Raw genomic sequence first — 40,824 nt, forward strand, 5'->3', positions numbered from 1 at the left:
TGTGTATAAGAGACAGGTACACGGTCGACGAGGAGCCGCCCGAGGACGAGTTGGCCACGCTCGAGGTGGACGACCAGACGGGCGACGGCGAGACGCTAACCGTCGACGAAGCGGACGCGACGGTCGAGTACGACGTCACCGTGACCGACGAAGACGGCGAGCAACGCGGCGTGAGCGGTCCGTTCGACCGCAACGAGACGGTGACGGATCTCCCCGTCGACCTCGAACCGCCGCTCGAAGACGACGCGACCCTCGAGGTCGAAGTCGTTTCGATCGCCTCGGAGTTGGAGGACGACGACGTCCTCGCGAGCGAGACCATCGAGTACACCGTCGACGACGAGCCGCCAGTCGACCCGGACGCGACGCTCAACGTGAGCGACCAGACCGGCGACGGCGAGACGGTCACCGTCGACGAGGCGAGCGCCGACGTCGACTACAGCGTGGTCGTGACCGACGACGCCGGCGAGCAACGCGCCGCAAGCGAGGTCTTCGAGGCCGGCGAGGACGCCGACCTCGAGTCGCTCGCCCTCGAGCCGCCGCTCGAGGAGGACGCCACGCTCGAGGTGAGCCTCGTCGACGACGCCGGCGAGACGCTCGCGAGCGAATCGCTCGAGTACACCGTCGACGGCGATCCCGCCGAGTTCGACGCCGCATTCCCGACCTGCCAGGAAGCCGACGTGACCGGCTCGTTCGAGGACGGCGATATGATCATCGTCGCCACCGGCTTCTACGAGTCGGGCGGCTTCGGCAACACGTTAGGCGAGTACGCGATCACGGTCGGCGAGGACGTCGAGGCGCCGTTCGAGGGGACGATCACGTACCAGACCGGCGAGGAGTTCGTCGTCGAAGAGGGCGAGAACGAGGCGACCGTGACGGTGCCCGAAGGCGACTTCGGCGCCGCGATCACCGGGTTCGCCTCGCCCGACGCGACGCCGGGTTCGATCGATTACCCGAACCCCGACGCGGCCGAGTGCATCGAAGACGTCCGACCGGAACAGCCCGAGATCGACGTCGAGGATACCGAACCGACCGACGACGGCGCGATCGAGGTCACGTTCGGCTACGACAACCCCAACGAGGCCGAACTACTGGTCAGCAGCGAGTTCGTCGAAGGCGCAACCGACGAGGAGCCGCCGTCCGAACTCGCGCCGGGCGAGGAGACGTTCACGGTCACGTGGACGCCCGAATCGGACGACGAGCGACTCGTCTGGGAGGTCGACATGGGGATCTACGACTACGACGAGGTGCTGACCGCCGAAACCCAGCCTGCCGGCGAGATCGCGCCGACCGAACCCGCCGCGTTCGACGTGGCGATCACCGGCACGAACGATCCCGTCGAACAGGGCGAGTCGCTCGAGGTCGACGCCGAAATCACGAACACCGGCGCCGACGAGGGCGCACAGGACGTCGAACTCGCGCTCGACGGCGAGGTCGTCGCGACGGAGAACGTGACCGTCGGCGCCGACGAAACCGAGGCGGTGACGCTGTCCGCCGAGACCGACGACCTCGAGCCCGGCGACTACGCGGCGACGGTTTCGAGCGACGACGACGACGCCGAGACGACGGCGACGATCGACGCGCCCGGCGAAGCCGAGTTCACGGCCGACATCGTCGGTACGAACGATCCCGTCGAACAGGGCGAGCCGCTCGAGGTCGACGCCGAAATCGAGAACGTCGGCGACGAAGCCGACGCGCAGGACGTGACGCTCTCGATCGACGGCGGCGAACCGGTCGACGAGACGGCCGTCGACCTTGAGCCCGACGCGTCCGAGATCGTTACGCTGACGGCCGAGACCGACGACCTCGAGCCCGGCGAGTACACGGCGACGGTCTCGAGCGACGACGACGACGCCGAGACGACGGTGACGATCGACGCGCCCGGCGAAGCCGAGTTCGCCGTGAGCGACCTCGAGGCACCCGACAGCGGCGAGGCCGGTGAGGACGTCACGGTGAGCGCGACTATCGAGAACGTCGGCGACGCCGACGACGAGGGGACGGTGACCTACGACGTCGACGGCCAGCAGGTGGGCACGGAGAGCGTCGCCCTCGAGGCCGGTGCGGAGACGACGGTGACGTTCTCGACGACGCTCCCCGACGCCGACTCGACGCACACCGTCGCGACCGACGACGACTCGCAGTCGGTGACGATCGAGGTAACGGAGCCCGAACCGGAACCAGAGCCCGAACCCGAACCTGAACCAGAGCCGGAGCCGGAGCCTGAGCCTGAACCAGAGCCCGAACCGGAACCTGAGCCGGAACCGGAACCTGAGCCGGAACCAGAGCCCGAACCCGAACCTGAACCAGAGCCGGAGCCTGAGACTGAACCGGAGCCTGACGCACCAAACGGCGCTGACGCTGGCGACGCCGAGCTCCCAGCCTGACTCGAGTCGGCTGCGCTCGCTCGTCGGTCAGGTTCGGTCGGAATTAGGTGAAAACGGTGTGAACTGCGATCTCCGTCCGATGCGGACGCTCAGTGCTGGTGGCCGGTCGCTTCGCCGTAGGTGACGCCGAATCGTTCTTCGAACAGTTCCATGATGCGAGCCTCCTGGGCCTCGAGTTCCTCGTCGGCGCCCTGGCCGTGGTGGACGATGTGGTGGGCGCGGCTGGCGAAGGAGAGCAGGGCGACGTCGCCGATCGTTTCGGCGTCGCTCTGGTCGCCTTCCGCGACGAGGTCGATGAGACCCGAGGGAATTTCTACGTCGTCGGTGGAGTCGCCGGCGCTGATCTCGACTGTCGTCGTGTCGACTTCATCGGTCATACCCCTACCGTCGGGTACCGCCCCTAAAGGTGCTGTGGCTTGCGTCGCTGGGTCCCGTTCCGACGTTCTGCCCTGTTGTCATCCGGACGGCCACGGCCGGCATCTCGATCCGTCATCCCGCGGTATTTTTGCCGCTTTGTGAGGAATGCACACATATGCCATTGACCGAACTCGAGGAAGAGACGGTCGAGCGGTTGGACGCGCTGCGCGTCGACGACGAGTCCTACGACGAACTCGTTACCGAACTCATCAACAGCTACGAAGCGAACGAGTACACGCTCTTTCACGCCGGCGACTGAGACGGGCTGTCGTCCCGAGCGCCGGTGCACCGCTGACGTCCGCGGTATCCGCCACTGCGGACGCTGCGGACGCAGTTCGGACGACCCGTCGTCGGTCAGTTCCCGGCGTCGTCGGCGTCCGTCTCCGCGGCCTCGTCGCTCCACTCGCCGCTCGGATCGTCGGCCGCCGCTTCGCGGACCGACTCCCAGCGGCCGTTCGTCTCGAGGTGGTCCTGGAGTTCGTCGGCGTACTCCTGGGTCAGTCGCTCGGCCGCGCGCAGTTTTTCGGCGTGGTCGTCGTCGCCGCCGTCGCCACCACTCCCGAGTCCGAGGGCGCTCTTGATCGAATCGAAGACGCCACCGCCGCCGCCCGAGGAACGGCTCTGCTGTGCGGGACCGCCCATGCCGCCCATCCCGCCGGTCGGCATGTTCTCGAGCTCGGGGATGATCTGCTCGACCTGGTCGGTGTTGGCGACGATCCGGGCCCGATCGGGATCGTCGGCGTGTTCGACCTCGAACTCCGTGGCGGTCATGATCAGGCTCCACTGCTGGTTGGTAAACTGTGAGGCCTCGACCTGCGAGGAGAACTCCTGGTCGACGGTCATCCGAGCGCCGACGATCTGATCCGTCCACGGTCTGTCACTCATGGCCGTCGGTTCGGACGGTGGCTGTATCAGCGTTTTCATCGTCTCGACCTCCGCGTGCGTACCCGCAGCCCCAGCGCTAACTGCTGGGACTCGCGATCGGATCGGGGGCCGACGACGAAACCGCCGTCAGTCGAGTCGCTCGGACGTCTCCGCGTACCGTCGGGAAAGTTCGACGTAGCGGTCCGCGGTTTTCTCGAGTCGATCGCCTTCGATCTCGGTCTTCGGTTCGGCGGGCGTGCCGGCGACGAGCGTCGATGGCGGGATCTCCGTGCCTTCGGTCACTACGCTCCCGGCTGCGACGACAGCGCCCTCGCCAACGTGCGCGCCGTCTAAGACGACCGCGTTCATCCCGACCAGGCCGCGCTCGGCGACGGTCGCGTCGTGGACGATCGCGCTGTGGCCCACCGTCGAGTAGGGCTCGAGTTCGGCGTCCTCGTGGAGGACGGCGTTGTCCTGGACGTTGGCGCCCTCGCCGACGACGATCTGCCCGTGATCGCCGCGCAGCGTGGTGTTCGGCCAGACGCTCGCTTCGGCTTCGATGACGACGTTTCCGATGACGACCGCGGCCTCGTCGACGTACGCCGAGTCGGCGACGTCCGGTTCCATGCCGTCGAACGAACGGAGCATACGTTCCGTGTCTCGAGCAGTTCCTTGAAGCTGCCCATCGTAGTCGGCACCGACTCTCACTCCGGCGTCCTACACGATTTGGGAAGCTCACCGTCAGCAGCCTATCGACCGTGGGCCACGTTCTCATTCGACCAATCAATATGCTTTGGCATTATGGCTATGCTCGTCGCAGTCATCGGTCCAGTTGCAGCGGCACTCGTCTCTCCCATCGAACGTATCGGCCGCTGTGTCATCCCACGCATCCCGAACCACCACCGGGGGATCGAACCCCCACCTTCGTTCCACGTCTCTCATCGACCGACCAGCGGTAGCTGTCGGCGTCGATCGGTCGCTGAGTCGTTACTCGTTCGACCGTTCGTCGTCGTCTGGAAGTCGTTCCGAGAGTCGATCGAACCGATCTTCCATCGCTTCTCGTCGCTTCCGCTCGGTCGATGGCCGGTACGTGATCGTGAGAGGGGACTCGCCCGTGCTGTCGTCGTCCTCGTCGTCTCCCCCCTCGAGTTCGACGTCGAAGACGGCCCCCTCGTGGCGACCCTCGTCGGGAAGTCGATCGATCGCGAGCGTCCGTTCGTCGATCACCGCGCCGTCGTCCTCGAGGAGCAACACGGCCGTCTCGCCGTCGACGATCCGGTCGAGAACGGCGGTGTAGGTCTCGCTCACGGGCCCACCTCCAGCGCGGGGCTCGCCGCCGTCTGGAGCGGCGACTGGAGCGGTGGGACCGTCGACTCGAGCGCCGCCTGCTCGTCGGAGTGGGCCTCGTGTTTGTACTCGAGCAGCGTTTCCGGCTCGGTCGGTTCCTCGTGTTCCGTCGTGACCGACGTCTCGCTGCCGTCGGTCGTGAGAACGACGTCGCCGTGGACGGCGGTCCAGTAGGTCTCGACCCCGCGGTCCGCGAACGACTCGAGGACTTCGTCGTCGGGGTGGCCGTACTGGGACTCGAGCGCGCTCGAGATCACGGTGATCTCGGGGTCGACGGCGTCGAGGAACGGCTCGGTCGAGGAGGTCGACGAGCCGTGATGGCCGGCCTGATACCCCTCCGCGTCGAGGTCGTCGCCGCGGTCGTCGACCAGCCGCTGTTCGGCGTCGGCCTCCGCGTCGCCGGTCGTCAGGTACGCGAACTCGTCGTACTCGACGAGCAGCGTGACGCTGTTGTAGTGGAAATCGGTCCCCGAATCGCCCTCGGGCGGATTCAGGACGGTTGCCTCGAGGGAGTCGCCCTCGAGTGGGAGCGTATCGCCCTCGGCCACCTCGAACAGCGTGACTTCGTACTCCTCGACGGCGTCGAGGTAGTTGTCGTAGGTCTGGCTCGTGTGGACGACGCCGGAGTCGTAGGCCGCGCCCACGCCGTCGCCGTGCTCCTCTACGTGTTCGATAACCGCCGCGTGGCCGCCGATGTGGTCGGCGTGTGCGTGGGTTGCGACGAGGTGATCGATCCGGTCGATGCCCTCGTCTTCGAGGTAGTCGATGACCTGTTCGCCGTCCGGTCGCCAGTCGCCCGTGTCGATCAGGATCGTCTCGTCGGCGGGCGTGACGAGCAGCGTCGCGTCGGCCTGTCCGACGTCGATGTGGTGAATCTCGAGGTCGCCCGCGACCTCGTCGTCCGCCGTTCCGGTGTCGGAGCCGAGTCCGAACCCGAGACAGCCAGAGAGAACGAGTAGTCCGGCAACTGTCACGACTAGCAGGCCGCGGTGACGTCGCATACACGCCCCGAAGGCAGCCGAGGATATGTGCGTTCGGACTGTTTCCGGCGACGTACAGGTACCGATGTCGACAGCTTCTGGGAGAGTGTTCGATAAAATAGTTCTAGTCTGCCGCCGTTCACCGTCGGCGACGTCGGACAGAATCGACCGCCGACAGCCAACCTAGAACGCGTCGCCCTCGATCGACGTCTCCGCGTGCAGGTCCGACTTGACGGCGTCGTGGACCTTGCAGAGTTCGTTCGCGCGCTCGATTACCTTCTCGGCCGTCTCGTCGTCGACGCTGGCTTCGACGCGGACGTCGAAGGAGACCGACTCGAGTTTGTCGTCGTCGTTGAGGTCGCCCGTCGCGTCGATCTCGACCCGGCCGAGATCGCCGGCGTCGCGCTGTTCGCCGCCGACGCGCAGCGCGGGGACGTAACAGGAGGCGTAGGTCGCGAGCAGCGTCTCGAGCGTGTCCGGCGCCTCCTCGCCGGTCGCGTCGATCGTCGTCTCGAAATCGCGGATCTCGTTCGTCGCGCTGAACCCCTCCTCGGAGACGGTAGTGACTTCCTTCGTCATCGCACTCGAGTCGTCCACAGCCGACGGTATAAACGTTGCAGGAGTCGACGCGGCAGTTCGTGACCGTCTGGCGGGTCCGCGCGAGTGCTCTCGGCGTCAATTTCGCCGTCGCTCCCGACCGGCGGGCGTCGACGTCTCAGTAAACGCCGGCTCGCTGCAACAGTCCGGCGAGCAAACTTCCCAGTCCGAAGACGGCGACGACGAGGGCGAAATCGTGGATCGCCGCGTACGAGCCGTAGTAGTATACGCCCCAGAGCCCCGCGAGAAGACCGAACGCACCGGCACCGATGAGCGAAACGGATCGTTCCATACGTACCGATTTCGCGTCGGGGGCAAAATCTCCTTCGAGACGATCGACGGCCCTCGCGACGGGCGGCGAGCGACCGTCGGGACCTCTCCGCTACTCCAGGTCGTAGGACTCGTCGCCCTCGAGGATAACGACCTCGGCGTCGCTACCGGTGTCGGCGACGGCGTCGGCGAAGTCCTCCGGGTCCTGCTCGATCGGCGGGAAGGTGTCGTAGTGCTGGGGGATGGCGACGTCGACGTCGAGCCAGTCGACGGCGACGGCGGCCTGCTGGGGCCCCATCGTGAAGTGGTCGCCGATGGGGACGATGGCCGCGTCGGGGTTCAGGTAGTCGCCGATGACGTCTTTCATCTCGGACATCAGCGACGTGTCGCCGGCGTTGTACAGCGTCGTCGAATCGTCGGCGGTCGGCTCGCCGTCGGCGATGACGAAGCCGGCGGGCATGCCGCCGCTCGCGTCGTTCTCGGTCATGATTCCGTTCGTGTGGTCGGCGCGGACCATCGTGACGGTCGCGTCGCCGCAGTCGACGGTGCCGCCCAAATTCATGCCCATCCCACCGACGGCGTCCTCGAATCCGAACTCCGACTCGCAGTAGGAGACGAGTTCGGGCGTCGCGACCAGCGTCGCATCCGAGAACTCGCCGGCGTGGGCGATGTGGTCGGCGTGGCCGTGTGTCAACAGTACGTAGTCCGGCTCCACTTCGTCTTCCGGCTCGAGGTCCGTCTTCGGGTTGTCGAAGAACGGATCGATTAACAGCTCCGTCTCCCCTACGGTGACGTGCCACGTCGAGTGGCCGTGCCAGGTGACTTGCATTGCGTGCGATCCGTTGGGCCGAATACACCTTAAATGTGGGCGAGGCGGTCGCTCGTGCCGATTGCAGCGAAGCGGCTGTCGCAACGAAAACGCGACAGCCCGGCAGCGACGTGACACCCGTCGGCCGCAAGCGCGATGCCGTGGCGTTTTCTACCCGGGGCGCCAACGGCAACTCGACTATGCTTACGCTGACGCTCGAGGATTTCATGGTGGAGTTGACCGACGGATCGATCAAGAACGTCGGCCCGGCGAACAAGTCTGCGACGGTCAAGATGTTCGACGTCGAGTCCGCCGAAGCGCGCGAGTTCGGCGACAAGCGCGTCAAGCTCGTCTTCGAGGACGAGGAGGGCAGCGAGATCCAGATCTCGTTGTTCCCCGAGGACGTTCGAAAGCTCGTCGACGACGTCGAACGCCTCGAGGAGGAGTCGCCGGTTTTCGAGTGAGACGAGCCGCTGTGAGTCAGTATTGCTACGATTGCGATCCGGCTACAGTTCGGTAAATCGGTACCGCAGTCCGTCTGCGTCTCCGGTCGTGACGGGTGCGTTCGCACCGAGCGCATTTCGACAACCGTTTTAGGGCGAAACTGCTTGGTCCGAGTAGATGGGTAACTGTATCATCTGTGGCACAGCTGTCGACGGCCAAATCTGCGACAGTCACGAAGAAGACGCTGTCTTCGAATTCCGTGGCAATTCCCCCTCGCAGCTCACCCCCGGTCGATACTACCGGGGCGTCGTCGACGGCTACGCCGACTTCGGTGTCTTCGTCGACATCGGAGCCCACGTCACCGGTCTGTTGCACAGAAGCGAACTCGATCAACGACTCGAAAGCCTCGACTGGGAGCCCGGCGACGACGTCTTCGTCCAGGTGCTCGACGTTCGAGACAACGGCAACGTCGACCTGGGCTGGTCGATCCGCCAGCGCGAACGCGAGTTCCGCGGCCACCTGATCGACACGGGCGACGACGAGGTTCTCCCCGAGGAGCTCGACGACGCGGAGAGCGACGACGACTCCGACACCGGCGCCGAATCCGAGTCCACCGCGGACTCCCAGCCGACCGATTCGGAACCGACCGACGAGCCCTCGGCTGGCGAGCTTCAAGCGGCCGCCGACGACGCCGGCCCGTCCGACGAACCGAGCGCGGCGAACGCGACCGACGCCGTCGCCGGCTCCAGTGGCTCCGTCGCGACCGAATCCACCGCTGCGTCGACGTCGGCGACCGACGCCGAACCCGAGACCGAGTCCGAACCGGCGCTCAAACGCACCACGGTCGACGCCATCGACACGCAAGTCGGCAGCGTCGTCCGCCTCGAGGGCGAGATCACGGGCGTCCGTCAGACCAGCGGTCCGACGGTCTTCGAACTGCGCGACGAGACCGCGACCGTCGAGTGCGCCGCCTTCGAAGAGGCCGGCGTCCGGGCCTACCCCGACGTCGACGTCGACGACGTCGTCCGCCTCGAGGGCGAGGTCGAACGCCACCACGGCGACCTCCAGATCGAGACCGAGACCCTCGACGTGCTCTCCGGCGAGGACCGCGAGACCGTCGCCGACCGACTCGAGGCCTCGATCGAACGCGAGGCCCGACCGGCCGAGGTCGCGCTGCTGGCCGACCACGACGCCGTCTCCGCCGTCGAAGACGGGCTCGCCGACGCGGCGACCCAGATCCGTCGCGCGGTCATGGAAGCTCGACCGGTCGTCGTCCGCCACGGTGCGACCGCCGACGGCTACGTCGCCGGCGCCGCCATCGAACGCGCCGTCCTCCCGCTGATCCGCGAGAAACACACTCGCGAGGACGCGGAGTACCACTACTTCGAGCGCCGACCGCTCGACGGCCGCGTCTACGACATGGACGCCGCCACGAACGACGTCACGTCGATGCTCGAGGCCCGCGACCGCCACGGCGAGCAACTGCCGCTGGTCGTCGTCGTCGACGCCGGCTCGACCGAGGAATCCGTCGACGGCTACGACCTGCTCTCGATGTACGACGCGGAGACGATCGTCATCGACGACAGCCGCGCCGACGACGTGCTCACCGACGCCGTCTCGGTCGCCGTCGCGCCGTCGCTTGCCGGCGCCGACGTCGCCAACCTCACGTCGACCGCCCTCGCCGCGAACGTCGCCGCACACGTCAACGACGACGTCCGCGCCGACCTGGAGCACCTCCCTGCAGTCAGCTACTGGGAGGACGCTCCCGAGGCCTACCTCGAGCTCGCGACCGAGGCCGGCTACGACGAGACCGCGATCTCGGAGCGACGCGAAGCGATCGCCCTCGAGGCGTTCTACCAGTCGTACAAGGACAAACGCGAACTCGTGATCGACCTGCTGTTCGGCGACGGCGACGCCACCACCCGCGACGGCGACCTCGCCGCCCACGTCTCCGAGCAGTTCCGCGCGAAACTCGAGACCGAACTCGAGACGGCACGCGAGAACCTCGAGTCGAAGTCCGTCGGCGATCTGACCGTCGCCGTACTCGATACGGCCGCGTTCACCCACCGCTATAACTTCCCGACGACGACGCTGCTGCTCGACGCGCTCCACCGCAATCAGCGCGCCGAGGCCGACGAACCGTTCGTCACCCTCGGCGTCGGCGACGACGAACTGCACGTCCGCGCGACCGAGTCCGTGGACGTCCGCGAACTCGGCGACGCGATCGCAGACGCCGCGCCCGACGCCGGCGTCCGCGTCGTGGGCGGCCAGGACGGCCACGTCGAGTTCCTGCCCGGCGAACGCGATGCCGTCCGCGAGGCCGCACTCGAGGCCCTCGGCGACACGCTCGCGTAACGCGTCAGTCTCGCTCCTCTACTGTCGATACGATCGCTAGTGGCGACGCCGTCGGTGGTCGCAGAGATGGCTGGCGCATTGGCCGGTAGAAACGTCTTTCCATCTCGCTAACGTCTTCTCCGTATGGACGACGACGCTGCGGCCAGACTTCGTGAGAACGCAATGGAGATCACGACGATGGCCGTCACCGGACTCTGGTTAGCGCTGCTGTTTCTTCCGGTTGGAACCGGTCTCTGGCTTCCCGTCATGCTAGTGGGCTATCTCGTCGTCATCCCGATCGTCGCGCTGTTGTACGGCGACGACGCGGATCGAGCCGAGTGGTGGGACGACTGGTCGGGCTCGAGTGCGGACGAGAGAGAACGCGAGGAACCGGCGACGGCCGGCGCGGAACCGGCGGCCAACTCAGAATCTGCTGGCGCGTCGACGCCCGGCGACGCCCTCGAGACGCTCCGAGAACGGTACGCCGCCGGCGAACTGACCGACGAGCAGTTCGAGCGGAAACTCGAGCGCTTGCTCGAGACGGAGACGCTCGAGGACGCCGAGCAGTGGCATCGACAACGAGGGGCTGCAAACGACGGTGGACGGGAGGCGGATACCGGCCCCGTTGTGGATCTGAGCCGCGATACGGAGACAGAGCGAGAGCGACGGTGAACCCGAACCGACCTCGGCCTCTCGAGTCCAAGGTGCGCTCGACCGAATCCCCTTTACGGTTCCCTCGCGATCCGCCGCTATGGACACGACGCGGCGTCGACTCTGTGCGACCGGCGCGACGTTTGCAGTCGCCGCCCTCGCCGGCTGCGCGGATCGTTCGAGCGACACCGACGAGTGGGCGTGGTCCGGCTCGCTTCCCGTCGACTCGGTCGTTCAGCACCACGACCCCTCCTGTGGCTGCTGTAGCGAGTACGTCGACTACCTCGAGACGAACGGCCTCGACGTCGACGTTCGGGAGACCGACGATCTCGACGCAGTCAAAGCCGATCTGGGCGTTCCCGACGACGCCGAGAGCTGTCACACCCTCGAAGTCGGCGACTATCTCGTCGAGGGCCACGTCCCGCTCGAGGCGTTCGAGGAACTGTTCGCGGACGAACCCGACGTTTCCGGAATCGCGGCGCCGGGGATGCCCGAGCACTCACCCGGAATGGGGCCGCCGGGCGACGGCCCGCTATCGATCTACGCGTTCGATTCGTCCGGCGAGGTTTTCGAGTTTACCGACGTCTGAGACCGGAGACGCTTCGTTCACGGACACGAGGAGTCGCGAGTCCGACACGCTTATTCGCGGTGACCGTCCAGATTCGTGTAGTGAGTACCGAGACGCCCGAAACCGATCCGACCGAGACCGACGCGTTCGAGCAGGTCTGTGAGACGCTCGTCGACCGGATCCTCGCGGGCGAGATCGAGCGCGACGAGGTCGAGAAGGCCAAACTCGAGGCGTGTTCGGAGCACTCGGCGCCGAAGGTGCCGAAGAACTCCGAACTGCTCGACTACGCGCCCCAGGAGCGCCGCGAGGAACTCGAGGAGGTGCTCCAGCGCAAGCCCGTCCGGACCGCCTCCGGCGTCTCGCCGGTTGCGATCATGACCTCGCCCGAGCGCTGTCCCCACGGGAAGTGTCTCTACTGCCCCGGCGGCCCCGACTCGGAGTTCTCGAGTTCCCAGAGTTACACCGGTAACGAACCCGCCGCGGCCCGCGGGGTGCAAAACGACTACGACCCGTACGGACAGGTGACGCTGCGACTCGAGCAACTGCGCGAGATCGGTCATCCCGTCGACAAGGTCGAACTCATCCTGATGGGCGGGACGATGACCGCCCGGAGCCACGACTATCAGGAGTGGTTCGTCAAGCGGGCCCTGGAGGCGATGAACGACTTCGACGTCGACAAGGAGCCCGAACCGGCCGAAGACGAGAGTTTCGCGCAGGATCCCGAGGAGTACGAGTGGAAGTATCTCGAGGACGTCATCGCCGAAAACGAGACGAACGAGATCCGCAATATCGGGACGACCTTCGAGACCAAGCCCGACTGGTGTGACCCCGAGCAGATCGACCGGATGCTCGACCTCGGCGGGACGAAAGTCGAGGTCGGCGTCCAGACCACCTACGAACGGATCAACCGCGAGATGCACCGCGGCCACGGCGTCCAGGAATCGATGGAGGCCAACCAGCGCCTGCGCGATTCGGCGTTCAAGGTCGGCTTCCACATGATGCCCGGCCAGCCGGGGATGAGCAAAGAGATGTGTCTCGAGGACTTCCGGCGCATCTTCGAGGAGGAGGCCTGGAAGCCCGACTACCTCAAAATTTACCCGACGCTGATCGTCCGCGGCACGGCGACGTACGACTGGTGGCACAACGGCGAGTTCGACCCGCTCGGCAACGAGGAGGCCGCCGAACTCGTCGCCGAGATCAAGGACATGATCCCCCGGTACACGCGCCTGCAGCGCGTCCAGCGGGACATTCCGGCGGACTACATCGACGCCGGGGTCTGGAAGTCGAACCTCCGGCAACTCGCCCGACAGCGCATGGACGACCACGACTGGTCGTGCGAGTGCATCCGCTGTCGCGAGGTCGGCATGAACGACGCCGAGCCCGACGAGATCGACATCGACGTGATGACCTACGACGCCTGCGGCGGCACGGAGCACTTCATCTCGTTCGAAGACTTCGATCAGGACCTGCTGATCGGGTTCTGCCGGCTGCGGTTCCCCGGCGACCCCGTTCGCCCGGAACTCGAGAACGCAGCCCTGGTGCGCGAACTCCACGTGTACGGCAGCGAGGTCGCCATGGGCGACGAGGGAGAGACCGATCAACACCAGCACAAGGGATACGGCCGCCGACTGATGGAACGGGCCGAGGAACTGGCCGCCGACGCCGGCTACGACAAACTGAGCGTCATTTCGGGGATCGGGGCTCGAGAGTACTACCGGAACAAACTGGGCTACCATCAAGACGGACCGTACGTGAGCAAACGGCTGTAGACGCCGTCGCGGGGTGGAGGTCAGTGGCTGGTTTTGTTTGCTCGAGCGCGTCAGTGGTCACCGACGTCTGTACTGTGCGACCGGCGTGTCCCGCGTTCCGATGGCCGAAACCAGACTGTCAGGCGTCGCAGCGTACCCTCTCCCCGGACGTAAAATAACGTTACTGGACAGGAAAATTTATTGTAGTGGGCGATGACGGATTAGCTGCCGACGTTCGTCGGCACCGTTGTCAACACTCCCCAGACCGACAGCGGCACACCGAGTTGCCTCTCACCCAGACGCGCCGGCGTCCGCTCCCGAATCGCTCGTCCCCCACCGAGCGCTCCACGCCGGCGTGTTTTCCTTCGCATCCGCATCCACTCGAGTGAACCACCGGTTCCGAGCGCCAATACGTCGCTCGTTCGCCCGGAATTATCGGATTATATTAGACAGTTATATCTGTCGCGGTCACCGAGAGACGCGGTGAGATGGCGTTCAGCGATCGGCTCCTCGAGGAGGGAGCCCACGTCTGGGAGGCACAGAAAGCACACCCCTTCGTCCGGGAACTCGCCGCGGGGACGTTAGACGAGGCGGCGTTTCGCCACTGGGTGAAACAGGATTACCGGTACCTGCTCGATTACGCCCGACTGTTCTCGATCGCGGGGACGAAAGCCCGCGACGAGGCGACGATGACCCACCTGCTCGGCGTCGCCCACGAGGTGTTAGATCACGAGATGGACCTCCATCGGGAGTTCGCCGCCGACTACGGACTCTCGCCGGCGGACCTCGAGTCGGTCGAGAAGGCGCCGACCTGCCACGCCTACACGAACTTTCTGGTTCGAACGGCCTACGAAGGGTCGCTCGCCGAAATCGCGGCGGCGCTGTACCCCTGCATGCAGGGCTATCTCGACGTCGCCGAGCACATGGCCGACCTGGCCGACGACCTCGACGAGAACCCGTACGCGCCCTTCATCGAGATGTACACCGGCGAGGAGTTCCGCGAGGCAACGGCGTGGTGCCGGGAGTTCGTCGACGACTGCGGTGAGCGATTCCCCGGCGAACACGACGCCATGCGCGAGGCGTTCCTGACGAGCGCCAAACTCGAGTATCGGTTCTGGGAGATGGCCTACACGCTCGAGGGGTGGGAGCTGGAGCGATGACCGGAACCGACCGCACCGACGACACCGGGGTCGCCGCGTCCTACGCGGCATACGCGACTGACGCCGAGGCCGCCGGCCGCGAACCGCGGTTCACCGACTGGCTGCGCGAGCGGTCTCAACCGGCATGGACGGATGCAGTCGAGCACCCGTTCACGCGAGAGTTGGGCGCCGGCACGCTCGAGGAGGACGCCTTCGCGGAGTACCTCGTTCAGGACTACGCGTTCGTGAACGACCTCGTCGGCGTCTTCGGGCACGCGGTCGGGCAGGCCCCGGAGATGGCCGCCAAGCGGCCGCTCGTCGAGTTCCTCGATACCATCACGGACGACGAAGACGACTACTTCGAGCGTTCGTTCGACGCGCTCGACGTGCCGGAATCGCGTCGAACCGACCCCGAGCTCGCCGACCCGACCGCCGCCTTCGTCGACCTGCTGGGACGTGCTGGACTCGAGGGCGGCTACGCCGAGACGCTGGCCGTGCTCGTCCCCGCCGAGTGGATCTACGAGGAGTGGGCGACCGCCGTCGTCGAGGCGCACGCCGATCCCGACGCCGACGGGCCGCCGAGCGCGGGCGCCGACCTGCCGTTCTACTACGCCGAGTGGGTCGACCTCCACGCGACCGAGGACTTCACCGAGTTCGTCAGCTGGCTTCGCGGCCAGCTCGACGCCGTCGGTCCCGACTGCTCGCCGCGGCGCCAGCGACGCGTCGAGACGCTGTTCCGGCGAACGGTGGCCCTCGAGGTCGCGTTCTTCGACGCGGTCTCCGAGTCGAGCGGCGGTGAGTAAGGGCCTCGAGACGGGCCGCGTCTGCGTCGCCGCTCGGTTCGCGTCTGAAATCCTTTATTTGCGGCGACCCAACCCCCGTTCGAGATGACCGCACGCGACACCGTCACCGAACTCATCGCCGAGGGGACGCTGCGGGTGGACGTCCCCGTCGACCGGGGCGACGAACTGGCCATCGGCGCACAGGACGTCCTCGAGTCGCTGCCGGTCGTGCGCTACGCGGACGTCCGTGAGATCGTCGACGTCGACGCCGGCGAAGGCGGCCTGTCGGTCGCGGTCGACTGTCGGCTCACGCTTCACCTCGAGGGCACCGCCGCGGACGTCGCGGCCGTTCGGGACTCCCTGCTCGAACTGGATCGGGTGCTCGGGATCGACCGACTCGAGGCCGTCGACGGCCCGTATCGGATCGAGCGCTGGTAACGCAGTCGGCTACGTGTGGCGAGCAGTGGACGCTTTTGCCGGTGCAACCCGATACCGCGAACATGAGCGAGAACGCGGTCCGAACGGCGTTTCCGGAACTCGAGGCGATCGCCGACGATGACCTGCGAGACGGCGTGGTCGACGCCTGGGCGACGGCAATGGCGGAACACGGGATCGACGACCTCGAGGCGGTGCCGTGGCTCCCACCGACCCAGCGCGAACTCGGACTCGACGACGAGTCGTTGGTCGATCACGTGCAGGACGTGACGGCCTGTGCCGTCGCGCTTGCGGAGACGCTCGTCGAGCGCCGGGGAAATCGACTCTCGCTCGAGTTCGATACCGTCGTCGCGGGCGCACTGATCCACGACGTCAGCAAACTCGCCGAATTCGACGGCCACGAGGAGACGCCGGTCTACAACCTGCTCGGCCATCCGTACTACGGCGTCCACGTCGTCGCGCGGGCGGAACTACCGATCGAACTCGCCCACGTCGTGCTCTCGCATACGCGCCGAACGACGGTCGAACCGGCGACGATCGAAGCGGAACTCGTCCGGCGAGCCGACGAGGTCGCGGCAGCCGCGATCCGGTGGCGGGCGACCGACGACCTCAGAACCGTTTGATCCGCCGCCGGTGAAAAGCGGTTCCGGGCGACTCAGTCGATCGAAACCTCGAGTTCCAGAATCCCCAGATACGGGGGTGCGCCGCCGCCGCTCTGGCGGAGTTCGGTCGCGCTCGAGCCGATGTACTCGTAGAACTCCGAGGGGGTCTGTGGCAGGACCGGCGTTCCGTCATCGCGTTTGAGGTACGCGGGAGCGTTCGTCCGCTGGATGCGGTCGACGCGCTCCTCCCAGTCGCTGCCCGAGTAGAGGAAGACGCCGAAGGAGAAGCGACCGGCGGCGAGGGCCTCGTGTTTCGAATCGAACATCGTCGCCTCCTCGGTCTTGTACTCCTCGTCGCTGACCCACGCGAGCGCGGCGACGTCGTCAGTCTGGAGGAGATAGAGGTCCCAGCCGAGTTGGGCGTCGAACACCGCCCACGTGTTTCGCGGACCGACGGTGTCTACCTCGAGGCTGAACGCGGGCCGTTTCCGGTTCGGTTCGTGGACGAACGTCGCGTCGTACCCCGGCGCGCGGATGCCGCGGTCGTGGTAGACGACGCCGTCGATGGGAATCTCCTCGTCGATATTGTCGATGATCTCTCTCACCGAGAACGCCCCCTCGTCCTCGAGATGGTCGACGAAGGTGGGGAACCGGGAGACGTCCGTCCAGGGGCGCTCGTTCGGCCCGGACGAACCTTCGGGACGGCTCATAACTGACCTCCGGCCGATCGTCGTCGGTTGCGGTCTCCGTTCCCCTGTCGGCGGTCGGGGCTCCGACCGCGTGCGTCCGACCCCGCAGTGGGAGGCCGTCTCGCGTCGGCGGTGTCGCTCATACGCGTCTAGAGTGAGTCGTCGGGGATTAGCCTTTCCGACCGTCCCGCAGAACGCGGCGACACCGGTCCGCCACCCGAGTCCGAGACGAGTCGCCGTCTCGAGCGATTCGGGCCGTCCGCCACGGGCCCGACGAGCGCCGCGACGGAGCGACACCCCTTTTTGACAGCGCGGGGCAGTTGTGGGTATGGATCCAAAGCGGGAACTCACGAGCGTCGACCTCGCCGCCCTCGTCGCGGAGTTCGGTGCCTACGAGGGCGCGAAGGTCGACAAAGCCTATCTCTACGGCGACGACCTCGTTCGCCTGAAGATGCGGGACTTCGACCGCGGCCGCGTCGAACTGCTGCTCGAGGTCGGAGAGGTCAAACGCGCCCACACGGTCGCCCCCGAGCGGGTACCCGACGCGCCCGGGCGGCCGCCTCAGTTCGCCATGATGCTCCGGAACCGCCTGTCCGGCGCCGACTTCGCCGGCGTCGAACAGTACGAGTTCGATCGCATCCTCGAGTTCGTCTTCGAGCGCGAGGACGGGACGACGCGGATCATCGTCGAACTGTTCGGACAGGGGAACGTCGCGGTCACCGACGGCGAGTACGAGGTGATCGACTCCCTCGAGACCGTTCGCCTCAAATCGCGGACCGTCGTCCCCGGCTCCCGATACGAGTTCCCCGAGAGCCGGATCAATCCGCTGACGGTCTCCCGCGAGGCCTTCGACAGGGAGATGGAGGATTCGGACACCGACGTCGTCCGGACGCTCGCGACCCAGCTCAACTTCGGCGGGCTCTACGCCGAGGAAGTCTGTACCCGCGCCGGCGTCGAGAAGGCGATGGACATCGAGGACGCCGACGAGGACGTCTACGATCGCCTCTACGGTGCGATCGAGCGGCTCGCACTCGATCTCCGAAACGGCAACTTCGAGCCGCGACTGTACGTCGACGACGGCGACGACGAGAACGGCGACGACAGTGAGGACGACGAATCGGGAGCCGACGAGGGGCCCGCCCCCGTCGTCGACGCCACGCCGTTCCCGCTCGAGGAACACGTCGAACTCGCCTCGGAGCCGTACGACTCCTTCCTCGCGGCGCTCGACGACTACTTCCACCGGCTGGAACTCGCCGAGGAAGAAGAGCCCGATCCGACCGATCAGCGGCCCGATTTCGACGAACAGATCGCCAAACACGAGCGCATCATCGAGCAACAGGAGGGCGCGATCGAGGGCTTCGAGCGGGAGGCCGACGAACTGCGCGACCAGGCCGAACTGCTCTACGCCGAGTACGGGCTGGTCGACGAGATCCTCTCGACGGTCCGGCAGGCCCGCGAGCAGGACCGCCCCTGGGACGAGATCGAGGAGCGCTTCGAGGAAGGCGCCGAGCGCGGCATCGAGGCCGCCGAGGCCGTCGTCGGCGTCGACGGTAGCGAGGGGATCGTCACGGTCTCCGTCGACGGCGAGCGGATCGAACTGGTCGCCCAGCAGGGCGTCGAGCAAAACGCCGACCGCCTCTACACGGAGGCCAAGCGCGTCGAGGAGAAAAAGGAAGGCGCGCTGGCCGCCATCGAGGACACCCGCGAGGAACTCGAGGAGATCGTGGACCGACGCGACCGCTGGGAAGCAGAAGACGCCGAGACGGACGAGGCCGACGAGGCCGACGAAGAGGAGGGCGAGGACCGCGACTGGCTCTCCGAATCGTCGGTTCCGATCCGAGAGAACGAGCCCTGGTTCGACCGGTTCCGCTGGTTCCACACCAGCGACGGCTACCTCGTCATCGGCGGGCGCAACGCCGACCAGAACGAGGAGTTGGTGAAGAAGTACCTGGAACCGGGCGACAAGGTGCTCCACACGCAGGCCCACGGCGGCCCCGTCACCGTCTTGAAGGCCACCGATCCGAGCGAAGCATCGTCGTCGGACATCGAGTTACCGGAGTCGAGCATCGAGGAGGCCGCCCAGTTCGCCGTCTCCTACGCGTCGGTCTGGAAGGACGGCCGCTACGCGGGCGACGTCTACGCCGTCGACTCCGACCAGGTGACGAAGACGCCCGAGAGCGGCGAGTATCTGGAGAAAGGCGGCTTCGCGATTCGCGGGGACCGCACCTACTACGACGACACGCCGGTCGGCGTCGCCGTCGGCATTCAGTGCGAGCCCTACACGCGCGTCATCGGCGGTCCGCCGTCGGCTATCGAGGGACAGGCCGCGACGACGATCGAACTCGAGCCCGGCCGCTACGCACAGGCCGACGCGGCCAAGCGACTGTACCGGCGCTTCCGCGAGCGCTTCGAAGACGAGTCGTTCGTTCGCAAAATCGCCAGTCCGGACCGGATCCAGCACTTCATGCCGCCAGGCGGGAGTCGGATCGCAGAAGAGTAGCGATTCGGTATCGGATTCGGATCCCGGGGAGCGACGACGGTCCACGACTCAGTCGTGTTTGCTGGTGATTTCGCGGTCCTGTCGGTCGATCTCTCGCTGTTCGATCGCTCTCGTCCACCGCTCAGCCGATTCGTCGTAGGCCGCTCCCAGCGAGATCAGGAAGCCGGTAATCGCGGTGACGAGCGCGACGCTGCCGATGGCGACGACGGCGATCGAGAACAGCGGCCCCGCGAGGACCTGTGCGGCGGTCAACAGCGAGACGGCCGTCACGAACGCGATCAGCGTCCCCAGCCGCGCCAGTCGTCCGGTATCGAGCCCTCGGTCGGACGCCGCGTCGGTCGTCCGTTCGGTACGCTCGAGCAGTTCGTCGATGATGCCGGTGTACTCGCCGCCGTCGAGTTCGTGGCCCAGCGAGTGGATCGACTGGGCGATCCACAGCCCGGCCGTGAAGTTGAGCAGCGCGACGAACGAGACCAGCCCCAGTTCGCCGCCGACGAACAGTCCCGCGGTAATCGCGCCGAACAGCGACAGCGCCATGATCGCGTGGGTGAGAAGCGAACGCGTGCCGAAGTTGGCCAGCCTGTTGCGGTAGGTCGTTGCCATACGACAACGGAGGCGCCCGAGCGGATTACCGGACCTCCCTTACCATGTTAACCGGTAGCAATATCTGTATTACTCCTCGGTCGCCTGCTCGACGCGATCGGCGTGCTTCTCGAGGTCCGCCGCGAGCGTCCGGGCCTGCTCGGAGGTCAACTCGAGTTCCTCCATGTGCGCGGGGAGGTACTCTTCGGTCATGTTGTCGAGTTCGAACTGCAGGCGGACGCAGTCGGGATTTTCCTTGTCGCTCGTCGCGTTCGTGACGGCGAACGTCTCGTCTTCGAAATCCGCGCCCTTCGCGACGGCGTCGACGAGGTCGAGCGTCGTGTACGCGTTGACTTTCATCAGTCGGTCGGCCATACCGAAGGATACGGGCGAACGCACTTAGGCGACTCGAGAGTCGAAGCTGAGTTTTACAGGATAATCGGCTACGGGGAGCGACAACGCCAGAAACACCACGAAAGCCCCTGCCGCCGTCCGGTCGAGGGGCTCGCCGTGCGCTTCCCTCACTGCGTTCGGTCAGTGCTCGCGTCGCCCGTCTTCCCGGACGGCGACAGCCCCTTTCATTCCCACCCGTGGCGGTTGGCCGGTCGAGCCACCGCAAGTGGGAACGAAAGGGGCAAGGGCTTTCGTGGTGTTCCCGACGGCTCTAGAAGAACCTCTGGTTACCGAAAGAATCGAGAAAAACGACCGCAGAAACGCTATTTATCGCGCTCGGTTAGTCGTCCGACGGAATCGGCGTGCCGTCGGCTCGAGCGGGCGCGGGACTGGCGTCGAGATCGTCGTCCTCGGCGTAGGGGTACCACGTGCGCTTCGTGTTGTGCAGGTAGGGATCCTCGTAGTCCGTCTCCTCGGGCTCGACGAGGTCGGCGAGTTCCTCGTCGTCGCGCTCGAGGACGAACTCGCGGAAGCTCTGCGTTTCGTCGTCGCGTTCGGCCGCGAAGTTCTCGAGGAGGTTCGCGATGGCGCCGGGCACCTCGTCGGCGGGGACGCGCTCGGTGACCCAGGAGGCGAACTGCGGGTTCTCGCCGAGGCCGCCGCCGAGGCCGATGTCGAGCGCTTCGACGGGTTCGCCGTCCTTGCGCGTCTTCATGCCCCGCAGGGAGACGTCGGCGATCTGGGGCTGGGCGCACGACGCCGTACAACCGGAGAGGTGGATGTGGAAGTCCTCGACGCCCTCGGGGAGTTCGACGTTCTGCGTGAGCCAGCGGGCGTAGCGGACCTGGCGGTTCTTCGTCTCGACGATCGAGAGCGAACAGAACTCCGTGCCGGTACAGGCGATCGAGCCGCGCTGGAACGGGTGGGGGTCGGGGCTGTAGTGCTCGAGGACCGGCTCCGAACGGAGAGTTTCGAGGTTCTCCTCGGGAACGTCCGTGAAGATGATGTTCTGACGCTGGGTCAGGCGGACTTCGCCGGAGCCGTGTTCCTCGGCCGCGTCGGCGAGGTCGTAGGCCTCGTCGACGCCGATGCGGCCGACGAGGACGTTCAGGCCGACGTAGTAGTTGCCGTCGTTTTGCTCGTGGACGCCGACGTGGTCGTGTTTGCCGTCGGCGTCGCCCGCGTTGTACGAGTAGTCCTCGCGGAGGTCCTCGCCCGCGGTCTCGAGTTCGAAGTCGACGTAGTCGTCCTGGAGGGTCTCGCGGAGCTTCTCGGGGCCCCACTCGTCGACGAGGAACTTGATGCGGGCGTTGTAGCGGTCCTCGCGGTCGCCGTGGTCGCGAAAGAGTGCGGAGATGCCGCCGGCGACGTCGACGGCCTGTTCGGGCGTCGCGAAGACGTCGATGTCGCGGGCGAGGCGGGGCTCGTTGCGCGAGAGGCCGCCGCCGACGCGGACGTTGTAACCCGTGACGGTCTCGCCGTCGATTTCTTTCTCGGCGGGTTCGAAGGCGAGGTCGTTGATGTCGCCCTGACCGCAGCCCTCGTCACAGCCCGTTACCGAAACCTTCCACTTGCGCGGAAGGTTCGAGTGAGCCTCGTTCTTCTTGAAGGTGTCGTGGAGATCGGTCGCCAGCGCGTCGGCGTCGACGTGCTCGTGTTTGTCCTTGCCGGCGACGGGACAGCCGACGATGTTCCGCCAGGAGTCCCCGCAGGCCTGAACCGTCGAGAGTCCGACGTCCTCTAACTGCTCGAAGATCTCCGGGACGTCCTCGAGGCGGATCCAGTGGAGCTGGATGGCCTGTCGAGTCGTCACGTCGATCCAGCCGTTGCCGAAGACGGGGTTTTCGGCGGGGCCTCGCGAGAACTCGTCGGCGATTTCGACGATGCGTCGGAACTGTCCGGGCGCTAAGACGCCGCCCGGCGGGCCGATGCGCATCATGAAGTACGATTCCTGGCCGGCGCGCTGGTGGTACAGGCCGTACCACTTGAAGCGCTCGAACCAGGCGTCCTGTTCGTCGTCGGGAATCGATTCCCACCCCTCCTCCGCAAAGCGCTCGATCTCGGCGCGAATATCAGTCCCGTAGAGTTCGTCCTTCCACTCTTCGACGTCGCTAGCCATTATACCCTCCCTATGGAGGGGATGGATAAGCCTCTCTTTCTCTCGTCAGATTCCCCCGGTGCTTGGGGGTCCCGGCTTTCTTTGCCACCTTCCTTCCGTGTTGACTTCTCTCACGAACTCTCGCCGTCGCGCTCGGCGTCGGGTTCGCGAAGCCACTGGACGCCCGCCGGGTCGTACGGACTGAATTTGCCGTCGATCATCCGACCGACCGGAAGGCGATCGATCGAATCTCGGGTTCCACACTCGAGACATTGACCAACGGTACTGGCGGCGACGACGGAACCGTCAACGTCGACGTCGAAGAACCCCTCGAGCAAGACGTACGCGGGTTCACAGTCACAGAAGACACCCCGGGAGAGCGTCCAGACATCGCTCACACTGACCTGACGGCTGTCGTTGACGCTGATCCACGCGCCGTCGTCGAGCGTTCGCACTGCGATCGTCATACCCCCGATTCGTCTCCCACGGGTCTCCCTCCGTCGCCTCGGGCAACGCTTACCGACGTGATGACGACGCGCCAGACCGCTCGAGTGGCGCGCTCGAGTCGCTCGGCCCGGACGACCGTCTCCTCCGGGTTCTCGTACCTGACCGAGATACCGGCTATATTCTCCGACATGCACGAGCAGCGAATCCGACAACTGGAGTCAACGGAGTGTCACGACGGCGTTTCGGGCGGTTGCGAAGAGATATCGAGCCGCATTCGGTATGCGACAGGAGCCTGCAGACACAGGGCCAGCGCCCACGGCCGCGCCCGTCGGCGCATTCGTATGGCCGAACTCGGCACCGCGACGATCGTCTACGAAACGGCGACCGGCGACCTCGAGGAGGCGACCGTCGAGAACGACCACATCGCGTACTTTCAGGATCACTGGCTGTTCGCCTACGGCACCGACGAGGACGGCAACGACCTCGTCCGGCGCGTCCCCCGCGACCGGGTCCGCTACGTCGAACGCTCCGTCGAAGAACTCGAGGAGACGTTCGACACGACGATCGACAAGGCGAAGGAGACGCTCGAGGAGTTCACGGACTGATATCGGACGTTCGTGTTACCCATCCGACGACGGCGACGGCGCGTGCTGTCGGCGGTCCGAACGACGGTGAGGTCCGTCATCGACGACACGCGAGGGATGAACGACCGACCGCCGGGAGGGAGTGAATCGGTTGGGGAGGGCGCGGCGATTCCTCGCGTCTACGGGAGCAATAGGGCTACTCCGTCTTTCCACGGCCTCCGTTCTTCCGCGGCCTCAGTTCTTCCAATGTGCTCCGTTCGTCTCTTCACAGACAGGTGTCGGCCAGTCACTCGAGGGATCGCAGCCCACTTACCGGTACCGCGCAAAACGACGCCCATGCAGATCAAAGACCGGGAGCACGTCGAGGGCGGGCGCGAACGGGTAACCGTCGTCCCCGAGAGCGTCGACGACCTCTGGCACCTCCAGTACGTCCTCGAGCCCGGCGACCGCGTCGCGGGCGATACGACCCGGCGAATCCAGCGCAACGACGACCAGATGCGCGATACGGGCGGCGAGCGCGAACACATGTGGGTCGCCATCGCCGTCGACGATATCGAGTTCCACAAGTTCGCGAACCGACTGCGCGTCGGCGGCGAGATCGTCGCCTGTTCGCGCGAAGACCAGCTGGGCTTTCACCACACCCTGAACGTCGAGGAGCGCGACGAACTCTCGATCGAAAAGCGGTTCAAGCCGGATCAGGAGGCCCGACTCGAGGAGGCCGAGGAAGCAACCGAGAACCCGGACGTCGCCATCGCGACCGTCGAAGAGGGGCAGGCTCACGTCCACACGGTCGCTCAGTACGGCACCGAAGAGCGCGCGACGATTACCGGCACGACCGGGAAAGGCGAGTACGCCCGCGGGCGCTCGGAGCTATTCGCCGAACTCGGGACGGTGCTCGAGCGCCAGGACGCCGACGCGATCATCCTTGCCGGGCCCGGCTTTACGAAACAGGACGCCTACAAGTACTTCGAACAGAACCATCCCGAGATCACCGACCAGATCACGATGGTCGATGCGGCGGCCGTCGGCGACCGCGGAGTTCACGAGGTACTCAAACGCGGGGCCGTCGCTGACGTCCAGCAAGAGACCCGTATCGAGAGCGAGGCCGAGTATATCGACGAGCTCACGCGGCGTATCGCCGAGGGCGCCAAGGCCGCCTACGGCCCCGACGAAGTCAAGCAGGCCGCCGAGTTCGGTGCGATCGAGCATCTGTTGATTCTCGACGACCGACTCCGGAAGGAGCGCGGTCCCGACGGCGAGTGGGCGATCGATGTCGACGACATCGTCCGTACGGCCGAGCAGAAAGGCGGCGACGTGACGGTCTTCTCGAGCGAGTTCCCGCCGGGCCAGCAACTCGCGAACCTCGGCGGCATCGCCGCGCTGTTGCGGTACCGACTCGAGTGAGACCGCGACTCGAGCGACGGGAGGCCGTCGTTACCCTCAGTTACGGGTCCGTTTCCGTCGACGGCTGCAACGCAACTAGGTCATCGCCGTTGACGTATACCGTCTCGTTCGCCACGACGAGGTCGTCCGTTACGCTCATCGGAGTTCGGGTACGCCGCGACTCGAAGAGTAGTTCCTCGCCCTCGTCGGTTCCGAACGCTATGAGTTGGTCGTCCCGATCGTAACAGTACACGACATCCTGAGTAACCGTGACCGATTCGATCCAGGCCCGTCCGATCGCGTCCCACCGTTCGTCTCCGGACGTCGCGTCGAATGCCGTCAGCAGATCGTCATCGACGACGTAGACACGCTCGTCGTCTACAGCTTCAACGCTTCCGGACTCGACGTCTCGCCGCCAGATCGATGTTCCGTCCTCGAGGTCGACCGCGCACACGGACTGCTGGTACTCGCTACTGTCTCGATTATACTGGCTAACGGACACGTATGCGGTCGTATCGCGAATGACCATCGAATTCAGGCCGTGGGAGTTTCGGTCTTCGTCGTCCGGAAGCCACTCATGCGTATCGACCCTCCACACGACGTCGCCAGCCGCGTCGTCGATTGCAACGAGGGCGTCGTCGGCGGCGACAACGATCGTTTCGTCGGTGCGTCGCACCAGCGAGACAGTCTGTGAGTACTCGTCTGGATACTGCCACCGCTGCTCTCCGGTCGCTGTTTCGTATGCGGTGAGGATCGTATCATTCCGACCGAGTTGGCTGTCGAGAACGTAGATCGACTCCGGTGTCAGCACCGTTCGGTCAGGGTTCGTGATACCGATATCGGTCGTCTCGAGGCGTTCTCCCGTCTCCGAATCGAGGCGAAAGAGTCGGTCGTTCTCATTGAAAAACAGCAACTCACCGTCGACCAGTGCAAGCGGGGAATCGACATCGTACGACTCCTCCCATAGCACCTCCCCGTCAGAATCGATCGCTGCGAGCCTGTTACCGGCCCGGTACGCTGTTCCATCGGCAACTACCAGTGCGGTGTGGGTTGGTGCCCAACCTCTCTCGTACTTCCAGTCGGTGACCAGTTCACTGCCATGATTTGTCTCGTACGACGCGTAGCGTGAGGAACCAAGATCATGACCCGGAAACAACCAGTCGCCGCTCGATTCGTCTCCCTCGTCGGTTTCCGACGTCGACTCGCCGTTTTCGGTCTCGTTTCCGTTTCCATTTTCGTTTCCATCCGATTCTCCGTCTCCGAGACAGCCCGCGAGTGCGACGGCGGACGCACTCGCTGCCAGGTATCGTCGTCGGTTCATAGACGAATGCAGCGACTATCTGGTTATACGTGTTGTTATATTTCGATAATATCCATAGTTAAACACATTCATCAATTCAATTAGCACGCAATATCTATCTGTTCGGACGTAAGCGATGTTCGCTCGCCCGTGAGCTATCCGAGCGTCGACTCGAGGTCGTCGCTGGCCTCGAGCAGCTGGATCAGGACGTCGGCGAACAGCGAGCCGGAGCTCCAGATCGCGGTTTCGCTCCCGTCGTTGTCGACGACGCTCAACAGGAGGCTGTCGTCGTCGACGACCGCGATCCGACCCGAGCGGTCGTCGTCCTTGTGGCGGGCCGGCGGCGTCTGGGTGACGACGCCATCGATGTCTTCGAACGACTCTCGAACGGCCTCCGTTCGGCTGATGATGAGGACGCCAACGCCGGCTGCGGCCCGTTCGCGAATCGTCTCCTCGATCGCATCGGTGACGAACTCCGGCAGTCGTGTCCCGAAGATGATCCGATCGTCGGCCTGCGAGAGGAGATCAACTACGCGGTTGTCGATCCGCTCGCGGCTTCGGACGGTCCAGATGTCTTCCTGGGTCTCCTCGGTCGTCGGCTCTTCTTTGACCGAGTCGACGTAGTCGAACGCGCGTTCCTGTTCGCGTTCGAATCGATTCCGGAGCGTCTCTTGTGCCTCGTCGAGGCTGACCGGTCGATACCGGATCGGACTCGACTGCTGGACCTCGAGTAGCCCGCGGTCCTCCAAGCTCTCGGCGACGCTGTAGACCTGCGAGCGGGGCACGTCGGTGACGTTGGCGACGTCGCGTGCGGTTCCGGATCCCAGACGATGTAAGGCGATGAATACTTTGGCCTCGTAGCTGGTCAATCCGAGTCGCTCGAACGCGTCGACGGCCTCGCTCTCGTCTACTGTCACTCGTTCCCTCCGTCGGACTCTCTCTCGTCGCTGCCCATGTCCGTTTCGGTCGCGACACCGCCGTCAGCGGTCGGCGTTCCGGACGTCACGCCGGACGTGTCGAACGAGACGTCCGGTCCGAAGTACCGGGTCCAGAGGATCAACAGCGTCGGCAAGACGACCACGCTCGCGAGGAACGAGTAGGTGATCGTCAGGCCGGTGATGATCCCGAACTGCTGGAGCGCCGGCAAGATCGCGAAGGCGAGCGTCCCGAAGCCGCCGACGGTCGTCGCCGCACTGCCGAGCAACGCGCCGCCGGTTCCGGTGACGGTCGTCCGCATCGCCGACCAGGCGTTGCCCTGTCGCTCTAACTCGAGTGAGTAGCGGGCGCTGACGTGGATGCTGTAGGCGACCCCGAGACCGATGGTGAGGCTCGTAATCATCCCCGTTAGCACGTTGAACGGCATGTCGAGCAGGTACATCGTTCCCAGGATCCAGCTCACGGCGAAGGCGACCGGGAGCAGCGTCACCGTCCCGAGCGTCGCGCTGTTGCCGGTCAGCCAGTAGGCCGCCGTCAGGAAGGCGAAGACGGCCACGAGCGTGACCATCAGACTCGTGAGGACGGTATCGAGCAGGTCCTGTTCGACGATGTGGTTGACGATCGGATCGCCGGTCGCGATGGCGTTCAGTTCGCCATCGCCGGCATCGAGGTTGCGCTCGTCACCGGTGCCGCTGGCGTCGATCAGGCCGGCGATCTCGCGCACTTCAGTGGTCGTGTCGTCGAACTCGGCGCCGCCCTGAATGCCGACGGTCAGGAGTATCGCCTCGTACTCGCCGTCGTCGGTGCGGTCGATGACGGCGCTTGCACCCTGTTCGTTCGCTTCGAACAGTTCGTCGTACAATTGCTGTATGTTCTGAGTTGGAACGCCGTCGTCGTTCAGCGACGCCTGGTAGGTCTCGTTGAACGATTCGTTTTCGGCTGCAGTCTCTTCCATCACCGAGAGCGGCCCTTCGACGTCCGCCTCGCCGTTTGGCAGCGTGTAGACGACGTCCTTCTCGGCGGCCTCGTCTTGCGCGTCCGAGAGCTGTTGTAACGTACTGTCGTCTGTTATATCTCCCTCGACTAAGATCTGCGTCTGCGTGTCTTCCCGCTGGAAGTTCTCGTTAACGAACTCGAGGTTATCGGCTGCTTGATACTCGCCGGGAGCCATGCCGCCGGGGAGGTATTCCGTCCAGGCCGGCGGGCTCTCCGCGAGGAAGTCCTCCTCCTCGAAGCTGGTGTCGACTTGCGTCGCCCCGTAGACGCCGCCCGCGGTCAGCAACAACGCGGCGACGATGATCACGAGCGGGATGCGACGCGCCGCGGTCGAGCCGACCGTGAGGAGACTGGTGAACCGCCCTTCGCCGGTCCCGAACGCTCGCTTGCGGCGGCTCCAGCCGCGGGACTCGAGGACGGAGTCGATCTCGATCTTGAGCGCGGGGATCAGGCCGCCGAAGATGATCAGCGCGGCGATAATCCCGACGGAGCTGACGACGCCGAACTCCCGGATCGGACCGATGGGGCTGACGAGATTCGAGAGGAATCCGATGGCGGTCGTCGCCGTCACCCAGACGAGGGCGACGCCGACGCCGGCCAGCGCGATCGACATCGAACCGCGAACCGTGCTGGTGACGCCATCGGCTTCGCGTTGCTCGCGATGGCGCATGAAAACGTGGATCGCGTAGTCGATCGAGAGCCCGATCAACAGGACGGGCACCGCGATCATCATCTGATTGAACGCGATCCCGGCCCACCCCATGAAGCCGAACGTCCAGATCAACACGCCGATGATCCCGACGACGCCGAGCGCGATGTCGAGCGGATCGCGGTAGGCGACCGAGAGGGCGATGACGACGAACAACAGCGCCAGCGGTCCGACGATCGCGAGGCTGTCGTCCATCGAGTTCTCGATCTCCTCGGTGATGACGCCGATACCGAAGAGTACGTACTCCTGGCCGTCGTCTTGCGCGTTCGCGATGTCGCGGAGATCGAGCTGGCTCTCGAGGGTGTCGTCGAGCTCGCCACCCATCATGTCCTCGCCGTCCATCTGCTGGGTGACCATCGTCATCCGCGTCTCGGCCTCGGTCGAGCCCGGCTCGTAATCTGATGGCATGAAGTTCAGCGCCGGCGCGTCGCCGTTTTCACCCTCGGTCAGGGTGTCGGTCAGCACCTCCTCGAACTCGTCGTCGCCGAGTGCCTCGAGGGTCTCGATCTGCTCGTCGAGCGAGGGCTGGTCATCTCCCTCCTCGAGTTCCGTCTGTTGTTCCTCGAGGGCTTCCTGATCTGCTTCGAGTACCTGCTGGTCGTCCTCGAGTTCCTCCTCGCGTTCCTCGAGTTCGGCAGCGTCTTCCTCGAGTTGCGTAAACTCGGCTTCGAAGATACCGACGGTCGCGCCCTCGGAAACCTGTTCGAGCTCCTCGGAGAGGGCCTGATACTCGTCGTCAGCTTCGGGGTCGTCGAGTTCCTCCTCGAGTGCGGCGAGTTGAGCGTCGATTTCGAGCGCCTGTCCGACCAGTTCGCCGTACTCCGCAGCCTGCTCGTCGTCGAGTTCGGCGGCGGCAGCGGTCTCTTCGATCGTGGCGTCGATCTCCGCTTCGGTGGCCCCCTGTCGCTGCAGGGCGAGGCTCTCATCGAGTCCCTCTTCTAGGGTTGCAGTTCTGGTCTCGAGTTCTTCCTCGCGTTGTTCGAGTTCGGCGCCGTCTTCCTCGAGTTCCGCACCGCGTTGTTCGATCTCCGCACCGCGTTCTTCGAGCTCGGCACCCTGGGCTTCGAGGTCCGCGACCTGTTCGTTCGTGACCGCCGTGATCGCGACGATGTTCTCGACGCCGGTGATCGCGTCGTCCTCGACGAGCGTACTGTTGACCGACTCGTTAGCGCGTATCTCCTGTTGGAGCTCGAGCGAGTTGAGCAGCGACTCCTGTGTCAGGACGTTCTCGTCTTCACCCCTGACTATCAGCTGTACCGACGTGGTATTCTCGTCGTCGTCGACGACGAACCGCTCGTCGATGTCCTCGAGCGCCTCTGCGGCGTCAGAATCGGTCTCGAACTGATCGAGCGACGAGTCGTCGTCGAGCATCGGCATCCCTGCTCCGGCGAGTGCGGTCAGCAAAAGCAAGGAGACGATGACGACGCGCGAGTGGTTGGCTACTGCACCAGCAATGCGAGTTGGGAGACTCATCAACTCACACCTCCTAATTCAGCCGTCTGACTACTGGGGACCATTCTGTTGTTACGATCCTACAAACTCGGAGTATATACTTGTTCGGATCGGCGTATCATATTGATAATATTTCACATGACAATCGTAACGTCGCAGACAGTCTGGTTGCCGAATCGGACGGAAACGCGACTGCACGGAGACAAAGGCGTTCCCGCGGTTTCGGCGGAGGGCGTCGCCAGTACCGATGTCGTGGCGCATGGTCCTCCACCGAGCACGCGCGCCGCCCTCAAAAGCAGTCTCCGTCTCCGCTACCGTCGTCCGTCACTGCTGTCACTGCCGTCACCGCCGTCCGTCACCGTCGTCCGTCACCGTCGTCCGTCACCGCCGTCCGTCACCGTCGTCCGTCACCGCCGTCCGTCACCGTCGTCCGTCACCGCCGTCCGTCACCGCCGTCCGTCACCGTCGTCCGTCACCGTCGTCCGTCACCGTCGTCCGTCACCGCCGTCCGTCACCGTCGTCCGTCACCGTCGTCCGTCACCGCCGTCCGTCACCGTCGTCCGTCACCGCCGTCCGTCACCGCCGTCGCCGCTCACTCGACCGAGACGGTTTTGAGATCCTCCGCGAGCCGTACGTCGCCGTCGTAGTGGCGCTCGATCGACTCGAGCATCTCGTCGTGGCGGCCGTCAGTGTGCGGGTAGAGGTGGGTGAGGTAGACCCGACCGATTTCGCGCCCGGCGAGTTCTCGACCGAGCGTTTCGGGGGTGGGATGGTTCGAGACGTCGACGTCGTCGGGGAACGAACAGTCGTGGGCCAGGATCGCCGACCCGTCGGCGAAGTTCGCCAGTCCGGCGAAGGCCTCGCTGTCGCCGCTGAACGTGAACAGATCGCCGAATCGGTAAGCCAGACACGGCAGCGAGTGGCGCGTCTCGTAGGCCGAAACGTCGAAGCCCGCCACGGAGAACTCGCCGGGAACGACCTCCCGAACCTGTAACTCGAGTTTACCCTGCATGTACTCGTGGACAGACAGCAGGTCGTCGATCAGCGATTTCGTTCCCTGCGGCCCGACGATCTCGAGGTGTTCCTCGCCGGCGAGCCAGCGGGCCTTCATCAGCGGGAGCAGATCGGCGATGTGGTCCAGATGGTGGTGGGTCAACAGTACGGTCGAGACGTTCTCGTAGCCGACGCCGGACTGCTGGAGGCGGTGTAACACGCCAGAGCCGCAGTCGACGAGCAGCGTTCGTCCGTCTTCCTGGACGAGGATTCCGGTCTGGAACCGTTCGCCGGTCGGCATCGCGCTGCCGCTTCCAAGGAACGTGATACGCATACCGACGTCTCCAACGGCCCGTCCGATAAGCGTAGTCTTCTTCGACGACGGTGGCGGCCGAGGTTCGACCCGCCGCGTTCCCCGGCCGCGATCGCCGTTCGATTCACGCCGACACGACGTCGGCACGGATCGTTCGATCCGTCGACGTGAACAGGAACCGATCGTACGTCCCTTCGTACGCGTCCATTCGCGGTTCGTAGCTCGAGCCGGTCGTCTCGACGCCGACGGTGTGTCCGTCGTTGCTACCCGCGTATTCGTCGGCGGAGTCGTTCGGATCGTAGACGGCGAACGTGACGCCGGTGTCGTCGACGTCGTAGTCGTACGCGAGCACGTAGTGGCCCCTGAGAACGTCGTCGCCGGTGATCGTCAGTCCCGCGGATCCGTAGTCGTCGAGTGCGTCCCGGAGCTCGCGCTCCTGCGCCTGATAATCGATCCATCCCGGACGCAGGAGCGGCCACCGGTTGAGCCACGAGTCGATCTCGGTGAACTGGCGCCGATGGAGGCGCTCGATGTCCTCCCGGACCGGTCTCGAGTCGCCGTCCTCGAGCGGTTCGTTCACGTGCTCGATCTCGCTCGCCGACTCGCGGTCGACCGGCATGGAATCGGGTTCCTCGAAGTACTGCTGGGCTGTCGCGGCCATGCCGTAGCAGTAGCCCTCGGTGCCGAACAGCCGCGTCGCGTTCCCGTAGAGTTCGTCTGCGATCGAGCGGACCCGCCGCTCGAGGCTGCCGGTCATCGAAATCCCCGACGCCATTCCCAGCGGGCCGTCCCAGTCGGACAGCAGCCGAGTTCGTAGTTCGCTTCGATCGACGAACTCGACGGGATCCGGGACGACGGGCGGCGTCGAGAAGTTGTCGAAGCCGAACCCGTCGGTTGCGGGAGCGAAGCCGGCTCTCCCGTCGCTTTCGGCGTCGGCCGTCGAGTCGAACCGACGCTTCCACGCCGTGATCGAGAGTCCGCCGACGAGCGCCGAAAGCGACGCGCCACACAGCAGTTGTCGTCGTGTGAGTCGTGACATAGATTTCCGTAAGTCGCGCGGGGGCGGCTCGAACGGAGCAACCTGCCGCCGAGCCGTGCGTCGGTTCTGTTCGTCGCCGGTGATAGACATATACGGGGACCCTGCGAATGCTTGCGTTCCGGTGCCGTCGAACTCGATCGCTGACTCTCGGTCCGGCGTTCACTTTCGCCCCGGTGGGCAAACCCTCTTATCCGACGCCCCCCGAGTCGACCGCAATGAGCGGGAGCGACGACCTCGAGTTGCCGATCGACGACGCCGACCTGCCGTTCGATCCGTCGTCGATCACCATCGAGGACCGGGACGTCTTCGGCGTCCTCGAGCCCGCGGTTCAGGAGTGGTGGCTCGAGGAATTCGGCGAGTTCGTCCCCGAGAACGAGGGGTTCTTCACCCCGCCACAGCGCGGGGCGATCCCGAAGATCCACCGGGGAGAGAACACGCTGGTCTGTGCGCCGACCGGGTCGGGCAAGACCATGTCCTCGTTCCTTTCAATAATCAACCATTTGTACCGACGCGACCGCGACGCCGACGATGGCCTCGAGAACGCCGTCTACTGCCTCTACGTCTCGCCGCTGAAGTCGCTGGCCAACGACATTCATCGGAATCTCGAGGTCCCCCTCGAGGGGATCGAGTCAATCGTCGCGGACCGAGACGGGGACGAACAGATGGGCGAAATCCGCCACGCGATCCGCCACGGCGACACGCCCTCGAGCGAGCGCCAGAAGATGCTCGAGGAGACGCCCCACATCCTGAATACGACGCCCGAAACCCTGGCGATCCTCCTCAATTCGCCGAAGTTCCGCGAGAAGCTTCGCACCGTCGAGTACGTCATCGTCGACGAGATCCACTCGCTTGCGGCCGGCAAACGGGGGACGCATCTGTCGGTGAGCCTCGAGCGACTCGAGGCGATGGTCGACCACGAGATCACCCGTATCGGCTGTTCGGCGACGATCGAGCCGCTGTCGCAGGTTGCGGAGTTTCTGGTGGGCTGTGAGGCGCCCAGCGCCTCGAGCGACTCGAGCGCCTCGAACGGGGGGAAAAGCGATCCGCGGGAGCGCGACGAATCGGACGGCCAACCGGACGCCGAACCGCGCGACTACGAGATCGTCGACGCCCGCTTCGCCCGCGAGTTCGATCTCGAACTCGAGTGTCCGACCGACGACCTGATCAACACGCCCCGCGAGGTCGTCCAGGAGCGGTTCTACCGGATGCTCCACGACCACGTCCAGAACCACACCAACACGATCGTCTTCACCAACACGCGCTCGGGCGCCGAGCGGGTCCTGCACAACCTCCGCGAGCGCTTCGGGGCCTACGACGAGGCGAACTCGGGCTGTCACCACGGCAGCCTCTCGAAGGACGTCCGCCACGATATCGAGCGCCGGCTCAAATCGGGCGAGCTGGACGTCGTTACCTCCTCGACCAGCCTCGAGTTGGGGATCGACATGCCCCACGTCGATCTCGTGGTGCAAGTCGGCTCACCGAAGTCCGTCGCCGCTCTTCTCCAGCGGGTCGGCCGTGCCGGCCACCGCGTCGGACAAACCGTCACGGGGCGCGTGATCGCCCTCGACCGAGACGAGTTGCTCGAGTGTGCCGTCATGCTGAAGAAGGCCGAGGAGGGGTTCGTCGACTCCGTGTCGATCCCGGAAAACGCCCAGGACGTCGCGGCCCAGCACGTCTACGGGATGGCTATCGCGGAGATCCGTCCCGAGTCCGAGGTGCTCGGAACCCTCCGGCGAGCCTACCCCTACCGGAACTACACGGACGAGGAGTGGGAGTCGCTCTGTCGGTATCTCACGGCCGAGTACGCCGGTCTGGAGGAGAAAAACGTCTACGCCAAGATCTGGCGCGACGAGAACGATCCGCCCGACGGCGAACACCACTACGAGGAACACCCCGTCGGCGAGCCCTTGGTCGGCAAGCGCGGCCGGCTGGCGCGGGTGATCTACATGACCAACATCGGCACCATCCCGGACTCGTTCACCTGCGACGTCTACACCCGCGCGGACAGCGACTGGGTCGGCCAACTCGACGAGAACTACCTCGACACGCTCGAGAAGGGCGACGTCTTCGTCCTCGGGGGCGACCACTTCGAGTACCGCTACCGTCGGGGATCGAAGGTGTACGTCGACCGCACCAGCGCGCGCCCGACCGTCCCCTCGTGGTACTCCGAACGGCTGCCGCTTTCGTACGACCTCGGGCGCGAGATCCTCGCGTTCCAGGACGAACTGCTCGAGCGCTACGACGCGGGCGGCCCGCCGCGGGTCCGCGCGTGGCTCCGGGAGTTCCCCCTGGACGACGACAGCGTGCGCGCGACCGCTCGCCTGTTCGAACACCAGCTGCGGTACGCGGGCGTCGAGAGCGTCAGCACGCCGGACCGGCTCGCGATCGAGGTCGTCCGCGACCGCGAGGAGTACGAACGCCACTACTACGTCCACTCGGCGTACGGCCGGAAGTTCAACGACGGATTCTCCAGGCTGCTCGCCTATCGCTGCGCCCAGGAGGCGACCGCCAACGTTCGCGTCGCCGTCGCCGACAACGGCTTCGTGCTCTCGATGCCGCTGAATCGGAAGGTCGACCTCGAGGGAATCGTCGATGACCTCTCCGCCGACGCCGTTCGCGAGGACCTGCGGGCCGCAATATCCGGAACCGACCTGCTCCAGCGGTACTTCCGGATCAACGCGACGCGCTCGCTGATGATCCTCAAACGGTACAAGGGCTACGAGAAGTCCGCCAGCGAACAGCAGGTCTCGAGCGAGATGCTACTCGGCTTCGCGGAGGATCTCGAGGCGTTCGCCGTCATCGAAGAAACCTACCGCGAGATTCTGGAGGACAAGCTCAACGTCGCCGAACTCGCCGCCGTCGTCGACGACATCGACGCCGGCGACCTGGAGGTCGAACGCCAACTGCTCGACTCGCCGACGCCGCGGGCGTTCGGACTGGCGACGCTGTCAGCCAGCGACGTCGTCCTCGCGGAGGACGAGAGCGCGGCGTTGCAGGCGTTTCACGAGCACGTCCTCGAGGAGATCGGCGAGGAGAAACTCTTTGAGCTGAATAGTGAAAAGCTGAACTGAATGATTATAAAGTATAGTTAACGCGAGTCAAGTAATACATATATAGAATATAGAAAAGCAATTATAGATGATAAAAACATCCCGTCTTGAACAATATCTGCGACTTGACTGGAAACGCTGTTAATTGTCAGGAAAGACAATAGTATAATTATAACTGACGCCTGTATCTCGATTCTATCACGATCCATGTTCAAATAATATCATACGTCCTCACTAAAGTCTTCGTTCCAACTCGACACACCTGTTGGAAGGTCAATAGAAACAGGCCCAGAACCAAGAGAGATGTCCTCAATCACGTTAAACTCACCAGATCCAAGTCTTCCATAAGTCTGTTCGTAGAGTCCTTTCACTTGACCAGTTGCATCTTTTTGTCGTCGAATAGCACACTGAATGGATCCCCACGTTTTGGTTGGATGTGTACCGTCCTCCCAGCCCGGGTAGGGTTCTGCTACGTCAATTTTAGCAACTACAGCATTATCGAATTCTGGCCCCGTAATAGGTTCGTTTATGATTTCTGTTGATGCTTCTTCTTCCATTGGGTCCGCTGGCCAACCAACCTCTGTCCATTCATGAACAACTCGTATATTAATGCCGTCATCAATTGGGCCGAATATATTATCTTCGAATGCAAGTACAACGATATCCTCTGGACCTAGCGAGTACGTGAATTCAAATGCGTTTTCTAATTCCCAGTATAATGTTATGGTATAGTGATTTTCACCACTAGCCCGACTACCAACGGTGAAGTTAAATTGTGCTGATGATTTATCATAGCGGTTAGGGGACACTACAGTTTCGTTACCATTCGATACCGATTCTGGATCTATAGGGCGTTCAACATTATCATGAATATAATCAATGTCATTTTCATCCATCATTCGTAGTGCCTTTTCAGTCTCCCCCTGCCGGAGCAATTTCTCTGTCCTGTTTACTATCTCTTCAGAGGGTGATGTGTTCGTCGCTGCACCGACTTGCGACAGATTTGCTATAGCTAGTCCTGTACCTATTCCTTTCAATACTGATCTTCTATACCTCATATGCTAATCAGTTAATATTATCTATATTAAATCCTTCGTTCAATATATTATTTGTCGAATCACAATCTCATAGTGTATATTATGCGAACCTAACTAAAATGAAGTCTATGTACAAGCTTCAAGCGTATTAACGCTGGCAGAAATATCCCAAACAAATTTTATGTTGGAAACGAATCTTGGAGCATGCCCCCAATATCGACGGATGGGCACAAGACACAAACTCGCGCTGGAAACCGAGCACGGTGGCCAATGACCACGCTTGGGACCAGAGATGTTTAGATATGGTCGATCATAAAACAGAGACCGACGAAGAAGAATTACAGGATGGAGGTCAATTACAGGAGGGTCAATGCCACGGTACTGCTGCCGGAGGGAGAGGCCGACGTGATGTAGCCCTACGAATACGCCGAGCGACTGGCTATCGTTCTCGACAGCACTACGCTTACACTGCTGTTGAAGGTCTACCACCGAATTCCCGGCGACCAACCGGGCCGTTACGGACGCTCATCTCACAAGTTCTTGGGTTGAGCTCACCAAAACCAACATATATTAGAACATTGACCAAATCCGATTACGAGACCGAATGCAATCATGACTGACGACAAACAGCCGAACTGGGACTTCAAGGACCGCGATATCGCCATTCTCTGTGAGCTCTCGAAGGATCCGCAACTCTCCTCGCGGGAGTTGACGACCGTCCTCGAGTCGGAGTACGGCATCGACGTCTCGCACGTCACCGTCAGCGAGTCGATCCGACGGATGCGCGACGAGGGCGTCTTCCGCGAGGCGATCATCCCGAACGAGGAGTACTACACGTTCGCGCTGTTCGAATTCAAGTTCAACACCGAACACTTCGAGGAGGGCTGGCGCGAGGCCATGGAGCACATCAAAGCGGACAAACACACTCTGTTTTTCTTCCTCTCCGACGGGGAGTACCAGTGGAAGACGGTGATGATGTTCCGGGACCGACAGGACATCTCGCGGTGGATCCACGACTGTTACAAGGAGTACGGGAGCGTCATCGCGAACATCCGGAACTCCGCGGTCCACAACGTTCTCAAGTTCCAGACCGATCCGCAGATTTACGAGGATCTCGGCAAAGAGTGAACGAAACCGGGCTCCGTCCCCGGTGTGGATCCGAACGCCGCTACTAACGGAACAACCGATAGGTCGTCCGGCCGACGGCCGCCTCGCCGGCGTCGCCGACCACGGAGACCTCGGTGACGCCGGTCGTACTGCCGGCGCGGACGACCTCGGCGTCGGCTCGGAGGTCGCCGATCGCCGGTCGGAGATACGAGACGTTGAGATCCGTCGTCGTCAGGCGAGCAGACTTCGGATCGTCGAACGTCGTTCTGAGCGCGAACGCACTCGAGGTGTCGATCAGCGTCGCGACGATCCCGCCGTGGACGGGATCGTACCCCTCGTTGCCGATCGGATTCTCGAACTCCTCGTTGCGCTCGATCTCGATGACGGCGTGTCCTTCCTCGAGTCGTTCGACCCCGATATCGAGCCACGAGAGGTAGCCGTGTTGCTCGACGAACGACGTCCACTCGGGCCAGTCGGTCGCTGATTCGGGGTCCGTCATCGGATCACTCCCCTTCGAACTCGGGGTCGCGGTCCTCGGCGAAGGCCATGGCGCCTTCCATCACGTCGTCGGTGCTCGAGAGCAGACCGAAGCCCTGGCTCTCCATCGCGATGGCGGCCTCGAGGCTGGCGTCTTCGCCCTGGTTCATGACCTTCTTGGCGACCTTGAGGCCGATCGGCGGGCCGTTGCGCAGGTCGGAGACGAACTCCTCGACGGTGTCGTCGAACTCCTCGCGGTCGACGGCGCGGTTGATCAGCCCCCAGTCCTGGGCGCGGTCGGCGTCGATGTGTTCGCCGCGGAAGACGAGTTCCTTGGCGCGGGTCTCGCCGAGGACGCGAAGCAGGCGCTGGGTGCCGCCGCCGCCGGGGATCAGGCCGAGGTCGATCTCGGGGGCGCCGAAGGAGGACCGCTGGGTCGCGATCCGGAGGTCACAGGCCAGCGCGAGTTCGAGGCCGCCGCCCAGACAGAAGCCGTCGATCTTCGCGAGGACGGGGCGCTCGAAGTCGTTGACCGTCTCGAAGGCGGGCGTGACGTCCATCAGGTCAGTCGGGTCGGCACCCGAGAAGCTGGTGACGTCGGCGCCGGCGGAGAAGGCGCGGTCGCCGGCGCCCTCGATGGTCGCACAGCGGACCTCGTCGGTGTCGACCGTCGAGAACAGGTCGTCGATCTCCTCGAGCAGTTCTCCCGAGAGGGCGTTCATCCGCGAGGGGCGATCGAGTTCGACCTGCAGGACGCCGTCCTCGAGTTCCACGTTCAGGTTGTGGTAGGAGTCGAGATCGCCGTCGTCGGCGTCGTACTCGTAGAAGCCGTCGCCGGCGTCCTCGCCGGTCTTGCCCTCCTCGACGAGTTCGACGAGGTACGGGTGAGGCTCGAAGCGGTCGGCGCCGGTCTCCTCCTGTAGCGTCTCGAGTTTCTCGAGGATTTCATCGAGGCCGATTTTGTCGGCTCGGCGGCAGATACCCTCCGGGAAGCCGAGTCCGAGCTGGACGCCGGTGTCGACTTCTTCGGGTTTGGCGACGCCCTCGCCGACGAGGAACGCGGCGCGGTTGGCCATCCGCGCTTCGACGCGCAGCCAGTCGAAGTCGCCGGCGTCGTCGGGCTGGTAGTCGGCGCCGTCGCCGTCCTCGTAGTCGTAAAAGCCCTTGCCGGTCTTCTGGCCGAGTTCCTCGGCCTCGACTTTCTCCTCGGTAATCGGCGGGATCGGGCTGCCACCCTCCTTGCGGACGTGATAGCCCACGTCGATGCCGGTCAGGTCGGCGAGTTCGAACGGCCCCATCGGGTAGCCGCGCTCGTGGGACATGGTGGCGTCGGCTCCGCGGATGGTCGCCTCGCCTTCCGAGACCATGAACGCGGGCTCGCCGCCGAAGGGTCCGACGATGGTGTTGACGACGAAGCCGCGGACGTCCTTGCGGACGTAGATCGGCGTCTTGCCGACCGACTCGACCCACTCGTAGCCGGCTTCGGCCGCCTCGTCGCTCGTGTCCTCGCCGTAGATGACCTCGACGAGGTCCATCTTGACTGGCGGGTTGAAAAAGTGCAGGCCGAGGACGCGCTCGGAGGTGTCGACGACCTCCGCGATGTCCGTAATCGGGAGACTCGAGGTGTTCGTCGCGAGCAGCGTGTCCTCGTCGCAGTACTCCTCCAGGTCGCTGAAGATGTCGTGTTTCAGCTCGAGGTTCTCGGGTGCGGCCTCGATGACGAGGTCGGCGTCGGCGACGGCCTCCTCGAGGTCGGTCGTGATGTCGATCCGGTCGAGGACCTCGTCGGCCGTCTCGTCGATCAGTTCCTTCTCCTCGAGTTTCTCGAGGCTCCAGGCGATCGACTCGTAGCCGTCCTCGACGAACTCGTCTTTGATGTCACGCATCGTGACATCGTAGCCGCCCATCGCGGTCACTTCCGTGATTCCGTGCCCCATGTTCCCCGCGCCCAGTACGGCGACGCGGTCGATGCTGTCGAGTGACATGGTCGGATGCTCTACCGGGACGGTCTTAATACCACCGACACCGACTTAGCAATGTTAAGCACGTTGTTTCCGGTTGTTCGCGGTGTACGACGTTTCTAAGGTTCGACGAACGTCGGTAATCGGGGACTCGAGCGGGGAGAGCGTGGACTCCCCGTCGTCACGATATCGCGGTTCAGCACGCCGAAAGCGCGGTGCGGTCGCTCGAGCAGGTCCAACTCGAGACCGACGATCCGAAAACGGTCTGCGATCGACTGACTGCGGTCCGTCGTTCGATCGAACGGCGCATGATCCGCGCGACTTACACACTCCACGAGAGACAGCAGGCCCGAGTCTCCAACGTCAAACAATAGTTTCACATACACTTCTCTCGCACATGTTGATGATGAA

38 protein-coding genes are annotated in these 40,824 nt (G+C 64.4%); 16 read left to right on the forward strand and 22 right to left on the reverse strand.

What is annotated here, in order from left to right:
- Positions 1-2,381, forward strand: a 2,381-nt coding sequence (locus C493_RS16375) for a CARDB domain-containing protein (RefSeq protein ID WP_007260590.1), incomplete at its 5' end; no start/stop codon positions are given.
- A gap of 89 nt (positions 2,382-2,470) precedes the next feature.
- On the opposite strand, the gene C493_RS16380 is transcribed toward C493_RS16375, so the two are convergent.
- A complete protein-coding gene (locus C493_RS16380) occupies positions 2,471-2,758 on the reverse strand; it encodes a DUF7545 family protein (RefSeq protein WP_007260591.1) in 288 nt (95 codons plus the stop codon).
- A 155-nt stretch (positions 2,759-2,913) separates the two neighbouring features.
- On the opposite strand from C493_RS16380, the gene C493_RS23505 reads away from it, so the two are divergent.
- Positions 2,914-3,057 (forward strand): DUF7557 family protein, encoded by a 144-nt coding sequence (locus C493_RS23505; RefSeq protein ID WP_007260592.1) that lies wholly within the window; start codon positions 2,914-2,916, stop codon positions 3,055-3,057.
- Positions 3,058-3,152: 95 nt separating this feature from the next.
- Here C493_RS23505 and C493_RS16385 read toward each other — a convergent pair whose 3' ends face one another.
- From C493_RS16385 to C493_RS16410, 7 genes are all read right to left on the reverse strand, one after another.
- A complete protein-coding gene (locus C493_RS16385) occupies positions 3,153-3,683 on the reverse strand; it encodes a DUF5799 family protein (protein ID WP_049889433.1) in 531 nt (176 codons plus the stop codon).
- A 126-nt stretch (positions 3,684-3,809) separates the two neighbouring features.
- The gene (locus C493_RS16390) at positions 3,810-4,310 is read right to left on the reverse strand and encodes a gamma carbonic anhydrase family protein (RefSeq protein WP_007260594.1); all 501 of its coding nucleotides are present in this window, start codon (positions 4,308-4,310) and stop codon (positions 3,810-3,812) included.
- A 339-nt stretch (positions 4,311-4,649) separates the two neighbouring features.
- On the reverse strand, positions 4,650-4,970 hold the full coding sequence (locus C493_RS16395) for a DUF3006 domain-containing protein (RefSeq protein ID WP_007260595.1): 321 nt from the start codon (positions 4,968-4,970) through the stop codon (positions 4,650-4,652).
- Complete coding sequence (locus C493_RS16400; protein WP_049889431.1) at positions 4,967-6,010, reverse strand: ComEC/Rec2 family competence protein; 1,044 nt, start codon at positions 6,008-6,010, stop codon at positions 4,967-4,969. The genes C493_RS16395 and C493_RS16400 overlap by 4 nt, the downstream gene beginning before the upstream one ends.
- Before the next feature lie 162 nt (positions 6,011-6,172).
- Positions 6,173-6,568, reverse strand: a complete 396-nt coding sequence (locus tag C493_RS16405) for an OsmC family protein (protein ID WP_007260597.1) — start codon at positions 6,566-6,568, stop codon at positions 6,173-6,175.
- Positions 6,569-6,704: 136 nt separating this feature from the next.
- The gene (locus C493_RS23145) at positions 6,705-6,878 is read right to left on the reverse strand and encodes a hypothetical protein (RefSeq protein ID WP_161606911.1); all 174 of its coding nucleotides are present in this window, start codon (positions 6,876-6,878) and stop codon (positions 6,705-6,707) included.
- A gap of 90 nt (positions 6,879-6,968) precedes the next feature.
- Complete coding sequence (locus tag C493_RS16410; RefSeq protein ID WP_007260598.1) at positions 6,969-7,685, reverse strand: metal-dependent hydrolase; 717 nt, start codon at positions 7,683-7,685, stop codon at positions 6,969-6,971.
- A 179-nt stretch (positions 7,686-7,864) separates the two neighbouring features.
- Between C493_RS16410 and C493_RS16415 the strand changes: the two genes are divergently transcribed.
- The 9 genes from C493_RS16415 (at position 7,865) to C493_RS16455 (ending at position 16,388) form a co-directional block, all read left to right on the forward strand.
- The gene (locus tag C493_RS16415) at positions 7,865-8,128 is read left to right on the forward strand and encodes a hypothetical protein (protein WP_007260599.1); all 264 of its coding nucleotides are present in this window, start codon (positions 7,865-7,867) and stop codon (positions 8,126-8,128) included.
- A 157-nt stretch (positions 8,129-8,285) separates the two neighbouring features.
- Complete coding sequence (locus C493_RS16420) at positions 8,286-10,463, forward strand: OB-fold nucleic acid binding domain-containing protein (RefSeq protein ID WP_007260600.1); 2,178 nt, start codon at positions 8,286-8,288, stop codon at positions 10,461-10,463.
- A 123-nt stretch (positions 10,464-10,586) separates the two neighbouring features.
- Complete coding sequence (locus C493_RS16425) at positions 10,587-11,114, forward strand: SHOCT domain-containing protein (protein WP_007260601.1); 528 nt, start codon at positions 10,587-10,589, stop codon at positions 11,112-11,114.
- Between the two features lie 79 nt (positions 11,115-11,193).
- Positions 11,194-11,682, forward strand: coding sequence for a DUF411 domain-containing protein (locus C493_RS16430; RefSeq protein ID WP_007260602.1), 489 nt, complete (start codon positions 11,194-11,196; stop codon positions 11,680-11,682).
- Between the two features lie 80 nt (positions 11,683-11,762).
- Positions 11,763-13,430 (forward strand): tRNA uridine(34) 5-carboxymethylaminomethyl modification radical SAM/GNAT enzyme Elp3, encoded by a 1,668-nt coding sequence (locus tag C493_RS16435; protein WP_007260603.1) that lies wholly within the window; start codon positions 11,763-11,765, stop codon positions 13,428-13,430.
- A gap of 467 nt (positions 13,431-13,897) precedes the next feature.
- Positions 13,898-14,569 (forward strand): thiaminase II, encoded by a 672-nt coding sequence (tenA, locus tag C493_RS16440; RefSeq protein WP_007260604.1) that lies wholly within the window; start codon positions 13,898-13,900, stop codon positions 14,567-14,569.
- Positions 14,566-15,351: a TenA family protein gene (locus C493_RS16445; RefSeq protein WP_007260605.1), complete on the forward strand. Its 786-nt coding sequence runs from the start codon at positions 14,566-14,568 to the stop codon at positions 15,349-15,351. The genes tenA and C493_RS16445 overlap by 4 nt, the downstream gene beginning before the upstream one ends.
- Before the next feature lie 84 nt (positions 15,352-15,435).
- A complete protein-coding gene (locus tag C493_RS16450) occupies positions 15,436-15,768 on the forward strand; it encodes a hypothetical protein (protein WP_007260606.1) in 333 nt (110 codons plus the stop codon).
- 62 nt (positions 15,769-15,830) lie between these two features.
- A complete protein-coding gene (locus tag C493_RS16455; RefSeq protein ID WP_007260607.1) occupies positions 15,831-16,388 on the forward strand; it encodes an HD domain-containing protein in 558 nt (185 codons plus the stop codon).
- 32 nt (positions 16,389-16,420) lie between these two features.
- On the opposite strand, the gene C493_RS16460 is transcribed toward C493_RS16455, so the two are convergent.
- Positions 16,421-17,077 carry a hypothetical protein gene (locus C493_RS16460; protein ID WP_007260608.1) on the reverse strand — a complete coding sequence of 219 codons (657 nt, stop codon included), beginning with the start codon at positions 17,075-17,077 and terminating at the stop codon, positions 16,421-16,423.
- Positions 17,078-17,384: 307 nt separating this feature from the next.
- On the opposite strand from C493_RS16460, the gene rqcH reads away from it, so the two are divergent.
- Positions 17,385-19,556 carry a ribosome rescue protein RqcH gene (rqcH, locus tag C493_RS16465; protein WP_007260609.1) on the forward strand — a complete coding sequence of 724 codons (2,172 nt, stop codon included), beginning with the start codon at positions 17,385-17,387 and terminating at the stop codon, positions 19,554-19,556.
- A 48-nt stretch (positions 19,557-19,604) separates the two neighbouring features.
- Here the strand turns inward: rqcH and C493_RS16470 are convergent, their stop codons facing one another.
- The 5 genes from C493_RS16470 to C493_RS23150 form a co-directional block, all read right to left on the reverse strand.
- A complete protein-coding gene (locus tag C493_RS16470) occupies positions 19,605-20,159 on the reverse strand; it encodes a hypothetical protein (RefSeq protein ID WP_007260610.1) in 555 nt (184 codons plus the stop codon).
- A gap of 69 nt (positions 20,160-20,228) precedes the next feature.
- A complete protein-coding gene (locus C493_RS16475) occupies positions 20,229-20,513 on the reverse strand; it encodes a DUF6360 family protein (protein WP_007260611.1) in 285 nt (94 codons plus the stop codon).
- Between the two features lie 358 nt (positions 20,514-20,871).
- Entirely contained in the window at positions 20,872-22,650 is a 1,779-nt protein-coding gene (locus C493_RS16480) for a nitrite/sulfite reductase (RefSeq protein ID WP_007260612.1), read from the reverse strand.
- A 110-nt stretch (positions 22,651-22,760) separates the two neighbouring features.
- Positions 22,761-23,096 (reverse strand): hypothetical protein, encoded by a 336-nt coding sequence (locus C493_RS16485; protein ID WP_007260613.1) that lies wholly within the window; start codon positions 23,094-23,096, stop codon positions 22,761-22,763.
- Entirely contained in the window at positions 23,093-23,266 is a 174-nt protein-coding gene (locus tag C493_RS23150; protein ID WP_161606912.1) for a hypothetical protein, read from the reverse strand. The genes C493_RS16485 and C493_RS23150 overlap by 4 nt, the downstream gene beginning before the upstream one ends.
- Positions 23,267-23,417: 151 nt before the next feature.
- Here C493_RS23150 and C493_RS16490 point away from each other — a divergent pair, with 151 nt between their 5' ends.
- Positions 23,418-23,681, forward strand: coding sequence for a hypothetical protein (locus tag C493_RS16490; RefSeq protein ID WP_007260614.1), 264 nt, complete (start codon positions 23,418-23,420; stop codon positions 23,679-23,681).
- A gap of 315 nt (positions 23,682-23,996) precedes the next feature.
- Positions 23,997-25,064, forward strand: a complete 1,068-nt coding sequence (locus C493_RS16495; RefSeq protein ID WP_007260615.1) for an mRNA surveillance protein pelota — start codon at positions 23,997-23,999, stop codon at positions 25,062-25,064.
- Positions 25,065-25,104: 40 nt separating this feature from the next.
- Here the strand turns inward: C493_RS16495 and C493_RS16500 are convergent, their stop codons facing one another.
- From C493_RS16500 to C493_RS16520, 5 genes are all read right to left on the reverse strand, one after another.
- The gene (locus tag C493_RS16500) at positions 25,105-26,364 is read right to left on the reverse strand and encodes an outer membrane protein assembly factor BamB family protein (RefSeq protein ID WP_007260616.1); all 1,260 of its coding nucleotides are present in this window, start codon (positions 26,362-26,364) and stop codon (positions 25,105-25,107) included.
- A 134-nt stretch (positions 26,365-26,498) separates the two neighbouring features.
- A complete protein-coding gene (locus C493_RS16505) occupies positions 26,499-27,260 on the reverse strand; it encodes a TrmB family transcriptional regulator (protein WP_007260617.1) in 762 nt (253 codons plus the stop codon).
- Positions 27,257-30,457, reverse strand: a complete 3,201-nt coding sequence (locus tag C493_RS16510) for an MMPL family transporter (RefSeq protein WP_049889432.1) — start codon at positions 30,455-30,457, stop codon at positions 27,257-27,259. The genes C493_RS16505 and C493_RS16510 overlap by 4 nt, the downstream gene beginning before the upstream one ends.
- Before the next feature lie 571 nt (positions 30,458-31,028).
- On the reverse strand, positions 31,029-31,763 hold the full coding sequence (locus C493_RS16515) for an MBL fold metallo-hydrolase (protein ID WP_007260619.1): 735 nt from the start codon (positions 31,761-31,763) through the stop codon (positions 31,029-31,031).
- Between the two features lie 103 nt (positions 31,764-31,866).
- The gene (locus C493_RS16520; protein ID WP_007260620.1) at positions 31,867-32,781 is read right to left on the reverse strand and encodes a hypothetical protein; all 915 of its coding nucleotides are present in this window, start codon (positions 32,779-32,781) and stop codon (positions 31,867-31,869) included.
- A gap of 215 nt (positions 32,782-32,996) precedes the next feature.
- Between C493_RS16520 and C493_RS16525 the strand changes: the two genes are divergently transcribed.
- Positions 32,997-35,852 (forward strand): ATP-dependent helicase, encoded by a 2,856-nt coding sequence (locus C493_RS16525; RefSeq protein ID WP_007260621.1) that lies wholly within the window; start codon positions 32,997-32,999, stop codon positions 35,850-35,852.
- Between the two features lie 200 nt (positions 35,853-36,052).
- On the opposite strand, the gene C493_RS22795 is transcribed toward C493_RS16525, so the two are convergent.
- Entirely contained in the window at positions 36,053-36,889 is an 837-nt protein-coding gene (locus C493_RS22795) for a hypothetical protein (protein ID WP_152421187.1), read from the reverse strand.
- Positions 36,890-37,480: 591 nt separating this feature from the next.
- On the opposite strand from C493_RS22795, the gene C493_RS16530 reads away from it, so the two are divergent.
- A complete protein-coding gene (locus C493_RS16530) occupies positions 37,481-37,996 on the forward strand; it encodes an Lrp/AsnC family transcriptional regulator (RefSeq protein WP_007260622.1) in 516 nt (171 codons plus the stop codon).
- 43 nt (positions 37,997-38,039) lie between these two features.
- On the opposite strand, the gene C493_RS16535 is transcribed toward C493_RS16530, so the two are convergent.
- Positions 38,040-38,474: a PaaI family thioesterase gene (locus C493_RS16535; protein WP_007260623.1), complete on the reverse strand. Its 435-nt coding sequence runs from the start codon at positions 38,472-38,474 to the stop codon at positions 38,040-38,042.
- Positions 38,475-38,478: 4 nt separating this feature from the next.
- Positions 38,479-40,437 (reverse strand): 3-hydroxyacyl-CoA dehydrogenase/enoyl-CoA hydratase family protein, encoded by a 1,959-nt coding sequence (locus C493_RS16540; protein WP_007260624.1) that lies wholly within the window; start codon positions 40,435-40,437, stop codon positions 38,479-38,481.
- Positions 40,438-40,824 lie beyond the last annotated feature (387 nt).

Origin of the sequence: Natronolimnohabitans innermongolicus JCM 12255 (assembly GCF_000337215.1) — an archaeon.
Lineage (GTDB): Archaea > Halobacteriota > Halobacteria > Halobacteriales > Natrialbaceae > Natronolimnohabitans > Natronolimnohabitans innermongolicus.

What these genes read in the sequence shown, in the direction of transcription:
- C493_RS16380 (WP_007260591.1), bottom strand. Translation starts at nt 2,758, where the DNA reads ATGACCGATGAAGTCGACACGACGACAGTCGAGATCAGCGCCGGCGAC.
- C493_RS23505 (WP_007260592.1), top strand. Translation starts at nt 2,914, where the DNA reads ATGCCATTGACCGAACTCGAGGAAGAGACGGTCGAGCGGTTGGACGCG.
- C493_RS16385 (WP_049889433.1), bottom strand. Translation starts at nt 3,683, where the DNA reads ATGAGTGACAGACCGTGGACGGATCAGATCGTCGGCGCTCGGATGACC.
- C493_RS16390 (WP_007260594.1), bottom strand. Translation starts at nt 4,310, where the DNA reads ATGCTCCGTTCGTTCGACGGCATGGAACCGGACGTCGCCGACTCGGCG.
- C493_RS16400 (WP_049889431.1), bottom strand. Translation starts at nt 6,010, where the DNA reads ATGCGACGTCACCGCGGCCTGCTAGTCGTGACAGTTGCCGGACTACTC.
- C493_RS16405 (WP_007260597.1), bottom strand. Translation starts at nt 6,568, where the DNA reads ATGACGAAGGAAGTCACTACCGTCTCCGAGGAGGGGTTCAGCGCGACG.
- C493_RS23145 (WP_161606911.1), bottom strand. Translation starts at nt 6,878, where the DNA reads ATGGAACGATCCGTTTCGCTCATCGGTGCCGGTGCGTTCGGTCTTCTC.
- C493_RS16410 (WP_007260598.1), bottom strand. Translation starts at nt 7,685, where the DNA reads ATGCAAGTCACCTGGCACGGCCACTCGACGTGGCACGTCACCGTAGGG.
- C493_RS16415 (WP_007260599.1), top strand. Translation starts at nt 7,865, where the DNA reads ATGCTTACGCTGACGCTCGAGGATTTCATGGTGGAGTTGACCGACGGA.
- C493_RS16420 (WP_007260600.1), top strand. Translation starts at nt 8,286, where the DNA reads ATGGGTAACTGTATCATCTGTGGCACAGCTGTCGACGGCCAAATCTGC.
- C493_RS16425 (WP_007260601.1), top strand. Translation starts at nt 10,587, where the DNA reads ATGGACGACGACGCTGCGGCCAGACTTCGTGAGAACGCAATGGAGATC.
- C493_RS16430 (WP_007260602.1), top strand. Translation starts at nt 11,194, where the DNA reads ATGGACACGACGCGGCGTCGACTCTGTGCGACCGGCGCGACGTTTGCA.
- tenA (WP_007260604.1), top strand. Translation starts at nt 13,898, where the DNA reads ATGGCGTTCAGCGATCGGCTCCTCGAGGAGGGAGCCCACGTCTGGGAG.
- C493_RS16445 (WP_007260605.1), top strand. Translation starts at nt 14,566, where the DNA reads ATGACCGGAACCGACCGCACCGACGACACCGGGGTCGCCGCGTCCTAC.
- C493_RS16450 (WP_007260606.1), top strand. Translation starts at nt 15,436, where the DNA reads ATGACCGCACGCGACACCGTCACCGAACTCATCGCCGAGGGGACGCTG.
- C493_RS16455 (WP_007260607.1), top strand. Translation starts at nt 15,831, where the DNA reads ATGAGCGAGAACGCGGTCCGAACGGCGTTTCCGGAACTCGAGGCGATC.
- C493_RS16460 (WP_007260608.1), bottom strand. Translation starts at nt 17,077, where the DNA reads ATGAGCCGTCCCGAAGGTTCGTCCGGGCCGAACGAGCGCCCCTGGACG.
- rqcH (WP_007260609.1), top strand. Translation starts at nt 17,385, where the DNA reads ATGGATCCAAAGCGGGAACTCACGAGCGTCGACCTCGCCGCCCTCGTC.
- C493_RS16470 (WP_007260610.1), bottom strand. Translation starts at nt 20,159, where the DNA reads ATGGCAACGACCTACCGCAACAGGCTGGCCAACTTCGGCACGCGTTCG.
- C493_RS16475 (WP_007260611.1), bottom strand. Translation starts at nt 20,513, where the DNA reads ATGGCCGACCGACTGATGAAAGTCAACGCGTACACGACGCTCGACCTC.
- C493_RS16480 (WP_007260612.1), bottom strand. Translation starts at nt 22,650, where the DNA reads ATGGCTAGCGACGTCGAAGAGTGGAAGGACGAACTCTACGGGACTGAT.
- C493_RS16485 (WP_007260613.1), bottom strand. Translation starts at nt 23,096, where the DNA reads ATGACGATCGCAGTGCGAACGCTCGACGACGGCGCGTGGATCAGCGTC.
- C493_RS23150 (WP_161606912.1), bottom strand. Translation starts at nt 23,266, where the DNA reads ATGTCGGAGAATATAGCCGGTATCTCGGTCAGGTACGAGAACCCGGAG.
- C493_RS16490 (WP_007260614.1), top strand. Translation starts at nt 23,418, where the DNA reads ATGGCCGAACTCGGCACCGCGACGATCGTCTACGAAACGGCGACCGGC.
- C493_RS16495 (WP_007260615.1), top strand. Translation starts at nt 23,997, where the DNA reads ATGCAGATCAAAGACCGGGAGCACGTCGAGGGCGGGCGCGAACGGGTA.
- C493_RS16500 (WP_007260616.1), bottom strand. Translation starts at nt 26,364, where the DNA reads ATGAACCGACGACGATACCTGGCAGCGAGTGCGTCCGCCGTCGCACTC.
- C493_RS16510 (WP_049889432.1), bottom strand. Translation starts at nt 30,457, where the DNA reads ATGAGTCTCCCAACTCGCATTGCTGGTGCAGTAGCCAACCACTCGCGC.
- C493_RS16515 (WP_007260619.1), bottom strand. Translation starts at nt 31,763, where the DNA reads ATGCGTATCACGTTCCTTGGAAGCGGCAGCGCGATGCCGACCGGCGAA.
- C493_RS16520 (WP_007260620.1), bottom strand. Translation starts at nt 32,781, where the DNA reads ATGTCACGACTCACACGACGACAACTGCTGTGTGGCGCGTCGCTTTCG.
- C493_RS16525 (WP_007260621.1), top strand. Translation starts at nt 32,997, where the DNA reads ATGAGCGGGAGCGACGACCTCGAGTTGCCGATCGACGACGCCGACCTG.
- C493_RS22795 (WP_152421187.1), bottom strand. Translation starts at nt 36,889, where the DNA reads ATGAGGTATAGAAGATCAGTATTGAAAGGAATAGGTACAGGACTAGCT.
- C493_RS16530 (WP_007260622.1), top strand. Translation starts at nt 37,481, where the DNA reads ATGACTGACGACAAACAGCCGAACTGGGACTTCAAGGACCGCGATATC.
- C493_RS16535 (WP_007260623.1), bottom strand. Translation starts at nt 38,474, where the DNA reads ATGACGGACCCCGAATCAGCGACCGACTGGCCCGAGTGGACGTCGTTC.
- C493_RS16540 (WP_007260624.1), bottom strand. Translation starts at nt 40,437, where the DNA reads ATGTCACTCGACAGCATCGACCGCGTCGCCGTACTGGGCGCGGGGAAC.